This is a genomic window from Pseudomonas sp. NPDC087615, assembly GCF_044743445.1.
GTDB classification, from domain to species: Bacteria; Pseudomonadota; Gammaproteobacteria; order Pseudomonadales; family Pseudomonadaceae; genus Aquipseudomonas; species Aquipseudomonas baetica_A.
Genome location: NZ_JBIUWM010000016.1, coordinates 1 through 55,031, shown reverse-complemented (window position 1 = coordinate 55,031; position 55,031 = coordinate 1). Strand labels below are relative to the sequence as shown.

57 protein-coding genes (1 of these 57 running past the window's edge) are annotated in these 55,031 nt (G+C 60.5%); 29 read left to right on the top strand and 28 right to left on the bottom strand.

All coding sequences use genetic code 11. The annotated features are described in order from the left end of the window. Window positions 1-476 carry the 5' end (the start) of a pitrilysin family protein gene (locus ACIOU6_RS10505; RefSeq protein WP_221732399.1) on the bottom strand. The gene continues 880 nt to the left of window position 1, outside the view, so the window shows 476 of its 1,356 coding nt (coding positions 1-476); its start codon is at window positions 474-476; the stop codon falls past the left edge of the window. A gap of 344 nt (window positions 477-820) precedes the next feature. On the opposite strand from ACIOU6_RS10505, the gene ftsY reads away from it, so the two are divergent. From ftsY to rpoH, 4 genes are all read left to right on the top strand, one after another. Beyond that, the gene (gene ftsY / locus ACIOU6_RS10500; RefSeq protein WP_401135943.1) at window positions 821-2,236 is read left to right on the top strand and encodes a signal recognition particle-docking protein FtsY; all 1,416 of its coding nucleotides are present in this window, start codon (window positions 821-823) and stop codon (window positions 2,234-2,236) included. Further along, window positions 2,233-2,904, top strand: a complete 672-nt coding sequence (gene ftsE, locus ACIOU6_RS10495) for a cell division ATP-binding protein FtsE (RefSeq protein WP_003229148.1) — start codon at window positions 2,233-2,235, stop codon at window positions 2,902-2,904. The genes ftsY and ftsE overlap by 4 nt, the downstream gene beginning before the upstream one ends. After that, the gene (gene ftsX, locus ACIOU6_RS10490; RefSeq protein ID WP_221732397.1) at window positions 2,901-3,926 is read left to right on the top strand and encodes a permease-like cell division protein FtsX; all 1,026 of its coding nucleotides are present in this window, start codon (window positions 2,901-2,903) and stop codon (window positions 3,924-3,926) included. The genes ftsE and ftsX overlap by 4 nt, the downstream gene beginning before the upstream one ends. A 114-nt stretch (window positions 3,927-4,040) precedes the next feature. Next, window positions 4,041-4,895 carry an RNA polymerase sigma factor RpoH gene (gene rpoH, locus ACIOU6_RS10485; protein ID WP_003229146.1) on the top strand — a complete coding sequence of 285 codons (855 nt, stop codon included), beginning with the start codon at window positions 4,041-4,043 and terminating at the stop codon, window positions 4,893-4,895. Window positions 4,896-5,093: 198 nt separating this feature from the next. Here rpoH and mtgA read toward each other — a convergent pair whose 3' ends face one another. Then, window positions 5,094-5,816, bottom strand: a complete 723-nt coding sequence (gene mtgA / locus ACIOU6_RS10480; protein ID WP_221732396.1) for a monofunctional biosynthetic peptidoglycan transglycosylase — start codon at window positions 5,814-5,816, stop codon at window positions 5,094-5,096. 74 nt (window positions 5,817-5,890) lie between these two features. Here mtgA and ACIOU6_RS10475 point away from each other — a divergent pair, with 74 nt between their 5' ends. The 4 genes from ACIOU6_RS10475 to trmB all read left to right on the top strand — a co-directional run bounded on the left by ACIOU6_RS10475 (window position 5,891) and on the right by trmB (window position 8,133). Next, window positions 5,891-6,271, top strand: coding sequence for a DUF423 domain-containing protein (locus ACIOU6_RS10475; protein WP_221732395.1), 381 nt, complete (start codon window positions 5,891-5,893; stop codon window positions 6,269-6,271). A 71-nt stretch (window positions 6,272-6,342) separates the two neighbouring features. Continuing rightward, window positions 6,343-6,543: a sulfur carrier protein ThiS gene (thiS, locus tag ACIOU6_RS10470; protein WP_167394879.1), complete on the top strand. Its 201-nt coding sequence runs from the start codon at window positions 6,343-6,345 to the stop codon at window positions 6,541-6,543. Window positions 6,544-6,603: 60 nt separating this feature from the next. After that, window positions 6,604-7,398 (top strand): thiazole synthase, encoded by a 795-nt coding sequence (locus tag ACIOU6_RS10465; RefSeq protein ID WP_150601984.1) that lies wholly within the window; start codon window positions 6,604-6,606, stop codon window positions 7,396-7,398. A 9-nt stretch (window positions 7,399-7,407) separates the two neighbouring features. Then, window positions 7,408-8,133, top strand: coding sequence for a tRNA (guanosine(46)-N7)-methyltransferase TrmB (trmB, locus tag ACIOU6_RS10460; protein WP_401135937.1), 726 nt, complete (start codon window positions 7,408-7,410; stop codon window positions 8,131-8,133). A 130-nt stretch (window positions 8,134-8,263) separates the two neighbouring features. On the opposite strand, the gene ACIOU6_RS10455 is transcribed toward trmB, so the two are convergent. From ACIOU6_RS10455 to ACIOU6_RS10410, 10 genes are all read right to left on the bottom strand, one after another. Continuing rightward, window positions 8,264-8,587, bottom strand: a complete 324-nt coding sequence (locus ACIOU6_RS10455; protein WP_095186985.1) for a DUF3392 domain-containing protein — start codon at window positions 8,585-8,587, stop codon at window positions 8,264-8,266. Between the two features lie 35 nt (window positions 8,588-8,622). Beyond that, window positions 8,623-9,828, bottom strand: coding sequence for a radical SAM family heme chaperone HemW (gene hemW / locus ACIOU6_RS10450; protein ID WP_401135934.1), 1,206 nt, complete (start codon window positions 9,826-9,828; stop codon window positions 8,623-8,625). Beyond that, complete coding sequence (gene rdgB / locus ACIOU6_RS10445) at window positions 9,825-10,421, bottom strand: RdgB/HAM1 family non-canonical purine NTP pyrophosphatase (protein ID WP_221732392.1); 597 nt, start codon at window positions 10,419-10,421, stop codon at window positions 9,825-9,827. Before rdgB ends, hemW begins: the two co-directional genes overlap by 4 nt. After that, window positions 10,418-10,852 carry a DUF4426 domain-containing protein gene (locus ACIOU6_RS10440; protein WP_221732391.1) on the bottom strand — a complete coding sequence of 145 codons (435 nt, stop codon included), beginning with the start codon at window positions 10,850-10,852 and terminating at the stop codon, window positions 10,418-10,420. The genes rdgB and ACIOU6_RS10440 overlap by 4 nt, the downstream gene beginning before the upstream one ends. 26 nt (window positions 10,853-10,878) lie before the next feature. Further along, on the bottom strand, window positions 10,879-11,499 hold the full coding sequence (gene metW, locus ACIOU6_RS10435) for a methionine biosynthesis protein MetW (protein WP_221732390.1): 621 nt from the start codon (window positions 11,497-11,499) through the stop codon (window positions 10,879-10,881). A 7-nt stretch (window positions 11,500-11,506) separates the two neighbouring features. Continuing rightward, entirely contained in the window at window positions 11,507-12,646 is a 1,140-nt protein-coding gene (locus ACIOU6_RS10430; RefSeq protein WP_401135929.1) for a homoserine O-acetyltransferase, read from the bottom strand. A gap of 185 nt (window positions 12,647-12,831) precedes the next feature. Then, window positions 12,832-13,125 (bottom strand): DUF167 domain-containing protein, encoded by a 294-nt coding sequence (locus tag ACIOU6_RS10425; RefSeq protein WP_221732388.1) that lies wholly within the window; start codon window positions 13,123-13,125, stop codon window positions 12,832-12,834. Further along, entirely contained in the window at window positions 13,122-13,712 is a 591-nt protein-coding gene (locus ACIOU6_RS10420; protein WP_221732387.1) for a YggT family protein, read from the bottom strand. Before ACIOU6_RS10420 ends, ACIOU6_RS10425 begins: the two co-directional genes overlap by 4 nt. Window positions 13,713-13,722: 10 nt before the next feature. Continuing rightward, on the bottom strand, window positions 13,723-14,541 hold the full coding sequence (gene proC / locus ACIOU6_RS10415; protein WP_401135925.1) for a pyrroline-5-carboxylate reductase: 819 nt from the start codon (window positions 14,539-14,541) through the stop codon (window positions 13,723-13,725). Between the two features lie 23 nt (window positions 14,542-14,564). Next, on the bottom strand, window positions 14,565-15,251 hold the full coding sequence (locus tag ACIOU6_RS10410; RefSeq protein WP_221732385.1) for a YggS family pyridoxal phosphate-dependent enzyme: 687 nt from the start codon (window positions 15,249-15,251) through the stop codon (window positions 14,565-14,567). A gap of 56 nt (window positions 15,252-15,307) precedes the next feature. On the opposite strand from ACIOU6_RS10410, the gene ACIOU6_RS10405 reads away from it, so the two are divergent. Beyond that, window positions 15,308-16,342 (top strand): type IV pilus twitching motility protein PilT, encoded by a 1,035-nt coding sequence (locus tag ACIOU6_RS10405; protein WP_401135922.1) that lies wholly within the window; start codon window positions 15,308-15,310, stop codon window positions 16,340-16,342. A 144-nt stretch (window positions 16,343-16,486) separates the two neighbouring features. On the opposite strand, the gene ACIOU6_RS10400 is transcribed toward ACIOU6_RS10405, so the two are convergent. After that, window positions 16,487-17,104: a C40 family peptidase gene (locus ACIOU6_RS10400; protein ID WP_221732383.1), complete on the bottom strand. Its 618-nt coding sequence runs from the start codon at window positions 17,102-17,104 to the stop codon at window positions 16,487-16,489. A gap of 248 nt (window positions 17,105-17,352) precedes the next feature. Here ACIOU6_RS10400 and ACIOU6_RS10395 point away from each other — a divergent pair, with 248 nt between their 5' ends. After that, window positions 17,353-17,787 (top strand): TM2 domain-containing protein, encoded by a 435-nt coding sequence (locus tag ACIOU6_RS10395; RefSeq protein ID WP_221732382.1) that lies wholly within the window; start codon window positions 17,353-17,355, stop codon window positions 17,785-17,787. A 73-nt stretch (window positions 17,788-17,860) separates the two neighbouring features. Here the strand turns inward: ACIOU6_RS10395 and ACIOU6_RS10390 are convergent, their stop codons facing one another. The 7 genes from ACIOU6_RS10390 to gshB all read right to left on the bottom strand — a co-directional run bounded on the left by ACIOU6_RS10390 (window position 17,861) and on the right by gshB (window position 23,875). Further along, window positions 17,861-19,132, bottom strand: coding sequence for a dihydroorotase (locus tag ACIOU6_RS10390; RefSeq protein WP_221732381.1), 1,272 nt, complete (start codon window positions 19,130-19,132; stop codon window positions 17,861-17,863). Then, entirely contained in the window at window positions 19,129-20,133 is a 1,005-nt protein-coding gene (locus ACIOU6_RS10385; RefSeq protein WP_221732380.1) for an aspartate carbamoyltransferase catalytic subunit, read from the bottom strand. The genes ACIOU6_RS10390 and ACIOU6_RS10385 overlap by 4 nt, the downstream gene beginning before the upstream one ends. Before the next feature lie 27 nt (window positions 20,134-20,160). After that, window positions 20,161-20,667, bottom strand: a complete 507-nt coding sequence (pyrR, locus tag ACIOU6_RS10380) for a bifunctional pyr operon transcriptional regulator/uracil phosphoribosyltransferase PyrR (RefSeq protein WP_221732379.1) — start codon at window positions 20,665-20,667, stop codon at window positions 20,161-20,163. Between the two features lie 97 nt (window positions 20,668-20,764). Further along, entirely contained in the window at window positions 20,765-21,202 is a 438-nt protein-coding gene (gene ruvX / locus ACIOU6_RS10375; RefSeq protein WP_008077844.1) for a Holliday junction resolvase RuvX, read from the bottom strand. Further along, complete coding sequence (locus ACIOU6_RS10370) at window positions 21,202-21,774, bottom strand: YqgE/AlgH family protein (protein WP_221732378.1); 573 nt, start codon at window positions 21,772-21,774, stop codon at window positions 21,202-21,204. Before ACIOU6_RS10370 ends, ruvX begins: the two co-directional genes overlap by 1 nt. Window positions 21,775-21,944: 170 nt before the next feature. Continuing rightward, a complete protein-coding gene (locus ACIOU6_RS10365; RefSeq protein ID WP_401135916.1) occupies window positions 21,945-22,844 on the bottom strand; it encodes an energy transducer TonB in 900 nt (299 codons plus the stop codon). Between the two features lie 77 nt (window positions 22,845-22,921). After that, on the bottom strand, window positions 22,922-23,875 hold the full coding sequence (gshB, locus tag ACIOU6_RS10360) for a glutathione synthase (RefSeq protein WP_401135914.1): 954 nt from the start codon (window positions 23,873-23,875) through the stop codon (window positions 22,922-22,924). Window positions 23,876-24,100: 225 nt separating this feature from the next. Here gshB and pilG point away from each other — a divergent pair, with 225 nt between their 5' ends. The 6 genes from pilG to ACIOU6_RS10330 all read left to right on the top strand — a co-directional run bounded on the left by pilG (window position 24,101) and on the right by ACIOU6_RS10330 (window position 34,067). Beyond that, complete coding sequence (gene pilG, locus ACIOU6_RS10355; protein WP_007913673.1) at window positions 24,101-24,505, top strand: twitching motility response regulator PilG; 405 nt, start codon at window positions 24,101-24,103, stop codon at window positions 24,503-24,505. Between the two features lie 60 nt (window positions 24,506-24,565). Next, the gene (pilH, locus tag ACIOU6_RS10350) at window positions 24,566-24,931 is read left to right on the top strand and encodes a twitching motility response regulator PilH (protein ID WP_221732374.1); all 366 of its coding nucleotides are present in this window, start codon (window positions 24,566-24,568) and stop codon (window positions 24,929-24,931) included. 10 nt (window positions 24,932-24,941) lie between these two features. Continuing rightward, window positions 24,942-25,481 carry a chemotaxis protein CheW gene (locus ACIOU6_RS10345; protein WP_401135910.1) on the top strand — a complete coding sequence of 180 codons (540 nt, stop codon included), beginning with the start codon at window positions 24,942-24,944 and terminating at the stop codon, window positions 25,479-25,481. Between the two features lie 141 nt (window positions 25,482-25,622). Then, the gene (locus tag ACIOU6_RS10340; protein WP_221732372.1) at window positions 25,623-27,683 is read left to right on the top strand and encodes a methyl-accepting chemotaxis protein; all 2,061 of its coding nucleotides are present in this window, start codon (window positions 25,623-25,625) and stop codon (window positions 27,681-27,683) included. 11 nt (window positions 27,684-27,694) lie between these two features. Beyond that, window positions 27,695-33,604, top strand: a complete 5,910-nt coding sequence (locus tag ACIOU6_RS10335) for an Hpt domain-containing protein (protein WP_401135907.1) — start codon at window positions 27,695-27,697, stop codon at window positions 33,602-33,604. After that, window positions 33,597-34,067: a chemotaxis protein CheW gene (locus ACIOU6_RS10330; protein ID WP_401135904.1), complete on the top strand. Its 471-nt coding sequence runs from the start codon at window positions 33,597-33,599 to the stop codon at window positions 34,065-34,067. Before ACIOU6_RS10335 ends, ACIOU6_RS10330 begins: the two co-directional genes overlap by 8 nt. Window positions 34,068-34,463: 396 nt before the next feature. Here the strand turns inward: ACIOU6_RS10330 and ACIOU6_RS10325 are convergent, their stop codons facing one another. Next, on the bottom strand, window positions 34,464-34,805 hold the full coding sequence (locus ACIOU6_RS10325) for a hypothetical protein (protein ID WP_401135902.1): 342 nt from the start codon (window positions 34,803-34,805) through the stop codon (window positions 34,464-34,466). 423 nt (window positions 34,806-35,228) lie between these two features. On the opposite strand from ACIOU6_RS10325, the gene mdcA reads away from it, so the two are divergent. The 9 genes from mdcA (at window position 35,229) to madM (ending at window position 42,455) form a co-directional block, all read left to right on the top strand. Continuing rightward, entirely contained in the window at window positions 35,229-36,899 is a 1,671-nt protein-coding gene (gene mdcA, locus ACIOU6_RS10320; RefSeq protein WP_401135899.1) for a malonate decarboxylase subunit alpha, read from the top strand. Then, window positions 36,899-37,771, top strand: a complete 873-nt coding sequence (locus ACIOU6_RS10315; protein ID WP_401135897.1) for a triphosphoribosyl-dephospho-CoA synthase — start codon at window positions 36,899-36,901, stop codon at window positions 37,769-37,771. The genes mdcA and ACIOU6_RS10315 overlap by 1 nt, the downstream gene beginning before the upstream one ends. Beyond that, window positions 37,771-38,070, top strand: coding sequence for a malonate decarboxylase subunit delta (locus ACIOU6_RS10310; protein WP_007913697.1), 300 nt, complete (start codon window positions 37,771-37,773; stop codon window positions 38,068-38,070). The genes ACIOU6_RS10315 and ACIOU6_RS10310 overlap by 1 nt, the downstream gene beginning before the upstream one ends. Then, window positions 38,063-38,914, top strand: coding sequence for a biotin-independent malonate decarboxylase subunit beta (locus tag ACIOU6_RS10305; protein WP_221732367.1), 852 nt, complete (start codon window positions 38,063-38,065; stop codon window positions 38,912-38,914). The genes ACIOU6_RS10310 and ACIOU6_RS10305 overlap by 8 nt, the downstream gene beginning before the upstream one ends. Continuing rightward, a complete protein-coding gene (gene mdcE, locus ACIOU6_RS10300; RefSeq protein ID WP_221732366.1) occupies window positions 38,911-39,696 on the top strand; it encodes a biotin-independent malonate decarboxylase subunit gamma in 786 nt (261 codons plus the stop codon). Before ACIOU6_RS10305 ends, mdcE begins: the two co-directional genes overlap by 4 nt. Then, the gene (locus ACIOU6_RS10295) at window positions 39,690-40,310 is read left to right on the top strand and encodes a malonate decarboxylase holo-ACP synthase (protein WP_401135892.1); all 621 of its coding nucleotides are present in this window, start codon (window positions 39,690-39,692) and stop codon (window positions 40,308-40,310) included. Before mdcE ends, ACIOU6_RS10295 begins: the two co-directional genes overlap by 7 nt. Continuing rightward, window positions 40,307-41,227 (top strand): malonate decarboxylase subunit epsilon, encoded by a 921-nt coding sequence (mdcH, locus tag ACIOU6_RS10290; RefSeq protein WP_401135889.1) that lies wholly within the window; start codon window positions 40,307-40,309, stop codon window positions 41,225-41,227. Before ACIOU6_RS10295 ends, mdcH begins: the two co-directional genes overlap by 4 nt. Window positions 41,228-41,292: 65 nt before the next feature. Continuing rightward, window positions 41,293-41,685, top strand: coding sequence for a malonate transporter subunit MadL (madL, locus tag ACIOU6_RS10285; protein ID WP_221732363.1), 393 nt, complete (start codon window positions 41,293-41,295; stop codon window positions 41,683-41,685). A gap of 5 nt (window positions 41,686-41,690) precedes the next feature. After that, entirely contained in the window at window positions 41,691-42,455 is a 765-nt protein-coding gene (gene madM, locus ACIOU6_RS10280) for a malonate transporter subunit MadM (RefSeq protein WP_221732362.1), read from the top strand. A gap of 105 nt (window positions 42,456-42,560) precedes the next feature. On the opposite strand, the gene ACIOU6_RS10275 is transcribed toward madM, so the two are convergent. Continuing rightward, window positions 42,561-43,475, bottom strand: a complete 915-nt coding sequence (locus tag ACIOU6_RS10275; protein ID WP_221732361.1) for a LysR substrate-binding domain-containing protein — start codon at window positions 43,473-43,475, stop codon at window positions 42,561-42,563. Between the two features lie 141 nt (window positions 43,476-43,616). Between ACIOU6_RS10275 and ACIOU6_RS10270 the strand changes: the two genes are divergently transcribed. Continuing rightward, the gene (locus ACIOU6_RS10270) at window positions 43,617-44,234 is read left to right on the top strand and encodes a hemolysin III family protein (RefSeq protein ID WP_123469511.1); all 618 of its coding nucleotides are present in this window, start codon (window positions 43,617-43,619) and stop codon (window positions 44,232-44,234) included. A 175-nt stretch (window positions 44,235-44,409) separates the two neighbouring features. Here the strand turns inward: ACIOU6_RS10270 and ACIOU6_RS10265 are convergent, their stop codons facing one another. Both ACIOU6_RS10265 and ACIOU6_RS10260 read right to left on the bottom strand, forming a co-directional pair. After that, window positions 44,410-45,129, bottom strand: coding sequence for a 16S rRNA (uracil(1498)-N(3))-methyltransferase (locus ACIOU6_RS10265; RefSeq protein ID WP_401135884.1), 720 nt, complete (start codon window positions 45,127-45,129; stop codon window positions 44,410-44,412). Between the two features lie 153 nt (window positions 45,130-45,282). Next, the gene (locus ACIOU6_RS10260; RefSeq protein ID WP_401135882.1) at window positions 45,283-46,689 is read right to left on the bottom strand and encodes an adenosylmethionine--8-amino-7-oxononanoate transaminase; all 1,407 of its coding nucleotides are present in this window, start codon (window positions 46,687-46,689) and stop codon (window positions 45,283-45,285) included. 223 nt (window positions 46,690-46,912) lie between these two features. Here ACIOU6_RS10260 and ACIOU6_RS10255 point away from each other — a divergent pair, with 223 nt between their 5' ends. From ACIOU6_RS10255 to ACIOU6_RS10245, 3 genes are all read left to right on the top strand, one after another. Beyond that, entirely contained in the window at window positions 46,913-48,688 is a 1,776-nt protein-coding gene (locus ACIOU6_RS10255) for a flavin monoamine oxidase family protein (RefSeq protein WP_401135880.1), read from the top strand. Window positions 48,689-49,015: 327 nt separating this feature from the next. Further along, window positions 49,016-49,567, top strand: a complete 552-nt coding sequence (locus tag ACIOU6_RS10250) for a cytochrome b (protein WP_221732357.1) — start codon at window positions 49,016-49,018, stop codon at window positions 49,565-49,567. Window positions 49,568-49,598: 31 nt separating this feature from the next. Next, window positions 49,599-50,192: a YceI family protein gene (locus ACIOU6_RS10245; RefSeq protein WP_221732356.1), complete on the top strand. Its 594-nt coding sequence runs from the start codon at window positions 49,599-49,601 to the stop codon at window positions 50,190-50,192. 251 nt (window positions 50,193-50,443) lie between these two features. Here ACIOU6_RS10245 and ACIOU6_RS10240 read toward each other — a convergent pair whose 3' ends face one another. The 4 genes from ACIOU6_RS10240 to ACIOU6_RS10225 all read right to left on the bottom strand — a co-directional run. Continuing rightward, window positions 50,444-52,327: a DEAD/DEAH box helicase gene (locus ACIOU6_RS10240; RefSeq protein WP_221732355.1), complete on the bottom strand. Its 1,884-nt coding sequence runs from the start codon at window positions 52,325-52,327 to the stop codon at window positions 50,444-50,446. Between the two features lie 222 nt (window positions 52,328-52,549). Continuing rightward, window positions 52,550-53,362, bottom strand: coding sequence for a substrate-binding periplasmic protein (locus ACIOU6_RS10235; RefSeq protein ID WP_401135875.1), 813 nt, complete (start codon window positions 53,360-53,362; stop codon window positions 52,550-52,552). 170 nt (window positions 53,363-53,532) lie between these two features. Continuing rightward, window positions 53,533-54,378, bottom strand: coding sequence for a methylenetetrahydrofolate reductase [NAD(P)H] (metF, locus tag ACIOU6_RS10230; RefSeq protein WP_221732353.1), 846 nt, complete (start codon window positions 54,376-54,378; stop codon window positions 53,533-53,535). Window positions 54,379-54,538: 160 nt separating this feature from the next. Next, on the bottom strand, window positions 54,539-55,031 hold a 493-nt coding region (locus ACIOU6_RS10225), incomplete at its 5' end, for an adenosylhomocysteinase (protein WP_401135872.1).

Sequence of the window (55,031 nt, the reverse complement as noted above, 5' to 3'; positions counted from 1 at the left end):
GTGCGCAGGCGGCGCTCTTCCTTGATGACTTCGATTTCCTTGGCGAACTCGTCGGCCGGCAGGCGCAAGTTGGCCATGCGGTCGGCTTCCAGCTCAAAGGCGACGCCCAGACGATCGCGGGCCAACACTTGGTAATAAGCGGTGAAGTCGTCGCTGGTGAACGCGTTCTCTTCGGCGCCGAGGTCGCGCAGGATCAGCGAGGCTTCGCCGGGGCCGACTTTCTCACTGCCCTTGAACATCATGTGCTCAAGGGCGTGGGACAGACCGGTCTGGCCCGGGGTTTCGTAGCTGGAACCCACCTTGTACCAGACCTGCGACACCACTACCGGCGCGCGATGGTCTTCGCGAACGACGACCTTGAGGCCGTTGTCGAGGGTGAATTCGTGGGTCGGTTGCGGGTCGGCCGCCAGGGCCGAAAGAGGCAGGCAGACTGTGCTGAGCAGCAGGCCAGCAGCGCGGCGGGCTAGAGCATTCATTCGTTTTTTAACCTGTTGGGCTGCCCGCTTGGTCTTAGCCTAGGCGGGCGAGGAGGTGCTAGGATACTGATCCGTTTTACCGGCGACCACGCCTATCAGGTTTTCAGGCCTGATCCGGCTGTATGGGTTTGCGGCAGAAAGCTGCGGTGTATCGACTAAACTACGCTTTTTCGCCGATTTTGCCGGTTTAGTCCTTCGTTAATACGATTCTTTGAGGTGCCGCTGGTGCCTCGACAAAATGTTGCGCGTGAACGAGCTGGGTGAAACACAGTCTGTTCTGCATCGAATATTTATTTGCCGGGGCGCCCTTATGGCGCGTCGCTACTGTGAGATAGCCGTCCTCCATGTTTGGTTCCAACGACGACAAGAAGACCCCAGCTGCGGCTGGCGAGAAGAAAAGCCTGTTCGGATGGCTGCGTAAAAAACCGCAGGAACCCGTCGTCGAACAGCCGCCCGCGATTCCTGAACCGGTCCCCGCACCCGCTCCTGTAATAGAAGAAGAGCCGGCGCCGACCATTCTGCCGATTGCCGAGCCAGTGTTACAACCGGCGGCCGAGCCAGAGCCAGAGCCGGAGGTGGTTGCCGAGTTGCCGCTGACCCCGGTTGCAGAGCCGTGGCTCACCTTGCCAGTGGCCGAAGAGCCGGTGGCGCTGGTGGAAGAAGCCGCCCCCCACGTCACGCCGCCAATTCCTGCGCCTGTTGCGCCCGTGGTTGTTGAGTCAGTGGCTCCAGTCGTCCAGCCACCAGAGCCGGAACCCGCGCCAATCGTTGCGGCGGACGCTGCGCCCGCGCCAGTGTCCGCCGAAGCCCCGCGCACCGAAGAAACCAAAGCCGGCTTCTTCGCCCGTCTCAAACAAGGCTTGTCGAAGACCAGCGCCAGCATCGGCGAGGGCATGGCCAGCCTGTTTCTCGGCAGGAAGACCATCGATGACGAGCTGCTCGATGACCTCGAAACCCGTCTGCTGACGGCCGACGTTGGTGTCGAAGCCACTACGGCGATCATTCAACGCCTGACCCAGAAGGTCGCGCGCAAAGAGTTGGCCGATGCCGACGCGTTGTACAAGTCTTTGCAGGCTGAACTGGCTGCGATGCTCAAACCGGTCGAGCAGCCGCTGAAGATCGTTTCGCAAAACAAGCCGTTCGTGATTCTGGTGGTCGGCGTCAACGGCGCTGGCAAGACCACGACCATCGGCAAACTGGCGAAGAAGCTGCAACTGGAAGGCAAGAAAGTCATGCTCGCCGCCGGTGACACCTTCCGCGCCGCCGCTGTGGAACAATTGCAGGTTTGGGGCGAGCGTAACAAGATCCCGGTGATCGCTCAGCACACCGGCGCCGACTCGGCTTCGGTGATCTTCGACGCCGTGCAAGCCGCCAAGGCCCGTGGCATCGACGTGCTGATCGCTGACACCGCCGGGCGTCTGCACACCAAAGACAACTTGATGGAAGAGCTGAAAAAGGTTCGCCGGGTTATCGGCAAGCTCGACGCCGACGCCCCGCACGAAGTGCTGCTGGTGCTTGACGCCGGTACCGGCCAGAACGCCATCAACCAGGCCAAGCAATTCAACCAGACCGTCACACTGACTGGCCTGGCGCTGACCAAACTCGACGGCACCGCCAAGGGCGGGGTGATTTTTGCCTTGGCCAAGCAGTTTGGTCTGCCGATCCGCTACATCGGCGTCGGTGAAGGCATCGACGACTTGCGTACCTTTGAAGCCGAACCCTTTGTCCAGGCACTGTTTGCCGAGCGGGAGCGTTCATGATTCGTTTCGAACAGGTCGGTAAACGCTATCCGAACGGTCACGTCGGCTTGCATGAGCTGAGCTTTCGAGTCCGTCGTGGCGAGTTCTTGTTTGTCACCGGCCATTCCGGCGCAGGCAAATCCACCTTGTTGCGCTTGTTGCTGGCGATGGAGCGTCCAACCAGCGGCAAGTTGCTGCTGGCCGGGCAAGACCTGAGCACCATCAGCAACGCGCAGATTCCGTTCCTGCGCCGGCAGATCGGCGTGGTGTTCCAGAATCACCAGTTGCTGTTTGATCGCACCGTTTTCAACAATGTCGCGTTGCCGCTGCAGATTCTCGGGCTGTCCAAGGCCGAAATCGCCAAGCGGGTCGACTCGGCGCTGGAGCGCGTGGCGCTGTCGGATAAAACCGATCTGTACCCGGGCGACCTGTCCACCGGTCAGCAGCAGCGCGTCGGCATCGCCCGCGCCATCGTTCACCGCCCAGCGTTACTGCTGGCGGACGAACCGACCGGTAACCTCGACCCGCGCCTGGCGGCCGAGATCATGGGCGTGTTCGAAGATATCAATCGTCTGGGCACCAGCGTGCTGATCGCCAGTCACGACCTGGCGCTGATCGCGCGCATGCGTCACCGCATGTTGACCCTGCAACGTGGCCGATTGATCGGCGACGGGGAGGCCGGCGTATGAGTGCGACTCGCAGTCCGAAGGTTTCCGAGCGCGTGGCCCCGAAAGCCGCCGATCCGCAACCGCCAAAAAAGAAAAAGCACGACGATGATGACGGCCCGGACTTCGCCACGTTGTTTCGCGCCTGGGTCGAAAGCCACCGTGCCAGTCTGCTCGACAGTTTGCGTCGTCTGGGCAAGCAGCCGATCGGCAGTTTTTTCACCTGCATGGTGATGGCCGTGGCGCTGAGCCTGCCGATGGGCCTGTCGTTGTTGCTTAATAACGTTGAGCGTCTTGGCGGTTCGTGGCAGCGTGCGGCGCAGATCTCGCTGTACCTGCAACTCGATGCCAGCCCAGAGCAGGGCGAGTCGCTGCGCGAGCAGATCAAAGCCATGCCCGGTGTAGCTGATGCTGAATATGTCGGCCGTGATCAGGCGCTGGAAGAGTTCCAGCAGCAGTCGGGATTGGGCGAAGCCCTGCGTGAGCTGCCCGAAAACCCACTCCCGGGCGTAGTGCTGGTGACACCGGACGAGGTCGATAAAGCGACGCTGGAAGCATTAAGACAAAAACTTTCCGAACTGCCCAAGGTACAACAGGCGCAACTTGATCTAGTCTGGGTCGAGCGTCTGGCCGCCATCCTCAAGCTCGGCGATCGTTTTGTCTTCGGCCTGACGGTGCTTTTGGTGTCTGCATTACTTTTGGTGATAGGCAATACCATTCGTCTTCATATTGAAAACCGCCGCACCGAGATAGAAGTGATTAAACTCGTCGGCGGCACTGACAGCTATGTTCGCCGTCCTTTCCTTTATATGGGCGCGCTGTATGGCTTCGGTGCGGGGCTGTTGTCCTGGGGAGTATTGGCGTTCGGCCTGAACTGGCTGAACGATGCGGTGGTTGGACTGGCCGGCTTGTACGGCAGTGATTTCGCACTGGCCGGAGTGCCAGTTGCCGACGGTCTGTCGCTCTTGCTTGGCGCGGTGCTGTTGGGTTATATCGGTGCATGGATTGCAGTAGCACGCCATCTCAGGGAGCTGGCGCCGAAGTAGAATCTTTTTGCGCGTGATTGGCCTTACGGTTTTTTTGGGAACTTGTACTTGAGTTCCCGGTCAATTTTTCGCAGTGCTGAAAGGCACGAGTATGTAAGTCGGAGGTTTTTTCGTATGACCAATTCTTTGCAACCTGCGTACGCGTTGGTTCCAGGTGCGAACCTGGAAGCCTATGTGCACACCGTCAACAGCATTCCATTGCTGACGCCGGAGCAGGAGCGTGAACTGGCCGAGAGTCTCTACTATGAGCAGGATTTGGGGGCGGCTCGGCAGATGGTGCTCGCCCACCTGCGTTTTGTCGTACACATTGCCCGTAGCTATTCCGGCTACGGTCTGGCTCAGGCTGACCTGATCCAGGAAGGTAACGTCGGCCTGATGAAGGCCGTAAAACGTTTCAACCCGGAAATGGGTGTGCGCCTGGTGTCGTTCGCTGTGCACTGGATCAAGGCGGAAATTCACGAGTTCATCCTGCGCAACTGGCGCATTGTGAAAGTCGCGACCACCAAGGCCCAGCGCAAGCTGTTCTTCAACCTGCGCAGCCAGAAGAAACGTCTGGCGTGGCTGAACAACGAGGAAGTCCACCGTGTGGCGGAAAGCCTCGGCGTCGAGCCGCGGGAAGTGCGAGAGATGGAAAGTCGCCTGACCGGCCATGACATGGCTTTCGACCCGGCTGCCGAAGCCGACGATGACAGCGCTTTCCAGTCGCCTGCCAATTATCTGGAAGACCACCGGTACGACCCGGCGCGTCAACTGGAAGATGCTGACTGGAGCGACAACTCCAACCACAACCTGCACGAAGCGCTGGAAGTGCTGGACGAACGTAGCCGTGACATCCTTTACCAGCGTTGGCTGGCAGAAGAAAAAGCCACGCTGCACGACCTGGCGCAGAAGTACAACGTGTCGGCCGAGCGTATCCGTCAGCTTGAAAAAAGCGCGATGAACAAGCTCAAGTTGTCGATTGCCGCGTAACCGGCATCCAGGCCATAAAAAACGCCCCGATCAGTAATGGTCGGGGCGTTTTTTATGGTTCAGTGCAAACCCAAATGTGGGAGCGGGGCTTGCTCGCGAAAGCGTTAGATCATTGAACATTGATGTTGTCTGACTCGACGCCTTCGCGGGCAAGCCCGGCTCCCACAGGAGGCTTCAGGGCTGTAAGACGGCGTTTCGTTATTCGGACCAAGGCGCCCGACGTGAATCATTGAGCCCGAGCAGATAGCCCGTCCCGCCCAACTGCCTCATCTGCTGGCGAATCCATCCCGCTCGCCGCGAGACATACGCGGTCGGATGGCTTGCGCTCCAAACCCGTGGGTTCGGCAATACCGCTGCCAGATAACTTGCCTGCTGGCGGGACAGCGACTTGGCGCTCACACCAAAGTGATGACGGGCCGCTGCTTCGGCACCAAACACACCGTCATCCCACTCGACGCTGTTCAGATACACCTCAAGAATCCGCTGCTTGGGCCAGAACACCTCGATCAGCGCGGTAAACCACGCTTCCAGGCCTTTACGCAGATAGCTGCGGCCGGACCACAGAAACAGATTTTTCGAGACTTGCTGGCTCAAAGTGCTTGCGCCACGGATCGAGCCGCCGAGTTCGTTATGGGCCAGCGCGGCCTGAATGGCGCCAAAGTCAAAACCCCAGTGCTCGGGAAACTTCTGATCCTCACCGGCCATGACCGCCACTTTAAGATCGTCGGAAATCTCGTTCCACGGCTTCCAGGTGCGTTGCAGGTCGATGGGTTCGCCGTCGACCCAGGATTGGATCTTGCGCTCGACCATCAGCGCCGTTCCCGGCGGCGGCACGAAGCGAAAAACCAGCACCAGCAAGATGCTGCCACCCGCGAACCAGAGCAGGGCTTTCGTGAGTCGACGGAAAATTGAACGCAGCATAGAGATGGCTTGGCCGAACCGGTGGAGCGGGCCATTATACAGACCCTGTCGATCGAGTCTGAATGGAGTTCCCAATGTTGCGTGGCTTTCTGATGCTGGCCGCTTTCTTTGGTTTTACTGGTGTTGCTTTGGGGGCGTTCGCCGCTCATGGCCTGAAAAGCCGCCTGACGCCCGAGTACCTTGCGATTTTCCACACAGGCGTCACCTATCAACTGGTGCATACCTTGGCGCTGTTTGGTGTTGCGCTGCTGGCCACGCAGATTCAGGGGCGACTGGTGACCTGGGCTGGCGTTTCGTTCGCTGTCGGTATCGTGTTGTTCTCCGGCAGTCTCTACGTGCTGACTACCGCCGGCATCAGCAAGCTCGGCATCATCACCCCGTTCGGCGGCCTCGCGTTTCTGGTCGGTTGGTTATGTCTGGGGCTCGCCGCCTGGCGCTTGCAGCTAACCGCTTGACGCTTGGTGCTGACCTTTAGGTCATGATCGGGCTAGAATGCCAGCCCCTAAAAATGATGGCGGCGTTACGCATGCGCATTCAGTTGAACGGCGAATCCCTTGAACTGCCCGACGGTGAAACCGTTGCGGCCCTGCTGACCCGTCTGGATCTGACCGGACGCCGGGTAGCAGTCGAACTCAATCTGGATATCGTCCCGCGCAGCCAGCATGCCGACACCACGCTCAACGACGGCGATAACGTCGAAGTTGTGCACGCTATCGGCGGCGGCTAATCGTCCGGTTCGCAAGGCCACAGAATTCTGCAAGACCCTCACCCCTAAAGAGGATTCCCAATGAGCATCGTTCGCAGCGACAAGCCTTTTGTTCTGGCCGGTCGTACTTACCAGTCGCGCTTGCTGGTGGGTACCGGCAAGTACCGTGACATGGACGAAACCCGCCAGGCCATCGAAGCCTCGGGTGCCGAGATCGTCACCTTCGCTGTGCGCCGTACCAACCTCGGCCAGATCGAAGGCGAGCCGAACCTGCTCGACGTGCTGTCGCCGGATCGCTACACCTTTCTGCCGAACACCGCCGGTTGCTACGACGCGATAGAAGCCGTGCGTACATGCCGCTTGGCGCGCGAGCTGCTCGATGGCCACAATCTGGTGAAGCTGGAAGTGCTGGCTGACCAGAAGACGCTGTTCCCCAACGTGATCGAAACCCTCAAGGCCGCCGAAACGCTGGTCAAGGAAGGTTTCGACGTGATGGTTTACACCAGTGATGACCCGATCATCGCCCGGCAACTGGCAGAAATCGGTTGCATCGCGGTCATGCCGCTTGCCGGCCTGATCGGTTCCGGTCTGGGCATCTGCAACCCTTACAACCTGCAGATCATCCTCGAAGAAGCGAAAATCCCTGTGTTGGTCGATGCCGGTGTCGGCACTGCTTCCGACGCCACCATCGCCATGGAACTGGGCTGCGATGCCGTGCTGATGAACTCGGCCATCGCCCATGCCGGGCAACCAGTAATGATGGCGCAAGCCATGCAACACGCGATCGTCGCGGGCCGTCTGGCCTACCTCGCCGGCCGCATGCCGAAAAAACTCTATGCCAGCGCCTCCTCGCCGCTGGATGGTCTGATCAAGTAAGAGCCATTGATGACTGAATCGAACGACACGCCTATCCAGACGGAAGAAGGCGACGAGCGCCAACACCGCCGCATCAAGAGCTTCGTGATGCGCGCCGGGCGCATGACCGAAGGCCAGCAACGCGGTCTGGATCAGGGCGCGCCGCTGTACGTGCTGCCGCTGGCCGACGCGCCGGTGGATTACGATCAAGTGTTCGGCCGTTCGGCACCGCGCTCGCTGGAGATCGGTTTCGGCATGGGCCACTCGCTGCTGGAAATGGCGGCGGCTGCACCGGAGCAGGATTTCATCGGCGTTGAAGTTCACCGTCCGGGTGTCGGCGCACTGCTCAATGGCGTGCTGACCCAGGGCCTGACCAACCTGCGCGTCTACGATTGCGACGCAATTGAAGTGCTCAACCGCTGCATCGCCGACAACAGCCTTGATCGCCTGATGCTGTTTTTCCCGGACCCGTGGCACAAGAGCCGTCACCACAAGCGTCGTATCGTTCAGGCGTCGTTCGCTGAACTGGTACGCAGCAAGTTGAAGGTCGGCGGCATTCTGCACATGGCCACCGACTGGGAACCGTATGCCGAGTACATGCTGGAAGTGATGAACGTCGCCCCGGGCTACCGCAACCTTGCCGAAGACGGCCAATGCGTGCCGCGTCCGGCCGAACGCCCGATCACCAAGTTCGAGCGCCGCGGCGAACGTCTTGGCCATGGCGTTTGGGATCTGAAGTTCGAAAAAATCGCTTAACCATCACGCAAAACCCAATGTGGGAGCGGGCTTGCTCGCGAAGGCGTCGTATCAGTCGATATCAATGTCGATTGATCTAACGTCTTCGCGAGCAAGCCCGCTCCCACAGTTGTTTTGTGTGTGTTGAAAATCAGCGGCGGTCGGCGACTACGCCGATCAGCACCAGCACCACCAACAGTACCGGCGCCAGACTGTAGTTGTTGAACTGGCTCAAGCCCTTGATCACCCAAGGCGTGGCGTAGATCAGTGCGGCGCCACTGCCGATCATGCACAGCAGGGCCATCAGCGGCACGCGCAAGGCGCCGGCGATGCTGCCCAGGCGTTGTTCGACCCAGCCTTTGAAGTCGGCGCCGAACAGCACCAGCAGGCAACCCACCAGCGCCAGGGCGATTTCCGAGAGGTTGCTGCGGCTCCAGCGGGAGACGGTGGCCAGCAGGTCGAGTATCAAATCCATGCGTTTTCCCTTGGGACAGAAGTTGAGGGTTGGGCTCAGTTCAGAAATTGTTGCAGCAAGTCGTTGAGGAACAACTGTCCCCGCTCGGTGGCTGCCAGGCGTGACGGTTCGACCTGTAACAGGCCGCTTTGTTCTGCCTCTTGCCGGTGTTCGGCGAGACTCTCCAGGGGCAGCCCGGTGCGCTCTGGATACAGGCGCGACTCCACGCCTGCGGTCAGGCGCAGAGCGTTCATCAGAAATTCGAACGGCATTTCATCATTGGTCAGTGCCTTTTCGCCAGCCCGAAAATTTTTCGCCGGGTTGAGGTAGTCCTTCGGCAAGCGCGTCTTCCAGGTGCGCACGATACGTCCGTCCGGGTGGCTGAGTTTGCCGTGGGCGCCGGCGCCGATGCCGATGAAATCGCCAAAACTCCAGTAATTAAGGTTATGCCGCGCCGGGCGACCGGGCAGGGCATAGGCCGAGACTTCGTATTGCGCGTAACCGTGTTCGGCCAGCAGCGCTTGCCCGGCTTCTTGAATGTCCCACAGCGTGTCGTCTTCCGGCAGCACAGGCGGCTGGTTCCAGAACACGGTGTTCGGTTCCAGCGTCAGTTGATACCAGGAAATGTGCGTGGGTTTGAGTTCAATGGCCTGGCGCAGATCGCTCAAGGCATCGTCCAGCGACTGGTCCGGCAAGCCGTGCATCAAGTCGAGGTTGAAGTTGTCGAACCCGGCCTGCCGCGCCATGCCTGCCGCGCGCACGGCTTCATCGCCGTTGTGGATGCGGCCCAAGGCTTTGAGTTTTTCCTGCTGGAAGCTCTGAATGCCGATCGACAGGCGATTGATCCCCAGCTTGCGATACGCAACGAACTTCTCTTGCTCGAACGTCCCGGGATTGGCTTCCAGAGTGATTTCGATGTCGGCGGCGAACGGAATGCGCTGTTTGACGCCTTCCAGCAAACGCCCGAGGGCGTCGGCACTGAACAGGCTTGGTGTGCCGCCACCGAAGAAAATCGAACTCAGCTCACGACCATAGACGGCGTGCAGATCCTGATCGAGATCGGCCAGCAACGCGTCGACGTATTCCTGCTCCGGCAACACTGGGCTGGCGGTGTGTGAGTTGAAATCGCAATACGGGCATTTGCGCACACACCACGGGATGTGGATGTACAACGCCAGGGGCGGCAGCGTGGGTAGCGGTGCCCGAGGCGAAGAGGCGGCGCCGCCGATGATCAGCGACGACGCAGAGGGGGTGTCGGTCATTTCAGGCCCAGACGCTGGCGCAGCAGATCCATTGCACGGGCGCGGTGGCTGATCTGGTTCTTGTCGGCAGGTGTCAGTTCGGCGCTTGAGCAATCGCGCTCCGGCACCCAGAACAGCGGGTCGTAGCCGAAACCGTGCTCGCCGCTGGCGGAGGTCAGCATGCGCCCGTGCCACAGGCCTTCGCAAAGGATCGGCAACGGATCATCGGCGTGACGCACCAGCGCCAGGACGCAGACGAATTGCGCGCCGCGTTCGGCTTCAGGTACGTCGTTGAGGGCGTCGAGCAATTTGGCGTTGTTCGCCGCATCGCCCTTGCCGTCGGCATAGCGCGCCGAGTAGATGCCCGGCGCACCGCCGAGGAAATCCACCGCCAGACCGGAATCGTCGGCCAGCGCCGGCAGCCCGGAAATGCGTGCAGCATTGCGTGCCTTGAGAATCGCGTTCTCGACGAACGACAGGCCGGTTTCCTCCGGCTCAACCGTGCTCCACTCGCCGATCGAGCGCAGTTGCACCGATTCGCCGAGCATGGCCTGGAGTTCCTTGAGTTTGCCGGCGTTATGGCTGGCCAGTACGAGTTGCTTGAGGTTCATCATTCGCCGGGAAAAAGTTCTTGGTTGAAATTGATGGTGTCGATCTTGTCACCGGTCTGCACCTTGATTTCAAAGGTACGGGTTTCTTGCTGAGGTACCGGGTATTGGGCGATGTAGTAGATCGCGCCCTGTTCGGTGACTTGCTTGAAATTCAGCGGCACGCTCTGGCTGGTCAGGTCTTTGACCGTGCCGGTGACGCTGGCGCTCAGAGGTTTGCCGTCCTTGATCACCGAGACATTGATCACGCCTTGGTTCTTGCTGCGGATCAGTTCGGCAGCCTTGGCGATGTCTGGCGTCAGGAAGGTGGAGTTGAAGGTGTTGTAATGCACGGTGACATCACCGAACACTTCCTTGCGCTCACTCTTGATGGCATCGGCGGCCATCGCAGTGGCGCTCAGGCAGGCAGTGAATAACAACAGCGCTAAACGGCCCATGATCGTTCTCCTCGGATTGTCGTGGCTCAGACCGCGACCTTGTGGTCAGCCAGCACGGGGCTGCTGACGCGGTAGATACCAATTTCACCTAACAGATTAGGCCATAGCTTACTGGCCCACCCGTGGCGGTGCTGTTGATCTACGGCAAGCCGATCAATGACCTTCGCGTCACGTTCGCGACAAAGTTCTTCAAAGTCTTCGAAGGTGCAGAAGTGGATGTTCGGCGTGTTGTACCAGGTATATGGCAGAAACTCGGAAACCGGCATGCGGCCCTTGCTCGCCAGGTACCAGCGGCAGCGCCAGTGGCCGAAGTTGGGGAAGGTAATGATGCACTGCCGGCCAACGCGCAGCATTTCGTCGAGGATCTTGTCCGGGTAATGCACCGCCTGCAGAGCCTGGGTCATCACCACGATGTCGAAGCTGTTGCTGGCGAAGTTGCCCAGCCCCTTGTCCAGGTCCTGCTCGATGACGTTGACGCCCTTGGCCACGCACTCGGCGATGTTGCTGGCGTCGTTTTCCAGGCCATAACCGGTGACCTGTTTGTGGTCGCGCAGCCAGCTCAGCAACTCGCCGTTACCGCACCCGAGGTCGAGGACGCGGCTGCCGGCGGGGATCCATTCCTGGATGATTTCCAGATCAGCTCTCATGGCTTTCTCACAGCGTGATTCGGTTCATGTAATTGCCGAACGCCTGCAAGTAGCGGGGGATCGGAATCAGGAAGGCGTCGTGGCCCTGTGGCGCGTCGATTTCCAGATAGCTGACGTCTTTGCGCGCCGCCATCAGTGCATCCACCAGTTCCCGCGAACGGGCCGGGGAGAAGCGCCAGTCAGTGGTGAACGACATCACGCAGAACTTGGCCGTGGCGTTCTCGAAGGTTTTCGCCAGGTTATCGTCGAAGTTCGCTGCCGGATCGAAGTAGTCCAGCGCCTTGGTCATCAACAGATAGGTGTTGGCGTCGAAGCGTCCGGAGAACTCTTCGCCCTGATAGCGCAGATAGCTTTCGACCTGGAACTCGACACTGTGGAAGTCGTAGTTGAGCTTCTCGCTCTTCAGGCCGCGGCCGAATTTCTCGCCCATGGAGTCGTCGGACAGGTAGGTGATGTGCCCGACCATCCGCGCCAGCATCAGTCCGCGCTTGGGGATCACGCCCGCTTCCTGGAACGAACCGCCGTGGAATTCCGGGTCGGTGAGGATCGCCTGGCGCGCCACTTCGTTGAAGGCGATGTTCTGCGCCGACAGCTTGGGGGCCGAAGCGATGGCCAGGCAGTGGCGTACGCGATCCGGGTAAGTAATGGTCCATTGCAGCGCCTGCATGCCGCCGAGGCTGCCGCCGATGACAGCCGCCCACTGGCCGATGCCCAGCAGGTCGGTCAGGCGCGCCTGGCTGTGCACCCAGTCTTCGACGGTCAGCACCGGGAAATCGGCGCCAAATGGCTTGCCGGTTTCCGGGTTGAGGCTGCTCGGACCGGTGGAGCCGTTGCAGCCGCCGAGGTTGTTCAGGCTGACCACGAAGAACTTGTTGGTGTCGATCGGTTTGCCGGGGCCGATGCAGCTATCCCACCAGCCGGGCTTGCGGTCGTCGGGGCTGTGATAGCCGGCAGCATGATGATGGCCGGACAAGGCATGGCAGATCAGTACAGCGTTGCTCGCCTGCGTGTTCAGCGTGCCGTAGGTTTCGTAGATCAGGTCATAGGCCGCCAGCGAACGGCCACAGGCCAAAGCCAGAGGTTCGCTGAAGTGCGCCGTGTGCGGCGTCACCAGACCAACAGAATCGGGGGGAAAGGCAGTTGGCATCGACCCTGCTCTCGTTGAAATGAGGCGTAAGTCTAAAGACCGGTGGGGTTAGCGGCAAGCAACGATCGGGCCTGATGTGTTCGCTCTGGACCGAGGTGCGGCCATTCGCGAGCAAGCCCGCTCCCACAGGGGATCGCATTCCAATGTGGGAGCGGGCTTGCTCGCGAATAGGGCGACTCGGTGCTTCAGTTTGGGCGCACTAGGTCAGGCAAATCCGGCAGCTTGTTCGGCGAGCAGATCTTCACCCGCTTCTGCCGGTTCAACTCGCCACTGAGCAAGCTGACCTGGCTTTTGGAAACCCCAAACGCCTTGGCCAGAAAACCCATCAGGTAGGCATTGGCCTTGCCCTCGACCGGCGGCGCGGTGAGGCGGATCTTCAAACGATCACCGTGCAGCCCGCAGAAATCATCGCTACGGGCCGCCGGTTGCAGATGACATTCGAGGATCAGGTCGTCCCCGTCCCAGCGAAACCAGCTCACATCAGCAGGCGCAGGATTTCCGGCATCATCGTCATCGCCGCGAGGTTGTTGATCACCAGCATGTCGATCAGTTTCAGCGCCAGGAACGCGAAGATCGGCGACAGATCGAGACCGCCCAGGTTCGGCAGGAAGCGACGGAACGGCGCCAGGGCCGGTTCGCAAATCTGATTGACCAGTTCGGCACCCGGATTGTGGCTGCCCGGAGCGACCCACGACAGGATCACACTGATGATCAGGGCGAAGAAGAAGATCTTCAGGAACAGCGCGGTCACGCCAATGATCGACCAGATAAACAGTTGCAGCGGGTTACCAGTGGTGCCGTAAGTCAGCAGCAGGGTCAGCGCCATCAGCGCCAGTTGCACGAGGATCGCCAGCACCAGCGACGACATGTCGAGGCCGAACAGGCTCGGGATGATCCGGCGCAGCGGCTTGAGCAGCGGCTGAGTCGCTTTGACGATGAACTGGCAGAGAGGGTTGTAGAAGTTCGCCCGCACCAGTTGCAGGACGAAGCGCAGCAGTACGATCAGCAGGTACAGGCTGCCGAGGGTTTGCAGCACGTAAACCGCTGCGGTGTTCAATCCAATCATGTAAGGCTCCTTATTTGCCCAGTTGTTCGGCCATTTCGGCCGAGCGGTGCGCGGCGGCGCCGAGTGCTTTTTCAACCAGGGCTTCGAAACCACCGGCCTGGAACGATTTGATTGCAGCTTCAGTAGTGCCGGCCGGCGACGTCACGCGGCGGCGCAGTTCGGCGGCATCAACGTCGCTGGAAGCGGCCATGTGCGCGGCGCCGAGGGCGGTTTGCAGGGTCAGTTGTTCAGCGGTTTCTTTTGGCAGGCCGAGTTTGACGCCTGCGGCGGTCATCGCTTCGATCAGCAGGAAGAAATACGCCGGGCCGGAACCGGACACCGCAGTGACCGCATCCAGTTGCTGCTCTTCGTTCAGCCACAGCGCGATGCCGACGGCGGACAGCAGCTCTTCGGCTTGCTGGCGCTGCTCGGCGGTCACTTCGTGGGTGGCGTACAAACCGCTGACGCCCTGACGCAACAGCGCCGGAGTGTTCGGCATGCAGCGCACGATCGGCTGCTCGCCGAGCCAAGCGGTCATGCTCGCGCAAGTGATGCCGGCAGCAATCGAAACCACCAGCTGATTGGGTTTCAGGCTCGGGCGGATGGCTTCGCACACCGCTTTCATTGCCTGTGGCTTGACCGCGAGAACGATGACGTCGACGCCGTCGATGGCTTGAGCGTTATCGGCAAACGTTTCGATGCCATGCGCGGCGCTGACCTTGGCGCGGGTTTCTTCACCCGGATCGCTGGCGCGGATGTGCGCGGCTTCCAGACCCTTGGCCCGCAGGCCGCCGATGAGGCTGGCGGCCATGTTGCCGGCACCGATAAAGGCAATGCGTGTGTTGCTCATGTCAGGTCCTTATCTGGAGATGTTCAGGATTGGGAATAGTCTCGGGCGCCAAACAGGGCCGTACCGATACGAACCCAGGTGGCGCCTTGGGCGATAGCCGACTCGAGGTCGTGGCTCATGCCCATCGAAAGTGTGTCGAGCGGCAGATTCAGGCTTTCCTGCAAACGTTGCACAGCCGCAAAAGCGGCGTCCTGTTCGGCGCGATCTTCGGTCGGCTCGGGAATGGCCATCAGTCCGCGCAGTTTCAGGCGCGGCAAGGCGCTGATGGCATTGGCCAGCGCCGGCAGATCGGCCGGGGTGCAGCCTGACTTGCTGGCTTCACCGCTGACGTTGACCTGAATGCAGATGTTCAGCGGCGGCAGGTCGGCCGGGCGCTGCTCGGACAGGCGTTGGGCGATTTTCAGGCGATCCACGGAGTGCACCCAGTCGAAATGCTCGGCGATGGCGCGAGTCTTGTTCGATTGAATGGGGCCGATGAAGTGCCAGATCAAGGGCAGGTCGGCCAGTTCGAGCTGTTTGCCCAAGGCTTCCTGCAGGTAGTTCTCGCCAAAGTCACGCAGGCCGGCGGCATGCGCTTCGCGCAGGGCTTGGGCGGGTTTGGTTTTGCTTACCGCCAGCAGTTGGACGCTGTTTTCATCGCGCTTTGCAGCTTTTACCGCTGCCTGGATGCGCGAACCAACCAGTTGGATGTTGTCTGCTATCGTGGACATCAAGAGGCGCCAGCGGTCTGAAGGTTCGCGGCATTCTACTGGAATTGAGGAGCGCTATGGATATCACTGAACTGCTGGCCTTCAGCGCCAAACAGGGCGCGTCCGACCTGCACCTGTCGGCCGGTCTGCCGCCGATGATTCGCGTCGATGGCGATGTGCGACGGATCAATCTGCCCGCGCTGGATCACAAGCAAGTGCACGAGTTGATCTACGACATCATGAACGACACCCAGCGGGTCGACTTCGAGAAACACCTGGAAACGGATTTCTCCTTCGAGGTCCCCGGCGTTGCGCGTTTTCGGGTCAATGCCTTCAACCAGAATCGTGGTGCGGGCGCCGTGTTCCGGACTATTCCGTCGAAGGTTCTGACCATGGAAGACCTGGCCATGGGCGATGTCTTTCGCAAGATCACCGATGCGCCACGCGGGCTGGTGCTGGTCACCGGGCCGACCGGTTCCGGCAAGTCGACCACGCTGGCGGCGATGATCGATTACCTCAACACCCATCGCCATCACCACATCCTGACCATCGAAGATCCCATCGAATTCGTTCACGAATCGCGCAAATGTCTGATCAATCAGCGTGAAGTCCACCGCGATACCCGCAGTTTCGCCACCGCGTTGCGTTCAGCGTTGCGGGAAGACCCGGATGTGATTCTGGTGGGCGAGATGCGCGACCTGGAAACCATTCGCCTGGCGCTGACCGCGGCTGAAACCGGGCATCTGGTATTCGGCACGCTGCACACCACCTCGGCGGCCAAGACCATCGACCGGGTGGTGGACGTGTTTCCCGGTGACGAGAAATCGATGGTGCGTTCGATGCTGTCGGAGTCGTTGCTGGCGGTGGTCTCGCAGACGCTGATCAAAAAGGTCGGCGGCGGGCGGGTGGCGGCGCACGAAATCATGCTAGGCACGTCGGCGATCCGGAACCTGATCCGTGAGGACAAGGTGGCGCAGATGTATTCGGCGATTCAGACCGGAGGGTCGTTGGGGATGCAGACACTGGACATGTGCCTGAAGGATCTGGTGACCAAAGGCTTGATCAGCCGCGAGCATGCGCGGGAGAAGGCGCGGACGCCGGATAGTGTCTGAGCGGGAGCTTGTGGCGCTTCCATTGTCCCCTTCGCGAGCAAGCCCGCTGCCACCTTTGATTTGTGAACGACACAGATCCAATGTGGCAGCGGGCTTGCTCGCGAAGGGGCCAGTACTGCTTGAGCAGATTCTGGATCAGTCAGCTCAGCGCTGAACCACGCGCATCTGCTTCGACTCGTTGGGCAATACACGTTTGGCAACGACGTAGTGCTTTTGCCAGTACGGTTTGTTCAGTGTGTCGATGCTCACCGCTTTGCCACGACGTGGTGCGTGGATGAAGCGGTCGTTGCCCAGGTAGATCGCAACGTGATTGACCCGACGGCTCTTGATGTTGAAGAAAATCAGATCGCCCGGCTTCAGATCCTTGCGCTCGACTTTCACGCCGTGGCCGCTGGCCATGGCATTGGAGGTGCGTGGCAGGTCGAACGTAGCGTCGTTGAACGCGTATTTCACCAGGCCGCTGCAATCGAAGCCTTTACTTGGGCTGCTGCCGCCCCAACGGTAAGGCGTACCGAGGACGTTCACCGCACGGCTGAGGACGTTGCTGCTGGTTTTGTTAGCCATCTGCGGAAGCAGCTTGCTGTGGCCATTGCTGCTCAGTGTGGTGTGTTTGACCTGTTTGCTTTTGCTCGATGGAGCAGAAGCATGGGATTTAGGGGTAAAGCCGTTAACGTTAGGAAGACGTTGCTCACGATTGGTGGCGTGGGCGGCCAGTGGCATTAATAGGCAAATAGTTAGCCATGTCTTGAAAAATGGTCGCATTAGGCGTGGCTCTTAGGTGATAGCGCGCAACTTTATAACAGCTTTTTTGTCCCTAACGAGGCCGTTGGTCGATTCAATCGGGAGGCAACGGAACCAAATAAGCTGCAAATTGACGCGATTGTCTGACAGAAGTCCGGTGTTATAAGGGTTTGACGGACGTCACCCTAACATTTGCCATACGTCGGCCACCTGTAAAAAAGTCACAAAGAATTTAAGAATATTTATCTATCGTGTGCAACGAGGTCTTCATGAACAGCTATCGGTTACCCCGTGTTAAGGAAAAAGACACCCACAGCAAAGTGATCGGCTACCTGCTGTGGATTTTCGGTTTTACCGGCGCTCACCGCTTTTACTACGGCAAACCGGTGACCGGGACGATCTGGTTTTTCACCTTCGGTTTGTTAGGCATCGGCTGGCTGATCGACGTGTTTCTGATCCCGGCGATGGACCGCGAGGCGGATCTGCGTTTTGCCGAAGGGCCGATCGAATACAACGTGGCGTGGATTCTGCTGACGTTCCTTGGCGTGCTCGGTGTGCACCGGATGTACCAAGGCAAATGGATCAGTGGTGTGCTGTACCTGCTGACCGGTGGGTTGTTCTTTGTGGGTGTGCTGTATGACTTCTGGACGCTGAATGATCAGGTGTCGCTGCGTAACGCCGAAAATCGCGGTGCCTTCCAGTAAGCCTTCGTGAGCAAGCCCGCTCCCACACTGGATCTGTGATCGACACAAATCCCTTGTGGGAGCCAGCCCGGTATCAAGCCTGGTGGCTGATCCGCCCATCCACCAGGGTATAGCGAACCACACCCGGCAAGCTGTGACCGAGGAATGGGCAGTTCTCGCCCTTTGACAGCCAGCCTTCACCGGCCACGGTCGAGGCTTTCGGATCGAACAGCACGATATCCGCCGCACCGCCCACCGCCAGTTTGCCCGCTGGCAGGCGCAGCGCCTGCGCTGGGCCTGCGCTCAGGCGTGCCAGCAGGGTCGGCAGATCGAGCAAGCCATCCTCAACCAGCGTCATCGCCAGTGGTAGCAGCAATTCAACACTGCTGATGCCTGGCTCGGTCTCGCCGAACGGTGCCAGTTTGGCGTCACGCTCGTGGGGCTGGTGATGGCTGGAGATCGCCGACACCACACCCGACTTCACGGCCTCACGCAGGCCATCGCGGTCGGCGCGGGTGCGCAGCGGCGGCTGGACGTGATAGAGGCTGCTGAAGTCGATCAGCGCTTCGTCGGTCAGAATCAGCTGATACAACGCCACGTCTGCCGTCACTTTCAAACCACGGGCCTGCGCCTGAGCGATCAGCGCAACGCCGCGAGCGCTGGTCAACTGGCTGAAGTGCGCGCGCACCCCGGTTTGTTCGACCAGCAGCAGGTCCCGGGCCAAGGCCACGGTTTCAGCGGTTTCCGGAATGCCCGGCAGGCCAAGGAAACTGGCGGTTGGGCCTTCGTGGGCCAGCCCCCCGTCGGCCAGATCGTGATCCTGCGAGTTGAAGATCACGGTCAGGTCGAAGGTGGCTGCGTAATCCAGCGCCCGGCACAGGGTGCGGGTGTTGCGGAAACTCTCCAGACCATTGCCGAATGCGACGCAACCGGCGTCACGCAGCGCGATCAGTTCGGCCAGTTGTTCGCCGTCCAGGCCTTTGCTCAGCGCACCAATCGGGAACACCTTGGTGTTGCCGGCCTCGCGGGCGCGGTCGAGGATCAACTCGGCCACGGCGGAGGTGTCGAGCACCGGTTTGGTTTTCGGCGGGCAGCACAGGCTGGTCACGCCACCGGCCGCCGCCGCGCGTGTTTCGCTGGCGATGGTGCCCTTACGGCTGTAACCCGGCTCGCGCAGGGCGACGTTCAAGTCGACCAGGCCCGGAGCGGCCACAAGGCCTGTGGCGTCGATGGTTTCTACAGCGTTGAAACCGGCCGGCGCTGCGCCAAGGGCGACGATCTTGCAGGCTTCAACGTGAATGTCGGTGATTTGATCCAGGCCGCTGCTTGGATCGATGACGCGGGCGCCGAGAATGCTGAGCTTCACTGGGCGTTCTCCTGCTCGAATTGACGTTGCGCAGTCTGTCCGCTCATGGCCATCGACAGCACAGCCATACGCACCGCGATGCCGTAGGTCACCTGGTTGAGGATCACCGAGTGCGGGCCGTCGGCCACTGCGGACTCGATCTCCACCCCGCGGTTGATCGGCCCCGGGTGCATGACGATGCAATCGGGTTTGGCCCCGGCCAGACGTGCAGTGGTCAGGCCGAACAAGCGATAGAACTCGCCTTCGCTCGGCAGCAGGCCGCCGGTCATGCGTTCACGCTGCAGGCGCAGCATGATCACCACGTCAACGTCCTTCAGGCCTTCAGTCATGTCGGTGTAAACCTTGACGCCGTACTGCTCGATGCCGATCGGCAGCAGGGTTTTCGGCGCGATTACGCGGATGTCCGGGCAGCCGAGGGTTTTCAGCGCGAGCATGTTCGAACGCGCCACCCGCGAGTGCAGGATGTCGCCGACGATGGCCACCGAGAGGTTTTCGAAGCCGCCCTTGTGCCGACGAATGGTGAGCATGTCGAGCATGCCCTGGGTCGGGTGCGCGTGACGGCCGTCGCCGCCATTGATGATCGCCACTTGCGGGCAAACATGCTCGGCGATGAAGTGCGCGGCGCCGGAGTCACCGTGGCGTACGACGAACATGTCGGCGGCCATGGCTTCGAGGTTGCGCAGGGTGTCGAGCAGGGTTTCACCTTTACTGGCCGACGACGTCGACACGTTCAGGGTGATCACGTCCGCCGACAGCCGCTGGGCTGCCATTTCGAAGGTGGTGCGGGTGCGGGTGGAGTTTTCGAAGAACACGTTGCACACGGTCTTGCCACGCAGCAACGGGACTTTCTTCACCGCGCGGGCACCGACTTCAAGGAACGAGTCGGCGGTGTCGAGGATTTCCGTCAGCAACTCGCGGCGCAGGCCGTCGAGTGAGAGGAAGTGGCGCAGCTGGCCCTGATCATTGAGCTGCAGCGGGCGCTTGGTATCTAGAGGCGTCATCGCGAGGGGGACTCTCAATAGGGCGGATTAAGGATTCAGGTCTTGCAGTTCGAGCGTCAACGGCTCGGGGCCGGACAGCTTCACGCGCTCGTGGGCGGCCAGCGACAGCGTTGCGCCGACCACGTTCGGGCGGATCGGCAGCTCGCCAGCGTCCAGATCGAGCAGGCAGACCAGGGTCACACTGGCCGGGCGGCCATAGTCGAACAGTTCATTCAGGGCGGCGCGGATGGTGCGTCCGCTCATCAGTACGTCGTCGATCAATACCAGATGCTGGCCTTCGATTTCGAAGGGCAGGGCGGACGGACGCACTTGCGGGTGCAGGCCGTTCTGGCTGAAGTCGTCGCGGTAGAAGGAGACATCCAGCGTGCCCAGTGGTGCGTCGCTGCCCAGTTCCTTGAGCAGAGCCTGCGCGACCCAGATGCCGCCGGTGCGGATGCCGATGTAACGCGGTTCGCTGATATCACGCTGTGCAAGGTGCGCCTTGAGGCGGGTCGCCATCTGACTGATCAGATCGGCGGGGTTGGGCAGGCTCATGGTTGCTCCTTCTTCGACCCGAGCCGTGTCCTGCCGGACGTGGCTGGGGGTTTAGCCAAAAGAAAAGCGCCGTAGCGCTTTCCAGAATTAAATGCAGTCAGGATTCAAACAATGCAGTGTTTTCATCGAGCCAGCCCTGCAACAGCAGCGCGGCGGCGATGGCGTCCACCGGGTTGTCGCGGTAACTGCCCTTCTGGCCGCCGCGCACCAGTCGCTCGCCCTTGGCCTCGAACGTGGTCAGGCGTTCGTCGTGGGTATAGAAGGGCACGTTGAAGCGGCCGTTGAGGCGGCGGGCGAATTTCTCGGCGCGCAGGCACATCTCGCTCGGCGTACCGTCCATGTTCAGCGGCAAGCCGACCACCACGGCGTCGGGTTTCCATTCCTTTATAAGGGCCTCGACCTGGTTCCAGTCGGGCACGCCGTTCTGCGCTTTCAAGGTGCAGAGTTCGCGGGCCTGGCCGGTGATCACCTGGCCGACGGCAACGCCGATCTGTTTGGTGCCGTAGTCGAAGCCAAGAATCAAGCGCAGGGCCATCAGGCGTGACCTGCCTGGCTGGTCAGCAGATTGAGGTTGATTCCCAAGTGCCTAGCCGCCGCTTCAAGGCGTAATTCGCTGCTGGTGTTGAACAGGATGTCGGCGTCGTACGGGCAGGTCAGCCAGGCGTTGTCGGCCATTTCGGCCTCCAGTTGCCCGGCTTCCCAACCGGCGTAGCCGAGGGCGATCAGGCTTTTCGCCGGGCCCACGCCGTCAGCAATGGCGAACAGCACGTCTTGCGAGGTGGACAGGGCCAGGTCGCCGTCGAGCTGGGCGGTGGCCTGGAAGGTCTTACCCGCCGGGTGCAGGACAAAGCCGCGATCGGTTTGTACCGGGCCGCCGATGAAAATCGGCACATGCTGGCAGAGCGCAGGCGGGTCGATTTCCGGGCGCAATTGCTCAAGGATGTCAGCCAGATTCAGCTCTTGCGGCCTGTTGACCACAATGCCCATGGCGCCATTGGCCGTGTGCTCGACGATGTAGGTCAAGGTGTGGGCAAAGTTCGGGTCGGCCATGTGGGGCATGGCGATCAGGAATTGGTGCTTGAGGTAGCTGGGGCTGACGTTTTTCATGTGCGCTAGTGTGGCGTTCAAGGGGCGAACTGACAAGCTGGGGATGTAAGCAACACACCGATCAAATGTAGGAGTGAGTCTGCTCGCGACGAGGTCGGCAGACTCAAAATTGCACTGTCAGGCAGATTGCTATCGCGAGCAGGCTCGCTCCCACAGGGGGGGCGGTGTATTCAGTTGCTGGACAACCGGTCACCCCGGGCGAATTTCCAGGTGCGGATGATTTCCAGTCGGTCGATATCCGACAGATCGCCGGTAAACGGTGCAAACGGCGCCGCCAGTCGGACGATGCGCTGTGCCGCCTGATCCAGCAGCGGATGGCCGGACGATTCCAGCACCAGCACTTCATACAGCGAACCGTCGCGGTTGATCGAGACCAACAGCCGCAAATTGCCGTAGATCTGTTTGCGCCGCGCTTCGTCGGGGTAATTGAGGTTGCCGATGCGCTCGACCTTCTTGCGCCAATCGTCTTTGTACCAGGCGCCCTTGTCACGCATGGTCGACGCGGCGCTCAAACGGTGGATGCGTGGGCGTTTGGCGTACAGCTGTTGTTCCTTGGCCAGTTCCGCTTCGAGGCTGGCGATGTCGCTGGACAGCTGCGAGCTGTCGAACTGCGGCGCGTCGACGGTCGGTTTGACTGCGGTCTTGGGTTCTTCTTTCTTGGTTGGCGCTTTTTTCGGCTTTGGCGCGACCGTGGTCACGGCAGCCTTGGGCGCGGCTTCCTGCACTGGCGGTTTGGCGGCCGGTGGCGGGGTGACCTTTTTGACCTGATTGTCCTGGAACGGCGCGACTTCGGTGGTCTTGGGGATCGCCTTCTTGTCGAGGGTGCCGCTGCCTTCCTGATGTTCCTGCGCCAGAAAGTCAGCTTTCTGGGGCTTCTTTTCGCTCTTGAAGGTGGCGAGGGTGATTTCCAGGGTTTTGCTGATCTGCTTGGGCTCGACCATCGTGAAGCCGACGCCAAGCAGCAGCGCCAAATGAATCAGCACCGCGAGAAACAGGGTAAATCCGAGGCGATCGGCCGGGCGCACGCCGCGATGGGCGAGTTCAGTGGGCAGATCGGACGGGAGGGTCATGACAAGGAAACCAACATCGCGTTTTTCAGAGGCGGGGCATGATAACGCAATGTTGGTCGCATCTTGGTTGTTCTATCTCAACGAGCTTGAAGCTTCTGATCGATGGCATCCATCAACAGGCCACCAATGTCGGTGCCAAACGCGTTATCGATTTCACGGATGCAGGTTGGGCTGGTGACGTTGATCTCGGTCAGGTGCTCGCCAATCACGTCCAGGCCGACGAACAACAGGCCTTTCTCGCGCAAGGTCGGGCCGACCTGAGCGGCGATCCAGCGATCCTTGTCGGTCAGCGGCCGCGCTTCACCACGGCCACCGGCCGCGAGGTTGCCACGGGTTTCGCCCTGCGCCGGAATCCGCGCCAGGCAGTAATCCACCGGCTCGCCGTCGATCATCAGAATGCGCTTGTCGCCGTCCTTGATGGCTGGCAGGTAAGCCTGACCCATGATCTGCTGGCCGCCGAGGGCGGTCAGGGTTTCCAGAATTACCGAGAGGTTCGGATCGCCTGCACGGTGGCGGAAGATCGACGTGCCGCCCATGCCGTCCAGCGGCTTGAGGATCACGTCGCCGTGTTTGGCGGCGAATTCACGCAACACATCCGCGCGGCGGCTGACCACGGTCGGTGGCGTGCACTGCGGGAACAGCGTGGCGAACAGCTTTTCATTGCAGTCGCGCAGGCTCTGCGGCTTGTTGACCACCAGCACGCCCGCGGTTTCGGCTTGTTCGAGCAGATAAGTGGAGTAGACGAACTCCATGTCGAACGGTGGATCCTTGCGCATCAGGATCACGTCCAGATCGCTCAGCAGGTTGTCCTGCTCGGCGTCCAGCTCAAACCATTTTTCCGGGTTGGCGAAGACTTTCAGCGGCTTCATGCGCGCCCGGGCCTGACCTTCGGCCTGATACAGGTCGCGCTGCTCCATATAGAACAGCTCCCAGCCGCGCTTCTGCGCGGCCAGCAGCATGGCCAGCGAGCTATCCTTTTTATAGGAGATGCTGGCGATAGGGTCCATGACAATCCCGACGCGAACGCTCATTGGGTTTTCCTCGAAAATTGGCTACCGGATCGGTATGAAAAAAGTGCCGCCAGAGTGGCGCCGGGCGGGTTTGCGGTCAAGGAAAAACCCGTCGATAGATTGCATCTGGAGACTGTGCTAAAAAGGCTGCCATGCCGTGCTGGCCCTTGAACATCAAGGGTTTCCGGCCATCAGTCATCACAAAACGGACAATTTGATTCGCAAAGGCGACGGTAGAGCCCCCTTATGGAACAGCAGTCCAGCGCCTTGAAGGTCATGGTGATCGACGACTCCAAAACGATTCGTCGCACCGCCGAAACATTGTTGAAAAATGTCGGCTGCGAAGTGATCACGGCGATTGACGGTTTCGACGCGTTGGCGAAGATCGCCGACAACCATCCCGGAATCATTTTTGTCGACATCATGATGCCGCGTCTGGATGGTTATCAGACCTGCGCTTTAATCAAGAACAACAGCGCGTTCAAGGCAACGCCGGTGATCATGCTGTCGTCCAGGGACGGGTTGTTCGACAAGGCCAAGGGCCGGATTGTCGGTTCTGATCAATTTTTGACCAAGCCTTTCAGCAAGGAAGAACTGCTCAACGCGATTCAGGCCCATGTTCCGGGCTTCGCCGCTGTTTTGCCGCAGTAAGACACGCACAGTGACGCTCGGCCAGCGGGCCGGATGTCGACAAGAAAAATGGGGAAGACCATGGCACGTATCCTGATCGTCGATGATTCGCCGACTGAAATGTACAAACTGACCGGCATGCTGGAAAAGCACGGCCACGAAGTGCTGAAAGCCGAAAACGGCGCCGACGGTGTCGCGCTGGCCCGTCAGGAAAAACCTGACGCGGTACTGATGGACATCGTCATGCCCGGCCTCAACGGCTTTCAGGCGACCCGTCAGTTGACCAAGGACGCCGATACCAGCCACATCCCGGTGATCATCATCACCACCAAGGATCAGGAAACCGACAAGGTCTGGGGCACTCGTCAGGGCGCCAGGGACTACCTGACCAAACCCGTCGACGAAGAGACCCTGATCAAAACCCTGAACAACGTACTCAAAGGCTGATCGCGCAACCATGAGCGAATCGCTGACCGCGTTCGAACTGCTCTGGCAGATCGACCAGCGCTGCCGCTTGCTGGCGGCGGACCTGCCGTCGCAACCGGCGCGCCAGGATCGCTGGAGCGGCATCGGCTTTCGCCTCGGCGAGCACTGGTATGTGGCGCCGATGGGCGAAGTCAGCGAAGTGCTGCATGAACCGCGTTTCACTCAGTTGCCCGGGGTCAAGCCGTGGGTCAAAGGGGTCGCTAATCTGCGGGGGCGCTTGTTGCCGGTCATGGACCTGTGCGGTTTCTTCGGACATGAACTGTCGCAACTGCGTAAACAGCGGCGGGTATTGGTGGTCGAGCATGGCGAGGTGTTTGCCGGGCTGATGGTCGATGAGGTCTTCGGTTTGCAGCACTTCGATCAGGACAGCTTCGAGCCCATTTCGATCAGTAAACGGCAGGGCTCCAAGGCTGAGTTCGTCAAAGGGTATTTCCGACGCGAGCAGAACTGGCGGGTGTTCAGCCTGTTTTCGCTGGCAAAATCCCCGGTGTTCATGAGCGTCGCAATTTAGTCGAAACACCACAAATCCCATGTGGGAGCGGGCTTGCTCGCGAATACGGTCTGACATTCAATTCGATGCTGGCTGACCCACCGCATTCGCGAGCAAGCCCGCTGCCACATTGAATGCGGCAGGTTTCATAGGCGAGGACCGATGACAAAAGCAAACACAGGCAAGTCGGCGGAAGGATCGCGCAGTCGCTCGCAGATCGTCGTGCTGTTCATCGCACTGATCGTGTTCATCATGCTGCTGTTCGCCAACTTCGCCTACCTCAACACCCAGGCGAACCACGACAAACAGTACATCGGCCACGCCGGTGAGCTGCGCGTGCTCTCGCAGCGTATCGCCAAGAACGCCACCGAAGCCGCTGCCGGCAAAGCGGCTGCGTTCAAGTTGCTCAGTGATGCGCGCAATGATTTTGCCCAGCGTTGGGGTTATTTGAAAAAGGGTGACCCGGCCACCGGCCTGCCACCCGCGCCGTCTGCCGTGCGCCCGGAAATGCGCGCCGTGCAACTGGACTGGGAGCGATTGCTGAAAAACACCGACGCCATTCTCTCCAGCGAACAGACCGTACTGTCCCTGCATCAAGTCGCCGCGACCCTGGCCGAAACCGTGCCGCAGTTGCAGATCGAATACGAAAAAGTCGTCGAGATCCTCCTCCAGCGCGGCGCTCCGGCCGCCCAAGTGGCGATGGCTCAGCGCCAATCGCTGTTGGCCGAACGCATCCTCGGCGCGGTCAACACGGTGCTTGCCGGTGATGAAAACTCCCAACAAGCTGCTGATGCCTTTGGCCGCGACGCCACCCGTTTCGGCCAGGTACTCAACGGCATGCTTCAGGGCAACCCGACACTGAAAATCAGCCAGGTCGAAGACCGCGACGCCCGTGCACGCTTGAGTGAAATTTCCGAACTGTTCCAGTTCGTCTCCGGCTCCGTGGATGAAATCCTCGAAACCTCGCCGGAACTGTTCAAGGTTCGCGAATCGGCCAGCAACATCTTCAACCTGTCGCAAACCCTGCTCGACGAAGCTTCGCACCTGGCCAACGGTTTCGAAAACCTGGCGGGCGGGCGCAACACCGACACCATCGGTGGCTATGTGCTGGGGTTGCTGGCGCTGGCCTCGATCATCCTTATCGGCCTGGTGATGGTGCGTGAAACCAATCGCCAACTGCGCGAGACCGCCGAGAAAAACGAGCGCAACCAGAACGCGATCATGCGACTGCTCGACGAAATCGAAGACCTCGCCGACGGCGACCTGACCGTGACCGCCTCGGTAACCGAAGACTTCACCGGCACCATCGCCGACTCGATCAACTATTCCGTCGACCAACTGCGCGATCTGGTCGCAACCATCAACCTCACCGCCGGCCAGGTCGCCGCAGCGGTGCAGGAAACCCAGGCCACCGCCATGCACCTGGCCCAGGCTTCGGAACACCAGGCCCAGCAGATTTCCGAAGCCTCGACCGCGATCAGCGACATGGCCCAGTCCATCGATCAGGTCTCGGCCAACGCCGCCGAATCGTCGGCGGTGGCCGAGCGCTCGGTAGAGATCGCCAACAAGGGCAACGAGGTGGTGCACAACACCATCCACGGCATGGACAACATTCGCGAGCAGATTCAAGACACCGCTAAACGCATCAAGCGCTTGGGCGAGTCTTCGCAGGAGATCGGCGATATCGTCAGCCTGATCGACGACATTGCCGACCAGACCAACATTCTGGCCCTCAACGCCGCGATTCAGGCGTCGATGGCCGGTGATGCCGGACGCGGTTTTGCCGTGGTGGCCGACGAAGTGCAGCGGCTGGCCGAGCGCTCGTCCGCCGCCACCCGGCAGATCGAAACCCTGGTGCGGGCGATCCAGACGGACACCAACGAAGCGGTGATCTCGATGGAGCAGACCACCACCGAAGTGGTGCGCGGCGCACGGCTGGCGCAGGATGCCGGTGTGGCCCTGGAAGAAATCGAAGGCGTGTCCAAGACGCTCGCGGCGCTGATTCAGAGCATCTCCAATGCGGCGCAGCAGCAGACGTCGTCGGCTGGGCAAATTTCGCTGACGATGAACGTGATCCAGCAGATCACTTCGCAGACCTCGTCCGGCTCCACGGCCACCGCCGAGAGCATCGGCAACCTGGCAAAAATGGCCAGTCAGTTGCGCCGCTCGGTGTCCGGCTTCACCTTGCCGGCGGCCTCCGCGTCGGCGACGGATAAAGTGTGATTGGAGCTGCTATGGGTGATCGCCACGACTATGTGGCCCTCGAGTGGGTCAAAGGCGAAATAGCCGAAACGCTGAAACAGGCGCATCAGGCCATTGAAACCGTGCTCGATGATCCGCAGGCGACGCCTGGGCTGGACGAGTGCCTGGATTACATCCATCAGGTCCACGGCAGCCTGCAGATGGTCGAGTTCTATGGCGCGGCACTGCTGGCCGAAGAAATGGAGCAACTGGTCGAAGCCCTGCAACACGAGCGCGTCAGCCATCGCGACGAAGCCCTGCACCTGTTGCTGCAAGCCCTTGGGCAATTGCCGATCTACCTTGATCGCGTGCAGAACGCTCGACGCGATCTGCCGTTGGTGGTGCTGCCGCTGCTCAACGATTTGCGCAGTGCCCGGGGCGAAAGCCTGCTTTCGGAAACCAGCCTGTTCAGCCCACAACTGCCCGAACTGCCGCCCCTGAGCGCAGAAGCGCTGGCATTGCTGGCGCCGGCAGAACTGCCAAACATGCTGCGTAAATGGCGCCAGATGCTGCAAATGGCCTTGGTCGGTTTGCTGCGCGAGCAGGACGATCAGACGCACCTCGATTATCTGGCGAAGGTCTTCACCCGCCTCGAAGCCTTGAGCGGCAATGCGCCGTTGAGCCCCTTGTGGCAGGTGGCATCAGCCTTGGTCGAAGGCATGCGCCAAGGCGAGATCGCCAACAGCCCGGCGCTGCGCAGCCTGTTCAAGGATGCTGACAAGGAACTCAAACGTCTGCTCGAACAGGGCATGGCCGGCCTCAACCAGCCGCCACCGCCGGAGCTGCTCAAAAGCCTGTTGTTCTATATTGCCAAAGCCGAACATCCCACCGGGCAGATGCTGACCATGAAAGATCACTACTCCCTGGACGACGCGTTGCCCGACAGCGCGATGGTCGACGAAGAGCGCACGCGCCTGGCCGGCCCCGACCGCGACGCGATGCGCTCGGTGCTGGCAGCGTTGTGTGAAGAACTGGTGCGGGTCAAGGAGCGCCTGGACCTGTTCGTGCGCAGCGACCGTCAGCACATCTCGGATCTGGAGACGCTTCTGGCGCCGCTGCGGCAGATCGCCGACACCCTCGCGGTGCTCGGTTTCGGCCAGCCGCGCAAAGTCATCATCGATCAACTGGCGGTGGTGCTCAGCCTCGCTCAAGGCCAGCGCGAGCCGAACGACGCCATCCTGATGGACGTCGCCGGGGCGCTGCTGTATGTCGAAGCAACGCTGGCCGGCATGGTCGGGACCGTCGAGCCGCAAAGCCCGGAAGATTCGCGCCTGCCGACCACCGACCTGACGCAGATCCACCAGATCGTGATCAAGGAAGCGCGCATTTGCCTGCAACAGGCCAAGGACATGATCGTCGACTACATCGACGCCGACTGGGATCGCCAGCATCTGCTGCCGCTGCCGGCGCTGCTGACCCAGGTGCGCGGTGCGCTGGCGGTGATTGCGCTCAGTCGCGCGGCCAATCTGGTTGAGGCCTGCAATGGTTTTATCCGCGAACACCTGCTGCTCGATCCGCACGAACCGGGCTGGCAGCAACTGGACAACCTCGCCGACGTCATTACCAGTCTTGAGTATTACCTTGAGCGTTTGAGCGATGACCCACTGGCGCCGAGCGAGCAACTGTTGGACGTCGCGCAAAAGTCCCTCGCCAGCCTCGGTTTCTTTCCCGACGAGCAGCCCAACGAACAGCATGTGCCGGTGCTCGACGATGTGCTCAGCCCCAGCGAAGCGCTGGTGATGCAAGACATGCAGGCGCTCGACGACCCGCACATCGTCCAGTCGCTGGCGGATGTGCTGGCCAGCCCGGTGTCGGCGGTCAACCCACCGGCACTGATCACCCCCGGCAGCCTGATGCCGCCGCCGGCGGATGAAGAACCGGTCGACGATGAACTGCGCGAAGTGTTCCTCGAAGAGACCGACGAAGTCCTCGAAGTCCTCCACGAATACCTGCCGCGCTGGACGGCCAATCCGCAGGATCGTGCCGCGCTGAGCGAACTGCGCCGCGCCTTCCATACCCTCAAGGGCAGCGGACGCATGGTGCGTGCGTTGATCCTCGGGGAGCTGGCGTGGGCGATGGAAAACCTGCTCAATCGCGTGCTGGAACAGAGCGTCGAGCCCGGCTCGATCGTGCAGCAACTGCTTGGCGACACCGTGCTATTGCTGCCGGAGCTGATCAGCGAGTTCGCCACCCAACGTCAACGCCAGCGCAGCGATGTCGATCAACTCGCCGCCCGCGCCCACGCCCTGGCCAAGGGTGACGAGCCGCTGGCCGCCGAAGACGTCGATGACGTCGCGGCGCTCGACCCCTTGTTGCTGGAGATCTTTCGCAACGAGGCCGAAAACCATCTCGTTAGCCTCAATCGTTTCCTCGATCAAGCCGCCGAACATGTGCCGCTGCAAGCCAGCGACGAGTTGCAGCGCGCGTTGCACACCCTCAAGGGCAGTGCATCGATGGCCGGTGTCTCGCCGATTGCCGAACTGGCCGCCCCGCTCGATAAACTCGCTCGCGAATTCAAGGCCCATCAACTGGCGCTGGACCTTGATGAGGTGGAATTGCTGCTTGAAGCCGAAGGCCTGTTTCGGGTCGGCCTGCGTCAGCTAAAGCACGATCCGCTGGCACCGATTGTCGGTGCTCAGTCGCTGATCAAACGCACGGAAACATTGCTTGCCGAACGTCTGGAATCGATCCTCAATGCGCTGAACACCGGCCTGCGCGTCAAGCGCGACCCGCAACTGATCAACAATTTCCTCGCTCAGGGCATGGACATTCTGCTCGACGCCGAAAGCCTCTTGCAGCGCTGGCAGCAGCACCCCGGCGAACGTCAGGAACTCAGCGCGTTGCTGGACGAACTGACCACCCTCGGCGAAGGTGCGCACCTGGCGGATCTGCTGCCGGTCGACGTGTTGTGCGAAGCCTTGCTCGACCTTTATGGGGCCGTCGAAGAAAGCAGCCTGGCGGTCAGTGACAGGTTTTTTCAGGAAGCGCAGAACGCCCACGAAGCGCTGATCAACATGCTCGACGAACTGGCTGCCGGTCAGGAAGTCACGCCGCAGCCTGAGCGGATTCGTGCCTTGCATGACCTGCTCGATGAGAGTCTCGACCCGTCGTCCATGGGCTTGATCCGCAGCGATGGCAGCCGCAGCCTGAGCATCCGCGAACTGGGTGCGGCGACGGCCGAACTGTCACAAACCGCTGCGTCTGCTGCGCCGGATGACGAGATTGTCGAGATCTTCCTCGAAGAGGCGGTGGACATTCTCGACAGTTCCGGCCAGGCCTTGCAGCGCTGGTTGAAAGACCCTGACAACACCGCGCCGCTGTCGTCCTTGCAACGCGACCTGCACACCCTCAAGGGCGGCGCGCGGATGGCTGAGGTCGAGGCCATCGGCGATCTGGCTCAGGAACTGGAAAGCCTTTATGAAGGGCTGCTCGATCGGCGCTACAGCCATAACGAAGCCTTGGACCGCTTGCTGCACAAGAGCCATGACCGGTTGGCTCAGTTGCTTGATCAGTTGCAAAACCATCAGTCGCTGACCCCGGCGCAGGAGCTGATTGAAACCATTCGACAGCTGCGCCAGGGGCAGTCGCTGAGCGAGACACCCCAGCCGACGACGGATCACGACAGCGTCGGGCACGATCCGGAACTGCTGGAAATCTTCCTCGAAGAAGGTTTCGACATCATCGAAAACTCCGGCGCCGCGCTGCTGCGCTGGCAAGCCGAGCCGGGCAATCGTCAGGAAGTCGAGACCCTGCTGCGCGATCTGCACACCCTCAAGGGCGGCGCGCGGATGGTCGAGATCGGTCCCATCGGCGACCTCGCTCATGAGCTGGAATACCTTTACGAAAGCGTCTCGGCGGCCACGCTGCAAACCTCGGGCGAGCTGTTCGCCCTGGTGCAGCGAGGCCATGACCGATTGGCGCAAATGCTCGATGCTGTGCGCGCCGGGCAACCGTGCCCGCCGGCGGATCGCCTGATCAATGCGATTCAGAATTTCAGTCACCCGGCGAGCCTCGACACGCCGCCGCTGTTGCCTCTGCCGGTTAAAACCGAAACCACGGCGCCCGCCCCGGACGCCGGTGCGGACATGGTCAAGGTCTCCGCCGAACTGCTCGACGATCTGGTTAACCTGGCCGGGGAAACCTCGATTTTCCGGGGTCGCATCGAACAGCAAGTCAACGACGCGCAAGTGGCGCTCAACGAGATGGAAACCACCATCGAGCGCATGCGCGATCAGTTGCGCCGCCTCGACACCGAAACCCAGGGACGCATCCTCAGCCGTCAGCAAGTGGACGCCGAGCGCCTCGGTTACGAAGAATTCGATCCGCTGGAAATGGACCGTCACTCGCAGTTGCAGCAACTGTCGCGGGCCCTGTTCGAATCCGCCTCCGACCTGCTCGATCTCAAGGAAACGCTGGATCGACGCAATCAGGACGCGGAAAACCTGCTGCAGCAGCAAGGGCGGATCAACACCGAATTACAAGAAGGCCTGATGCGCTCGCGCATGGTGCCGTTCGAGCGGATGTTGCCGCGCCTCAAACGCATCGTCCGCCAGGTCGCCGAAGAGCTGAACAAAGATGTCGCGTTCGTCGTTGGCAACGCCGAAGGCGAGATGGATCGCAACGTGCTCGAGCGCATGGCCGCACCGCTGGAACACATGCTGCGCAACGCCGTTGACCACGGGCTGGAAACCGCCGAAGTGCGGTTGGCGGCGGGCAAACCTGCGCAAGGGCAGATCCGCCTCGACCTGTCCCGCGAGGGCGGCGACATCATTTTCGACATCCGCGACGACGGCGCCGGGGTGCCGCTGGACGCCGTGCGCCGCAAAGCGATCAAGCGCGGCATGCTCGCCGCGCAGGCCGAGATCAGCGACCGCGACGTGTTGCAATTCATCCTCCAGCCGGGGTTTTCCACCGCCGAAAAAATCACCCAGATTTCCGGGCGCGGCGTCGGCATGGACGTGGTTCACGAAGAAGTCCGGCAACTGGGCGGCAGCATGAGCATCGACTCGGTGCCGGGGCAGGGCGTGCATTTCCGCATTCGCCTGCCGTTCACCGTGTCGGTCAACCGTGCGCTGATGGTGCAGTGCTTTGAAGACCAGTACGCGATACCGCTGAACACCATCGAGGGCATTGTTCGCGTATTGCCGAATGATCTGGAGGGGCATTTGCGCCACGATCCGCCGAGCTATCAATACGCCGGGCAACGCTATGAATTGTGCTATTTGGGCGAGCTGCTCAAAACCGCGCCGCGCCCCAAACTGATCGGTCAGAGCTTGCCGTTGCCGGTGCTGCTGGTGCAATGCAACGACCGCCGCGTCGCCGTGCTGGTCGACGCCATGGCCGGTACCCGCGAGATTGTGGTCAAGAGCCTCGGCCCGCAGTTTGCGGCGGTGCAGGGCGTGTCCGGCGCGACGATTCTCGGCGATGGCCGGGTGGTGCTGATTCTTGATTTGCTGGCGCCGATCCGGGCGATGCAGGCGCGCGTTGCGCGACATCCGGCGCTGCCGGACATCGACAGCGAACCGCACAAACCGCTGCTGGTGATGGTGGTCGACGACTCGGTCACCGTGCGCAAGGTCACCAGCCGTTTGCTCGAACGTCACGGCATGAATGTGCTGACCGCCAAGGACGGGGTCGATGCCATGTTGCTGCTGGAAGAACACATGCCCGACCTGATGCTGCTCGACATCGAAATGCCGCGCATGGACGGCTTCGAAGTCGCCACCCAAGTGCGCCACGACGAACGCCTGCAACACCTGCCGATCATCATGATCACCTCACGCACGGGGCAGAAACACCGCGACCGCGCCATGGCCATCGGCGTCAACGACTACCTCGGCAAGCCGTATCAGGAATCGGTGCTGCTCGAGAGCATTGCCCACTGGAGCAAGAAACATGCATGAGCGCCGGTACAATGCGCGTAACAGCCAACTCACCGGCCTGCTGCTGCCGCTGGCCGATCGCAACCTGATTCTGCCCAACGTCGCGGTGGCCGAGTTGATCGACTACCAGGCCAGCGCGTTCGATCTCGATACGCCACCGTGGTATCTGGGGCGGGTGAGTTGGCGTGAACGGCAGATTCCGTTGCTCAGTTTCGAGTCGGCGTGCGGGCAGAAAATCGTCATCGGCGAACGGGCACGGATCGTCATTCTCAATGCCCTCGGCGGGTTGCCGGAGCTGAAGTTCATTGCGCTGCTGGTGCAGGGGATTCCGCGGTCGTACAAGCTCGACAGTCAGTTGAGTTATGTCGATGTGCCGTTGTGTGGGCTGGAGCAGGCGGCGGTGCAGGTGGGGGAACAGGTGGCGAAGGTGCCGGATTTGTTGGGGTTGGAGAAGTTGTTGGTGGATGCGGGTCTCGTTGACTGATCCAAGATTTGCGGTGACCAGACTGGACTCTTCGCGAGCAAGCTCGCTCCCACAGTAGGTTTATGTCGTACACAAAATCTGCGTTCTCTGAAGATCTCCTGTGAGCGAGCTTGCTCGCGAAAGCGCCAGTCGCCACACCTCAATCCGACAGACAAATCCTCAATCTCTGTGCGCAATAAACGCCTTCCAGTCGCATTGTTTAAAGACACTAGGTGTTACGGCTCCCTAGCCTACAAATCCTTGCGCCGCTGCCTACGCATGCACCAGAATCCGCCGGCTTGTGCGCCTTTGGCATGCTGCGTAACTTGATTCCGTCACTGATTTCCAGTGATCTGCCTTAACTTAACGTGTGCAGCAGGCTAAGTCGGGTTTTAGTTGAGCTGCACGTTTGTGGCATTAGCAAGGGTTATACGTAAGTTTGCCATTGCAATTATTTAGCCCGGTTTTAAGAATCGTATATACCGAAACGCTTTCCTTGTTATATACCGTGTTATTGATTTCTCTCGAGTTGATACGATTCTGAATCTCGCGATGTGTGCTCGAGGCCAGGCAAGTAGCTTCTATCGTACAAATAGCAGCACCTCCAGCCTCATATTTTGTAAGGTTTGATAGTTTGCATGTCTGGGCAGCGCTTGTGGCATCCCATAGTTGCTTACATCCTGCATCGATTTCTGCAAATGCAACATGACTAACAAATGCCGATATTGTCGCCACAATTAAAACCTCAATTTTTTTCATTTCAAACGCTCCATTTTAGAGTTGCGTATGTTCCGATGCTGTAAACCTTTTGCACGGACATCATTCCACATTTAAAACTTGCGTCCACCTGTCATATATGACAGGTGTTAATAATGTTAAGAAATAAAAAAGGTGTAGCGCTATAAGGATTTGATCGTCTTGTTCTTGGGATGGTCTGAGGTAATCATTTTTTTGGGACTTTATTTAAAAGGCGTGAATCGCGTCTCAGACATGATTGTTATAAAATTGAGCTCAATCTCCATAAGGCCGGACACTCAATATTGAATTTCTTGTCCTGTTTAATGCAACGTTGGGTCCAACCAGACCGTTACTTTTAGCGTAATGATTCATCGCCCAGCTTGATTGATGCCCACACTCCACACACCTACCTTAGCTCCACGACAGCGAACCCGTGGAGTGAGCATGACAACAACAATAAACCCCGACTCGCGCTGGACGCGGCGGCGCGATGAAAAGCGGCGTCGTCTCGACAAGGTGCGCGGGATGGCCGATGGTGCGGTGTTGCCCACCGACAAAATCGTCGCCGCGCTCGAAGCGCTGATTCATCCCGGCGACCGTGTGGTGCTGGAGGGCAACAACCAGAAGCAGGCGGATTTCCTCTCCCGTTCGCTGGCCAAAGCCGACCCGGAAAAGCTCCACGACCTGCACATGATCATGCCCAGCGTCGGCCGCTCCGAGCACCTCGACCTGTTCGAACGCGGCATCGCCCGCAAGCTCGATTTCTCCTTCGCCGGCACCCAGAGCCTGCGCATCAGCCAGTTGCTTGAAGATGGCCTGCTGGAAATCGGCGCGATCCACACCTACATCGAACTCTACGCACGGCTGGTGGTGGACCTGATCCCCAACGTCGTGCTTTCTGCCGGGTTCATGGCTGACCGTGCCGGCAACATCTACACAGGCCCGAGCACCGAAGACACTCCAGCGTTGATCGAACCCGCCGCGTTCAGCGACGGCATCGTCATCGTCCAGGTCAACCAATTGGTCGACGACGTCAGCGAACTCCCGCGTGTGGACATCCCCGCCTCATGGGTCGACTTCGTCGTAGTGGCCGACAAACCGTTCTACATCGAACCGCTATTCACCCGCGACCCACGCCACATCAAGCCTGTGCATGTGTTGATGGCGATGATGGCTATCCGTGGGATCTACGAAAAACACAACGTGCAGTCGCTCAACCACGGCATCGGTTTCAACACCGCCGCCATCGAATTGATCCTGCCGACCTACGGCGAATCCCTCGGCCTCAAAGGCAAGATCTGCCGTAACTGGACGCTTAACCCGCACCCGACGCTGATCCCGGCGATTGAAAGCGGCTGGGTCGAAAGCGTGCATTGCTTCGGCACCGAACTGGGCATGGAAAACTACATCGCCGCGCGACCAGACGTGTTTTTCACCGGCCGCGACGGCTCGCTGCGTTCCAACCGGATGTTCTGCCAACTGGCCGGGCAGTACGCGGTGGATCTGTTTATCGGCGCGACCTTGCAGGTCGATGGCGATGGTCATTCTTCGACAGTGACCCGTGGTCGCCTCGCCGGTTTCGGCGGTGCGCCGAACATGGGCCACGACCCGCGTGGTCGCCGTCACGGCACCCCAGCGTGGCTGGACATGCGTCACGACGATTCGCAGCAACCGATGCTCGAACGCGGCAAAAAACTTGTGGTGCAAATGGTCGAGACCTTCCAGGAGGGCGGCAAACCGACCTTCGTCGAAACCCTCGACGCGGTGGAAGTGGCGAAGAAAAGCGGCATGCCGCTGGCGCCGATCATGATCTACGGCGACGACGTCACCCACTTGCTGACGGAGGAAGGCATCGCCTACCTGTACAAGGCGCGTTCGCTGGAAGAGCGCCAAGCGATGATCGCTGCGGTCGCAGGCGTCACCGCCATCGGCCTGCGCCACAACCCCAAAGACACCGAACGCATGCGCCGCGAAGGCCTGATCGCCTTGCCCGAAGACCTCGGCATCCGCCGCACTGACGCCACCCGCGAATTGCTCGCGGCGAAAAGCGTGGCCGATCTGGTCGAGTGGTCCGGCGGCCTCTACAACCCGCCCGCCAAGTTCAGGAGCTGGTAATGCACGCACTCAACCTGCAAGCGAAACCGCTTTCTCTGGCCGAGCACCTGGCGGATCTGGCGGTGGATGCGCTGATCGACGAAGCCGATCTGTCGCCGAAACCGGCGCTGGTCGATCGTCGTGGCAATGGCGCACACACCGATCTGCACTTGGGCCTGATGCACGCGTCGGCACTGTCGTTGTGGCCGGCGTTCAAGGAGATGGCTGAGGTCGCCATTGAAATCGGCGAGATCAATCCGACGTTGCGTGAAAGCATTGGCCGCATCGGCCGTGAAGGCGAGCAAGCCATGCTCGCCACCACCCACGGCGTGAACACCCATCGCGGCGCGATCTGGGCCTTGGGCCTGTTGGTCACGGCCGCCGCGCTGGAAGCGAAATCCACGGGCGCCGGCGCCGTTACTTTGCGTGCGGCGCGCCTGGCATTGCTCGAAGATCGTTACGCACCGCGCCCTCTGAGCCACGGTGCCCAAGTCGCCCTGCGCTATGGCGCCCGCGGTGCCCGCGAAGAAGCGCAACTCGGCTTCCCGTCCGTGCTGCAACGTGGCCTGCCGCAACTGAAAAAAAGCCGCGCCAATGGCCACGGCGAACAGAACGCCCGACTCGACGCCTTGCTCGCGATCATGACGGACCTGGCCGACACCTGCGTGCTCTATCGCGCCGGCGAACAAGGCCTGCAAACCATGCAGCAGGGTGCGCAAGCGGTGCTCGACGCCGGAGGCAGCGCTAGCCTCAACGGTCGCCGTTGCCTGCACGAACTGGATCAACAACTCATCGCATTGAATGCCTCGCCCGGTGGCGCCGCCGACTTGCTCGCCGCCACGCTGTTGCTCGACCGTATCGAGCACGACGGCATCTTTCAGGGAGCGTTTTGATGGAAACCCTATCGTTTGAATTCCCCGCCGGGCAGCCGCCACGCGGGCGTGCGCTGGTCGGTTGTGTCGGCTCGGGTGATCTGGAAGTGCTGATCGAACCGGGGTTGGCCGGCAAGCTGACGATCAATGTGCAGACGTCGGTCAACGGCGCACAGCTGCGCTGGCAGCACCTGTTTGCGCGCATGTTCGACGGCACCACGCCGCCAGCCATGGCCATCGATATCCACGATTTCGGCGCAACACCGGGTGTGGTGCGCTTGCGTCTGGAACAAGGTTTCGAGGAGATCGGCCATGACTGACAGCGCAGCGCTTCTCAACAAACACAGCTTCGTCGAACTCGGCGCGCGGCAACGGGCGAAAGCCTTGCTCGACGCCGGCACCTTTCGCGAATTGCTCGACCCGTTTCAACGCGTCATGTCGCCGTGGCTCGAACGCCAAGGTGTCGTGCCGCAGGCCGACGACGGCGTGGTGATCGCCAAGGGCAACCTCGACGGTTTGCCGGTGGTGATTGCCGCCATCGAAGGCGCTTTCCAGGGCGGCAGCCTTGGCGAAGTCGGCGGGGCAAAGATCGCTGGCGCGCTGGAAATGGCCGCCGAAGACAACCGCAAAGGCCTCCCGACTCGCGCCATCCTGCTGCTGGAAACCGGCGGCGTGCGCTTGCAGGAAGCCAATCTCGGCTTGGCGGCGATTGCCGACATCCATGCGGCGATTGTCGATTTGCAGCAATACCAACCGGTGGTGGGTGTGGTGGCGGGCAGCGTTGGTTGCTTTGGCGGCATGTCGATTGCCGCTGCGTTGTGCAGCTATTTGCTGGTGACTCAGGAAGCGCGCCTTGGTTTGAACGGCCCGCAAGTGATCGAACAGGAAGCCGGGATCGAAGAATACGATTCCCGCGACCGGCCGTTTATCTGGAGCCTGACCGGGGGCGAGCAACGCTTTGCCAGTGGTCTGGTGGATCGCTACGTCGGCGATGATGTGGCGCAGATTCGTCAGCAGGTCGGCGAGTTGTTGCAGCAAGGCTTGCCGACGCAACCGCGCAGCCAAAGGGCCGAGTGGTTCCTGCAACGTCTGGCCAGCCTGGACACTGACACGCAAATCGAGCCTTCGGTGGTTCGCGATCTGTATCAAGGAGAGCGCTCATGAGTGGTTATTCATTGCGCGGTTTGAACTGGTTCAACGCCTTGTGCGCCGGGGCGAAAACCGTTGAAGGTTTGCCAGCGTCACTGCGGGTGGCGGACACGGCGCTCGGTCGCTTGCTGGCCGTGGTCGCTGACCCGGACAACCGCTTCCCTCGCGCTCGCGATGGCGAAGTCGGCTTGCTGGAAGGCTGGGGTCTGGCCAAGGCTGTTGATGACGCGATCACCGCCGACCGTGAGCAAACGCACAAGCGTGCGTTGATCGCCATCGTCGATGTACCGAGCCAGGCCTATGGCCGTCGCGAGGAAGCCCTCGGCATTCATCAAGCGTTGGCCGGTGCAGCAGACAGCTATGCCCGCGCACGTTTGGCCGGGCACCCGGTGATTGCACTGCTGGTGGGCAAAGCCATGTCCGGTGCGTTTCTCGCCCATGGTTATCAGGCCAACCGTTTGATCGCCCTGCGTGATCCCGGGGTGATGGTGCATGCAATGGGCAAAGCCTCGGCGGCGCGAGTGACCTTGCGCAGCGTCGAAGAACTCGAAGCATTGGCCGCCAGTGTGCCGCCGATGGCCTATGACATCGACAGCTACGCCAGCCTCGGGTTGCTCTGGGAAACCCTGTCGGTGCAACAGATCGAACAGCCGACAGCGCAGGATCTGGCGCGGGTCACTGAGTGCCTGACCCAAGCCATCAGCGATATCTCCAACACGGGTCTGAGCTCTCGCCTCGGCGCGAAGAACCGCGCAGCGTCCAGCCGCGTGCGGGAACTGTTGAGGGCGCAGTGGTGAACACGCCTCTGGCCCACGATCTGCTCTGGGGCATGACCCCGGCGCAATTGCCGGCGGATGCGCCGGGTTGGGCTATCGAGTCGCTCAGCGCCGGGCAACCGGTGGTGGTGCGCCGGGCCTTGAGCGTAGAGGGTTTTGTCGCCGTGGGTGTGCGCGGTGTATCGCGTGAACAGCGCTTGGCGGCGTTCATGGCGGTCGATTCAATGGCCTGTCGGGTCAGCCCCGAGGCGCTGAGTCATGTCGACAGTGAGCGTGATCTGCCCGTCATGCGCGCCCTCAAGCAATTGCGCCCGATGCTCGACGATTGCGGTTGGGTCTGGGGTGTCAGCGGCAGTGCCGGGTTTGAACTGGCCAGCGGCTTTGCCGCGATGCACGAGGGCAGCGATCTCGATTTGATCCTGCGTACGCCGCAACTGATTACCCGTAATCAGGCACGCAAACTGGTGGCGCTTTTCGATCAATCCTCATGCCGGGTCGATATGCAATTGCAGACGCCGTTCGGCGCTGTGGCCCTGCGTGAGTGGGCGGGCGCTTCGGCTCATGTGCTGCTGAAAAACGCGCATCAGGCCTGCCTGGTTTCTGATCCATGGAATCCGCAGGAGCAGGCGGCGTGAGCAGTCTGCTGGTGTTCCCCGGCCAGGGCGCGCAACAACCGGGCATGCTCCAGCGTTTGCCTGGGGAGACGCTGACCGAGGCCAGCGATGTACTCGGTGAGGATGTGTTGTTGCTCGATTCTGCCGACGCGTTGCGCAGCACAAGGGCGGTTCAACTGTGCCTGCTGGTCGCCGGGGTCGCGGCGTCGCGGCAGTTGTTGCGCGAAGGCCTCACGGCCGATTACGTCGCCGGTCTGTCCATCGGTGCTTACCCGGCAGCCGTGGTGGCCGGGGCTTTGAGCTTCAGCGATGCCCTGCATCTGGTCAGCCTGCGCGGTGAGTTGATGCAGCAAGCTTATCCACAGGGCTTTGGCATGACCGCGATCATCGGTCTGCAATTATCCACAGTCGAAACCTTGCTGGCGCAGGTTCACGGCGAGGAGTCGCCGGTTTATCTGGCCAACATCAATGCCGATAACCAGGTGGTCATTGCCGGCAGTGATGAGGCGATGCACGCGGTCGCTGAATTGGCGCGCAGCCGTGGCGCAGGGCTGGCGAAACGGTTGGCGGTGAGCGTGCCGTCGCACTGTCCGTTGCTGGATACGCCTGCGCAAACCCTCGCCGAAGCTTTCGCCAAGGTAGAGCTGCACACCCCGAAGATCGCCTACCTGAGCGGCAGTCGTGCTCGGCCGGTGATCAAGATCCAAGCCTTGCGTGACGACCTCGCGTTCAACATGTGCCGCGTGGTGGATTGGCGTGGCACCGTGCAAAGCGCTTATGAGCGCGGCGTGCGTTTACAGATCGAACTGCCGCCCGCTGCGGTGCTGACCGGGCTGGCGCGCCGGGTGTTTGAGCAGGGCACCGTCACGGCGTTTGACAGTGCTCGCCTGGACACCTTGCAGGCGCTGTTGCGTGAGGAGGGAAGCCGCCAACTCTAAGACCGCCGACTCAAGCTTCGAACAACAAAAACAACATTCGACGATGCAATTTGAGGACTACAACAATGATTATTTACGGTGTGGCGTTTCTGGCCTTTTGTACCCTGGCGGGTATCTGGATCGGTGAAATGCTTGGCAAGTTGATCGGCGTGCCGGCCAACGTCGGCGGCGTCGGTATTGCGATGCTGCTGTTGATCGGTCTGGGCAGTTATCTCAACAAATCCGGTTGGTTCAAGGGCAAGACCGAGCAGGGCGTGGAGTTCTGGAGCGCGATCTACATTCCGATCGTGGTTGCGATGGCGGCGCAGCAAAATGTTTATGGCGCGCTGAAGGGCGGGCCGATGGCGATTCTGGCGGGGACGCTGGCCGTGGTGATTGCCTTTGCCATGGTGCCCGTGCTGGTACGCCTTGGTAACAAGGAACCGGCCGCCGTCATTCCACCTAAGACTGTGGGGTAAGCGCCATGTACGAATCATTGATGAAAGTCATCACCGGTTACGGTCTGATCAGCGGGTTCTTGATTGTTGGCCTGACCATGTGGGTGTCCTACTGGATGTCCAACACCTTCACCAAGGGCCGCTTGCACGGTTCGGCCATCGCCATTTTGCTCGGGCTCTTGCTGTCGTATATCGGCGGTGCGGTGACCGGGGGCCAGAAAGGCGTGGTGGATATTCCGATGCTCTCGGGCATCGGCTTGCTCGGCGGGGCGATGCTGCGTGATTTCGCAATCGTCGCCACAGCGTTCGGCGTGAGTGTCGATGAACTCAAACGTGCCGGATTTGTTGGGGTGCTGGCGCTGTTTGTCGGCGTTGGCACGTCCTTCATCGCAGGCGTCGGTGTGGCGATGGCGTTCGGTTACACCGATGCCGTGAGCCTGACCACCATTGGCGCAGGGGCGGTGACTTACATCGTCGGCCCGGTGACTGGTGCCGCCATTGGCGCTACTTCCGAAGTCATGGCGCTGTCGATTGCGGCGGGGCTGATCAAGGCGATTCTGGTGATGGTGATGACGCCGTTCGTGGCGCCGATGATCGGCCTGAACAATCCGCGCAGTGCGGTGATCTTCGGCGGGTTGATGGGCACGTCCAGCGGTGTGGCCGGCGGCTTGGCGGCGACGGATCCGAAGCTGGTGCCTTATGGCTGCCTCACCGCCGCGTTCTATACCGCGCTGGGGTGTTTGCTTGGGCCTTCGGTGTTGTTCCTGGCGATGCGTGGGTTGATGGGTTAAGTCACCTGCTGTCGGGCCTGACGCCTTCGCGAGCAAGCCCGCTCCCACATGTGGAATGCGTTTTCCTGTGGGAGCGGGCTTGCTCGCGAAGGACGCGACTCGGTTTCAGACCTGCCGATTGGCATACATTCGACACTCCGCCAACAACGCCAGCAGATTCGGATCGCGCTCCTTGGCCTTCAAAAACACCACGCCAATGTGCTGTTGCAACCGGTACTTCTCCTGCAACGGAATCAGCTTCACCCGATTCTCATACACCGCCGCAATCCTTCCTGGCAGCAACGCATAACCCACCCCGGAACTGACCATGCTCAGCAGGGTGAAGATGTCGTTCACCTGCATCGCCACCTTCGGCTCGAACCCTGCCTGTTTGAACACCCGATTGCCGTCCTGATGCGTGGCAAAACCCTGGGTCAAGGTGATGAAGGTTTCATCACGCACCTCGGCCAGATCCACTTCGCTGCGCTGGGCGAACCTTGAATCGGCTGGCGTGGCGAGGAAAATGTCATCGCAGAACAGCGCAATCTGCTCGCAGTCCGGGTCGTTGATGCTGTCGTCCAGTGACACCAGGATCGCGTCGACTTCCATGTTCTTCAGCTTGTAGAGCAGGTCAATGTTCGAACCCAGAATCAAATCGATGTTGAGTTCGCTACGGCGGATCTTCAGGCCCATGATCAGTTGCGGCACGGTCTTGACCGTCAGCGAATACAGCGAGCCGAGCTTGAAGCGTTCAGCGGAGAACCCGGCCGCCTCGCGGGTCAGGCGCACGCTTTCGACCACGTCCTGGATCAGCTTCTGCGCGCGCTCTTCCAGCACATAGGCGCTTTCCAGCGGCGTCAGGTTGCGTCCTTCGTGTTTGAACAGCGGGCAGCGCAGGGCGCTTTCCAGTGAATGAATGGCGCGATGCACGCTGACGTTACTGGTCTGCAACTCGGCAGCGGCGCGGGCCAGATTGCCGGTGCGCATGAAAGCGAGGAACACCTCGAGTTTTTTCAGGGTCAACTCTTCGTCGATCAGCATGGCGCGGACTCTTTTTGGTATCGGCCGATTGTGCCCAATTACCACGACCTGCGCAGGCTCGTGTTTAACAGAAACATTGCGCTTTTACGCTCAAGGCCCGAGCCTTGCGCGCTGCGGCAATGAATTTGAGGTGAGCGATACATGTATCACGGGGAACGATTGAACGCCTGGACCCATCTGGTCGGGGCGGTGGCAGCTTTTATCGGCGGGGTCTGGATGCTGGTGATCGCCAGCCTCGACGGCAGTCCTTGGAAGATTGTCAGTGTGGCGATTTACGCCTTTACCTTGCTGGTGCTTTACAGCGCTTCGACCGTGTACCACAGCGTGCGCGGGCGCAAGAAAGCGATCATGAAGAAGGTCGATCACTTTTCGATCTACCTGCTGATCGCGGGCAGCTACACGCCGTTCTGTCTGGTGACGCTGCGTGGGCCGTGGGGCTGGACGCTGTTCGGGATTGTCTGGGGGCTGGCCCTGATCGGCATTCTGCAGGAGATCAAGCCGCGCTCCGAAGCGCGGATTCTGTCGATCGTGATTTACGCGGTCATGGGCTGGATTGTGCTGGTGGCGGTCAAGCCGTTGCTGGCGGCGCTGGGCACCACCGGTTTTGCCTGGCTGGCCACGGGCGGGGTCTTGTACACCGTGGGGATTATCTTTTTTGCCCTCGACCATCGGTTGCGGCATGCCCACGGGATCTGGCATTTGTTCGTCATCGCCGGGAGCCTGCTGCACTTCGTGGCGATTCTGTTTTACGTCCTGTGAAGGCGGTTCCTGTGGGAGGGGGCTTGCTCCCGAAGGCGCCAGGTCAGCCAACATCATTGTTGAATGACATACCGCATTCGGGAGCAAGCCCCCTCCCACAGTGGATTTCCAGTGAACACAAATTCTTTGTACACCCACGATCTACTGTGGGAGCGGGCTTGCTCGCGAAGAGGCCCTAGAAATCACCCCACAACTGTTGGGCCACCGCCAACGCCACAACCGGTGCCGTCTCGGTGCGCAGCACTCGCGGGCCGAGGCGCGCAGCGTGAAAACCATTGCCCTTGGCCAACTCGACCTCGGCATCGGACAAGCCACCCTCAGGGCCAATCAGGAACGCCAGCGTCGAAGGTTTTGCATGGCTCACCAGCGGCTCGGCCACCGGATGCAAAACCAGTTTCAGGTCTGCCTGCGTCTGCTTCAGCCAATCGGCCAGCAACACTGGCGGATGAATCACCGGCACCCGCGAACGACCACACTGTTCACACGCACTGATTGCGACCTGACGCCAGTGCAGCAGGCGTTTGTCAGCGCGTTCGTCCTTGAGCCGCACTTCACAGCGCTCGCTGAAGATCGGGGTGATTTCACTGACACCCAGTTCGGTGGCCTTCTGAATCGCCCAGTCCATCCGCTCGCCCCGGGACAGGCCCTGGCCGAGGTGAATCTGTAACGGCGATTCAATCTGGCCGGGCAACTGCTCGTCTACCTGCACGACGACGCGTTTCTTGCCGACTTCCAGCAGCGATCCGCGAAACTCATGGCCGGAGCCGTCGAACATCTGCACCGCATCGCCCTCGGCCATGCGCAGCACGCGGCTGATGTAATGCGCTTGGGCTTCCGGCAGTTCGTGTTCGCCAGTGCTCAGCGGGGCGTCGATAAAGAAGCGGGACAGTCTCATGTTGGATCTCTGGAAAAATGTGAATCAGGTGGATCGGTGTCGACTTCATTCGCGAGCAAGCCCGCTCCCACAGGGAAATGCATTCCAAAATGTGGGAGCTGGCTTGCTGGCGAAAGCGGCAGTCCAAACACCGCAAATCTAAAGTAAACCGAATCAGCCCGGATCACGGAAGCCCGGATGGAAATCCTTCGGCACCGCCACGCTGACGCTCTCACGCGTCGCGATGTCGATGCCTTCGCTGGCGACCTCGGCGAGGAAGTCGATCTGCTCCGGAGTAATCACATACGGCGGCAGGAAATACACCACGCTGCCCAGCGGACGCAGCAATGCGCCACGCTCCAGCGCATGCTGGAACACCTTCAAGCCGCGCCGTTCCTGCCAAGGGTAGGCCTCTTTGGTGGCTTTATCCTTGACCATCTCGATGGCCAGCACCATGCCGGTCTGGCGCACTTCGGACACGTTCGGGTGATCGACCAGATGCGCTGTGGCCGAAGCCATGCGCTGAGCGAGGGCCTTGTTGTTCTCGATCACGTTGTCCTGCTCGAAGATATCCAGCGTCGCCAGCGCCGCCGCACAGGCCAGCGGGTTGCCGGTGTAGCTGTGCGAATGCAGGAAGGCGCGCAGGGTTGGATAGTCGTCGTAGAAGGCGCTGTAGACGTCGTCGGTGGTCACGCACGCCGCCAGCGGCAGGTAGCCGCCGGTCAGGGCCTTGGACAGGCAGAGGAAATCCGGACGGATGCCGGCCTGCTCACAGGCGAACATCGTCCCGGTGCGGCCGAAGCCGACGGCGATTTCGTCAAGGATCAGGTGTACGCCGTAGCGGTCGCAGGCTTCGCGCAGCAGCTTGAGGTATATCGGGTGATACATGCGCATGCCGCCCGCGCCCTGAATCAACGGTTCAACGATCACTGCCGCGACACTGTCATGGTTCTCGGCCAGCGTCTGTTCCATCGCCGCGAACATGTTGCGCGAGTGTTCTTCCCAGCTCATGCCTTGCGGGCGCAGGTAGCAGTCCGGGCTTGGCACCTTGATGGTGTCCAACAACAGGGCTTTGTAGGTTTCAGTGAACAGCGGCACGTCGCCGACCGACATCGCGGCCATGGTTTCGCCGTGGTAGCTGTTGGTCAGGGTGACGAAGCGCTTCTTGGCAGGCGTGCCGCGATTGAGCCAGTAATGAAAGCTCATTTTCAACGCGACTTCGATGCAGGACGAACCGTTATCGGCGTAGAACACCCGGCTCAGGCCTTCGGGCGTCATCTTCACCAGACGCTCGGACAACTCGATCACCGGTTGATGGCTGAAACCGGCCAGAATCACATGTTCAAGCTGATCGACCTGATCCTTGATGCGTTGGTTGATGCGCGGGTTGGCGTGGCCGAACACGTTGACCCACCAGGAGCTGACGGCATCGAGGTAGCGCTTGCCTTCGAAGTCTTCGAGCCAGACGCCTTCACCGCGTTTGATCGGGATCAGCGGCAGCTGTTCGTGGTCTTTCATCTGGGTGCAGGGATGCCACAACACCGCGAGATCGCGTTGCATCCACTGGTTATTCAGGCCCATTTACAGTCTCCTCGAGGCGGCTCGCGTCAGGCGCGGGCAAACAATCGCGCAAGCCTATGCAATGCATCGCGCGGGAACAACCCATTGTGTCGATTGAGCTACTTTGTATGAGCCGATAGACGTCGCTGGCGGCGCTTTGATGGCTAACGTATTCTTCGCGGTTCTTTGGGTCGTCTGACCCGCAAAACTGCTTTTTCCTACGTGTATTTCCGGAGTTCGCTGAATGTCTGTCGGTTGGCTGCGCGCCTGTGCGCTGGTGATGTTGGGGCTGTTCAGCGTTACAGCGCTGGCCAAGGATAAAACTGCAATCGTGATCGGCGGCGGCCTGTCGGGTCTGACGGCCGCCTACGAGCTGCAAAACAAGGGCTGGCAGGTGACGTTGCTGGAAGCCAAGCCAAGCCTGGGCGGTCGTTCGGGCATGGCCACCAGCGAGTGGATCGGCAACGACAAGACTCAGCCGGTGCTGAACAAGTACGTCTCGACGTTCAAGTTGAGCACCACGCCGGCGCCGGAATTCGTGCGCACGCCGGGTTATCTGATCGACGGTGAGTATTTCTCCGCCGCTGATCTGGCGACCAAGCAACCGGCCACTGCCGATGCGATGAAACGCTATCAGAAAACCCTCGACGATCTGGCGCGCTCGATCGACGATCCGCACAACCCGGCGGCGACCAACACGCTGCACGCACTGGATCAAATCAACGTGTCGAGCTGGCTCGACAAGCAGAACCTGCCAGCCACCGCGCGCCAGTTGATCAATCAGGACATCCGCACCCACTACGACGAACCCTCGCGTCTGTCGCTGCTGTACTTCGCCCAGCAGAACCGCGTGTATCGCGGTGTCTCCGACCGTGACTTGCGCGCTGCGCGTCTGGTCGGCGGCAGCCAGGTGCTGGCCCAGGCCTTCGTCAAACAGATCAAGGTCATCAAGACCAACTCGCCGGTGTCGGCCATCAGCCAGGACAAGGACGGTGTGACCGTCAAAGTCGGCGCTGTGGGTTATCAGGCTGATTACGTGGTGCTGGCCGTGCCGCTGCGCGCCTTGAACAAGATTCAGATGACGCCGGCACTCGACGCTCAGCATCTGGCGGCGATCAAGGGCACCAACTACGGCTGGCGCGACCAGATCATGCTCAAGTTCAAGACGCCCGTGTGGGAAAGCAAGGCGCGCATGTCCGGCGAGATCTATAGCAACACAGGTCTGGGCATGTTGTGGATCGAGCCAGCGTTGAAGGGCGGTGCCAACGTGGTGATCAACCTGTCCGGCGACAATGCTCGTGTGATGCAAGCGTTCGGCGACAAGCAGGTGGTCGATCAGGTGCTGATTCGTCTGCACGCGTTTTATCCACAGGCCCGCGGCTCGTTCACCGGTTATGAGATCCGCCGCTACAGCATCGACCCGTCGATGGGCGGCGCCTACCTGGCCTTCGGTCCAGGCCAGATCAGCAAGTTCTGGCGCCTGTGGGAACGTCCGCTGCAACGCGTAGCGTTTGCTGGCGAACACACCGACACCTTGTACCCAGGCACGTTGGAAGGCGCACTGCGCACCGGTCAGCGAGCGGCCAGCCAGGTTGAAGATCTGGCGGCTGGCAAATCATTTGAACCAGCCAAAGTGGTTCCGGCTGCAGCAGCGGCAGGCGCAGCGGGTGCTGTGGCGGCGAAGAAGGGCAACTTCTTCAGCAACCTGTTTGGCGGCTCCGATGACGAGAAGAAGCCAGCGCCAGCCAAGGCCCCGGAACCGGCTCCAGCCCCCGTGGCTCCAGCGCCAACCCCAGCACCTGCGCCAGCTCCGGTGGAAGCGCCGAAGCCTGCTGCTGCGGTAAAAGCTGAGCCAGCGAAGAAAGCGGCGACCAAGCCGGCTGCGAAGAAGCCTGCGGCCAAAACCCAAGCCAAAAAACCTGCGGCCAAGCCAGCAGCGAAAAAGACTGAGCCGGCGAAGAAGCCAGCGGCAAAACCTGCCGCCAAGCCTGCTGCAACGAGCGAAACCAAGGCGCAGTAAGGCCTTTCGGTAAAAAAAGCGCGGCTCTGATGCCGCGTTTTTTTTTGCCTGTAAGGGCCTCATCGCGGGCAAGCCGGCTCCCACATGGGGCGGTGCTGTTCACAAATATTGCGGTCACTGCAAAAACTGTGGGTACAGGCCTGTTCAGGCCGTACACGTTCGAGATCGATGGCCAACAATCGGCAACACTTTCGCCTTTAATCTTTTCTTAACACGCTACTTTCAGACTCTTGATCGTATTTCTCGATATTTCAAAGCGAAATTTTCCGCTTTAATTCGATAGATAACTCGCTAGTCTTGGTTCGCAGTTCTCACAGGATTTGGGCAATGCAGCTACGTAACTCTTCTTCGCGCTATGGTTGGGTCAGCATCTTCATGCACTGGGGCGTGGCGCTGGTGGTCTTTGGACTGTTCGCGCTGGGCTTGTGGATGGTTGGGCTGGATTACTACAGCACTTGGCGCAAAGACGCGCCGGACCTGCACAAGAGCATCGGTCTGGTGCTGCTGGGTGTGATGGTGTTGCGGGTGTTGTGGCGCTTTATCAGCCCACCGCCGCCGACGCTGCAAAGCTACAGCCGCATGACCCGTATCGGCGCCAGGTTCGGCCACGGGTTTCTGTACCTCGGTCTGTTCGCTGTGATGATTGCCGGTTACCTGATTTCCACCGCAGACGGTGTCGGGATCCCGGTGTTTGGCCTGTTTGAAGTTCCTGCACTGCTCTCCGGGCTACCGGATCAGGCAGATACCGCTGGGGTGATTCATCTCTGGCTGGCGTGGGTGGTGGTAATTTTTTCCGGCCTCCATGCGTTGGCAGCACTGAAGCACCACTTTATCGATCGTGATGCGACCCTCGCTCGAATGCTCGGTCGCAAAGCCTGAAGCTCAACCTCGACTCAAAGGAAAAGAAAGCATGTTGAAAAAGACTCTGGCCGCTCTGGCAATCGGTTCTGCCGTGCTGTCCGCCAACGTAATGGCCGCTGACTACACCGTCGACAAGGAAGGCCAACACGCCTTCGTTGACTTCAAGATCAGCCACCTGGGTTACAGCTACATCACCGGTACGTTCAAGGACATCGACGGCAAGTTCAGCTTTGATGCTGCCAAGCCTGAAGACAGCAAAATCGTATTCAACGTGCGCACCGCCAGCGTGTTCACCAACCATGCCGAACGCGACAAGCACATCTCCAGCAAAGACTTCCTGGACGTGGGCAAATTCGCTGACGCCAAGTTCGTCTCCACCAGCGTCAAGTCCACCGGCAAAAACGCTGCGGGCAAAGACACGGCTGACGTGACCGGCGACCTGACTCTGCACGGCGTGACCAAGCCAATCGTGGTCAAGGCTGTGTTCCTGGGTGAAGGCAAGGATCCGTGGGGCGGCTACCGTGCCGGCTTCGAAGGCACCACCAGCATCAAGCGTTCTGATTTCGGCAAGATGATGGATCTGGGCCCACAGTCCGACAACGTCGACCTGTACATCTCGTTTGAAGGTGTGAAAGCGAAGTAACTTTCGCCCGCCACACAAAAACGCCCCCGGTCGTAAGACCGGGGGCGTTTTTGATTGCCCGCCCCCTTCCTTGTGGGAGCGAGCCTGCTCGCGAAGGCGTCAGGTCAGTCAGTATTGATGTTGGCTGAATGACCGCTTTCGCGAGCAGGCTCGCTCCCACAGTGAATGTGCAGTGATTTAGTGATATCTGCAGGCTCATAAAAAATGCCCCGGCTCTTTCGAACCGGGGCATTTTTCATGGCAGCGTCAACTCAGCGATTGCGGGTCAGCAACGCTGGTTTTTCGCCACGCGGGCGGCTTGGCAGTTGATCGAGTTGCTCAGGCGTCGGGAAGCGGTCGGCTTTCGATTCCTTGTGCATGATCTTCGGGCCATTGCTGCGCGGGTTCTGCACAGCCGGTTCGGTGCGTGGCTGATCGTCACGGGCCGGACGGCGGTTGCGCGACGAGGACGACGAGGATTCGTCACGACGACCCTGACCATCACGCGGAGCACCGTTGCGAGGGCCGCTGCGTTTGCCCGGCGGAGTGCCGGTGCTCGAACCATTGTTGTTGCGCGGACCGTTCTGACGACCTTGTGGCTGACCGCCGCGTGGAGCGCCTGAACCTGCGCCTGCGCCCTGAGCCGGTGCGCCTGGACGGCGACCACGGCCGCCGGCAGGGGCTGGCTTGGGTACGTAATCAACGCGGTTACCGAAGTTATCGACATCGTCGTCAAGAAACTCGTCCGGTGCACGGTCAGCGGCCGCACGTGCCGGTTGGCTCGGACGTTGTTCGCGGGACGGAGTGCCTTCGCGTGGTTTCTGTTGACGGGCAGGACGCTCGCCACGTTCGCCGGCGGGCTTGTCTTTGCCCTTGTCTTTGCCTTTGTCTTTACGACCGCCGCCACCGCCGCCGCCATTCGGGCCGTCACCGCGTGGGCCGCGAGGGTTGCGCGGATTGCGCACGTCCGGACGTTCACGGACTTCAGGCTTCTCGGCTTCAATGGTGCTCGAATCGAAGCCCATCAAGTTGCCATCGGCGATTTTCTGCTTGGTCATGCGTTCGATGCTTTTCAGCAGCTTTTCTTCGTCCGGAGCAACCAGCGAGATCGCCTCGCCCGAACGGCCGGCACGGCCAGTACGGCCAATACGGTGAACATAATCTTCATCAACGTTCGGCAGTTCGAAGTTGACGACGTGTGGCAACTGGTCGATGTCCAGACCGCGAGCGGCGATGTCGGTGGCCACCAGGATGCGCACTTCGCCAGCCTTGAAGTCGGCCAGGGCTTTGGTGCGGGCGTTCTGGCTCTTGTTACCGTGGATTGCCACGGCCGGCAGGCCATGCTTGTCCAGGTATTCGGCCAAACGGTTGGCGCCGTGCTTGGTGCGGGTGAACACCAGCACCTGTTCCCAGGCGCCTGCGGTGATCAGGTGCGCCAACAACGCACGCTTGTGACTGGCCGGCAGGCGGAACACGCGTTGTTCGATGCGCTCGACCGTGGTGTTCGGCGGTGTCACTTCGATGCGTTCCGGGTTGTGCAGCAGTTTGCCGGCAAGGTCGGTGATGTCTTTGGAGAACGTCGCCGAGAACAGCAGGTTCTGACGCTTGGCCGGCAGACGCGCGAGCACTTTCTTCACGTCGTGGACAAAGCCCATGTCGAGCATGCGGTCGGCTTCGTCGAGGACGAGGATTTCAACGTGGGACAGGTCGACGCTGCCTTGGCCGGCGAGGTCGAGCAAGCGACCCGGGCAAGCGACGAGCACGTCAACGCCACGGGACATGGCCTGAACCTGCGGGTTCATGCCGACGCCGCCAAAGATGCAGGCGCTGACGAATTTCAGGTCACGGGCGTAGATCTTGAAGCTCTCGTGAACCTGGGCCGCGAGTTCGCGGGTCGGGGTCAGAACCAATACACGCGGTTGGCGCGGGCCGTGACGCTGGGATTTGTCCGGGTGACCGTTGGGGAACAGGCGCTCCAGGATCGGCAGGGCGAAGCCGCCGGTTTTACCAGTACCTGTCTGTGCCGCAACCATCAGGTCGCGACCTTGCAACACGGCGGGAATGGCCCGCTGTTGCACCGGAGTAGGCTCGGTATAGCCCGCATCGTTGATGGCGCGGACTAAAGCCTCGGAGAGACCGAGGGAAGCAAAGGACATGAGTAATCCTGTTTTAGTTAGGGCTTGGCCCAATGGGAGTCTTGCCTGGCGCGAATCACGTTTAAGAGGACGCAATCCCGTCCGGTCCTGCTGCGGTTCCGAAGGCACGTCTGGAGCGCTCGCGCGGGCTGGAAAGCTGCGCTGTAGCGGGTCGAGAGGCCTGTTACGGTTCCGGGCGTCCGGGCGTGAGCCTGGCGGGAACGCCGGAGTATAACAGAGCAATCACTGCGCGCTGCTTTCCTGCTGCTCAACGGTTTTGCGGCTGGCCGAGGCAGAGCCCAACGGCGGGTCCTCGACAGGCGCCGCGCCATAGCGTGCGCTGAGTGCGGCATAGGCCGGTTCTCGCTTGAAACGTTTGAGTTCTGCGCCGAAGCGTTGCACCAGCAAATCCATCCCGGCATTGCGCCGAACCGCGAGAAATTGGCTCTGGCGGCTAATAACGGTAGGGTTTTCGCTGATCTGATCGCGCAGACTCAGCTCATCGAGCAAATGCTGGCCGACGCGGCGATCAGTGATCAACAAGTCGATACGACCGCGTAACAGCTTGCCGAAGTTCGCTTCGTGGGTGGGGGCCGGTTCACGGGTAAACAATGTTGATTCGCTGAAGTCGGGACTGTAGAGATAGCCCGGCGAGGTGCCGATGGTCAGGCCCTTGAGTTGTTCGAGTTGGCTGAAAGGGTGCGGCCGGTCGTTGGCATAGAACATCACGAACTCGACGTCCGACAGCGGTTCGCTGGGATAGAGCAGGGTGGCGTCGCGCTCGTCGCTGTGAAAGATGTCCAGTGCGCCGTCGGCCTGGCCGGTTTCCAGCATCGACAGGCAACGCTTCCAGGGCAGGAATTGCCATTCGACTTCAATGCCCAGGCGCTTGAACACGATGGCCGTGGTTTCGAAGTCCAGCCCGAGTTTCTTGCCGTTCTCCTCGTACACGTACGGCGCCCATGGCTCGGTGACAATACGCAACTTCTCGCCTCGAGCGGCGAAGCTCAGGCAAGCAAAAACCAGCACTGCGAATAACTGCGTGATCAAAGGCATGGCCTGAGATTACGACGAGAAACACGAAAGAGCCAGAAAGTGCCTGCACAAGCTCTGTTTCGGGCCTTTAAAAGCAAAAGATCGCAGCCTTCGACAGCTCTTGAGAGCTGTCGAAGGCTGCGATCTTTTGATCTTGCTTTGCTGCTTTTAGCGTGAAGCTTGCAACTGCTTCAACGCGGCAACTTCAGGTTATTCCAGATCGCCAGGCTAGGTTCGGCCTGGTTCATGGAATAGAAGTGCAGCCCCGGTGCGCCGCCCTGTAACAGGCGTTCGCACATCTCGCTGACGACGTGTTCGCCGAAGCGCTGAATGCTCTGGCTGTCATCGCCGTAGGCTTCCAGTTGCTTGCGGATCCAGCGCGGAATTTCCGCACCGCAGGCATCGGAGAAGCGCGCCAGTTTGCTGTAGTTGGTGATCGGCATGATCCCTGGAACCACCGGAATATCCACGCCCAGCGCCTGCAAACGGTCGACGAAGTAGAAGTAGCTGTCGGCGTTGAAGAAGTACTGGGTGATCGCGCTGTCGGCACCGGCGCGGGCCTTGCGCACGAAATTGGCGAGATCGTCTTCGTAGTTGCGCGCTTGCGGATGCATCTCCGGGTAAGCAGCCACTTCGATGTGGAAATGATCACCGGTTTCTTCACGAATGAATTCAACCAGCTCATTGGCGTGACGCAGCTCACCGCTGGTCATGCCCATGCCGGACGGCAGGTCACCACGCAGGGCAACGATGCGCTTGATGCCGGCAGCCTTGTACTCGTTCAGCAGGCCGCGCAGGTCGTCCTTGCTGTCGCCGACGCACGACAGGTGCGGTGCGGCCGGTACTTTGACTTCGCTTTCCAGTTGCAGAACGGTGTTGAGGGTGCGATCACGGGTCGAACCACCAGCGCCATAGGTGCAGGAGAAGAAATCGGGATTGTACGTTGCCAACTGACGGGCAACGTTGAGCAGCTTTTCATGCCCAGCATCGGTCTTGGTCGGGAAGAACTCGAAGCTGTAGCGACGGTCTTGGGACATGGGAAATACCCTTAGAAACACGAAGCCTGTGAGGCTTGCGCCGCCCATGTGGGAGCGGTCTTGCTCGCGAAAGCAGTGGGTCAGGCAACATCTATGTTGAATGATGTACCGCTTTCGCGAGCAAGCCCGCTCCCACAGGGAGAGCAGGCCGCCGCGTCAATCAGTAGCGGTAAGCGTGCGGCTTGAACGGGCCTTCGACGGTCACGCCGATGTAGTCAGCCTGTTGCTTGGTCAGCTGAGTGACCACACCACCGAAGCCGCGCACCATTTCCAGGGCCACTTCTTCGTCGAGTTTCTTCGGCAGGACTTCAACGGTCAGGCGCTCGGCTTTCTGGGCTGGCGACAGGTCGGCGTACTTCTGGCCGAACAGGAAGATCTGTGCGAGAACCTGGTTGGCGAACGAACCGTCCATGATACGGCTTGGGTGACCGGTGGCGTTGCCCAGGTTCACCAGACGGCCTTCGGCCAGCAGGATCAGGTAGTCGTCGTTCTGTGCGTCGAAAGCGCCCGAACCGGTACGGTGGATCTTGTGTACCTGTGGCTTCACTTCTTCCCATGCCCAGTTCTTGCGCATGAAAGCAGTGTCGATTTCGTTGTCGAAGTGACCGATGTTGCAGACAACAGCGCGCTTCTTCAGAGCTTTGAGCATGTTG

Bases quoted from the DNA above. Each gene is read 5' to 3' on its own strand.
- ACIOU6_RS10395 (WP_221732382.1), top strand. From the start codon at position 17,353: ATGAACAGCTATCGGTTACCCCGTGTTAAGGAAAAAGACACCCACAGC.
- ACIOU6_RS10270 (WP_123469511.1), top strand. From the start codon at position 43,617: ATGTATCACGGGGAACGATTGAACGCCTGGACCCATCTGGTCGGGGCG.
- pyrR (WP_221732379.1), bottom strand. From the start codon at position 20,667: ATGAGCCTGCCCAACCCCGCCGATCTGATCAGTCAGATGGCGACCCGC.
- pilG (WP_007913673.1), top strand. From the start codon at position 24,101: ATGGAACAGCAGTCCAGCGCCTTGAAGGTCATGGTGATCGACGACTCC.
- ACIOU6_RS10260 (WP_401135882.1), bottom strand. From the start codon at position 46,689: ATGGGCCTGAATAACCAGTGGATGCAACGCGATCTCGCGGTGTTGTGG.
- proC (WP_401135925.1), bottom strand. From the start codon at position 14,541: ATGAGCAACACACGCATTGCCTTTATCGGTGCCGGCAACATGGCCGCC.
- ftsX (WP_221732397.1), top strand. From the start codon at position 2,901: ATGAGTGCGACTCGCAGTCCGAAGGTTTCCGAGCGCGTGGCCCCGAAA.
- ACIOU6_RS10440 (WP_221732391.1), bottom strand. From the start codon at position 10,852: ATGGGCCGTTTAGCGCTGTTGTTATTCACTGCCTGCCTGAGCGCCACT.
- madM (WP_221732362.1), top strand. From the start codon at position 41,691: ATGTACGAATCATTGATGAAAGTCATCACCGGTTACGGTCTGATCAGC.
- ftsY (WP_401135943.1), top strand. From the start codon at position 821: ATGTTTGGTTCCAACGACGACAAGAAGACCCCAGCTGCGGCTGGCGAG.
- rpoH (WP_003229146.1), top strand. From the start codon at position 4,041: ATGACCAATTCTTTGCAACCTGCGTACGCGTTGGTTCCAGGTGCGAAC.
- ACIOU6_RS10305 (WP_221732367.1), top strand. From the start codon at position 38,063: ATGACTGACAGCGCAGCGCTTCTCAACAAACACAGCTTCGTCGAACTC.
- ACIOU6_RS10310 (WP_007913697.1), top strand. From the start codon at position 37,771: ATGGAAACCCTATCGTTTGAATTCCCCGCCGGGCAGCCGCCACGCGGG.
- pilH (WP_221732374.1), top strand. From the start codon at position 24,566: ATGGCACGTATCCTGATCGTCGATGATTCGCCGACTGAAATGTACAAA.
- ACIOU6_RS10335 (WP_401135907.1), top strand. From the start codon at position 27,695: ATGGGTGATCGCCACGACTATGTGGCCCTCGAGTGGGTCAAAGGCGAA.
- ruvX (WP_008077844.1), bottom strand. From the start codon at position 21,202: ATGGCCCTGCGCTTGATTCTTGGCTTCGACTACGGCACCAAACAGATC.
- ACIOU6_RS10430 (WP_401135929.1), bottom strand. From the start codon at position 12,646: ATGCCAACTGCCTTTCCCCCCGATTCTGTTGGTCTGGTGACGCCGCAC.
- ACIOU6_RS10235 (WP_401135875.1), bottom strand. From the start codon at position 53,362: ATGCCTTTGATCACGCAGTTATTCGCAGTGCTGGTTTTTGCTTGCCTG.
- ACIOU6_RS10315 (WP_401135897.1), top strand. From the start codon at position 36,899: ATGCACGCACTCAACCTGCAAGCGAAACCGCTTTCTCTGGCCGAGCAC.
- ACIOU6_RS10245 (WP_221732356.1), top strand. From the start codon at position 49,599: ATGTTGAAAAAGACTCTGGCCGCTCTGGCAATCGGTTCTGCCGTGCTG.
- trmB (WP_401135937.1), top strand. From the start codon at position 7,408: ATGACTGAATCGAACGACACGCCTATCCAGACGGAAGAAGGCGACGAG.
- ftsE (WP_003229148.1), top strand. From the start codon at position 2,233: ATGATTCGTTTCGAACAGGTCGGTAAACGCTATCCGAACGGTCACGTC.
- hemW (WP_401135934.1), bottom strand. From the start codon at position 9,828: ATGACCGACACCCCCTCTGCGTCGTCGCTGATCATCGGCGGCGCCGCC.
- madL (WP_221732363.1), top strand. From the start codon at position 41,293: ATGATTATTTACGGTGTGGCGTTTCTGGCCTTTTGTACCCTGGCGGGT.
- ACIOU6_RS10455 (WP_095186985.1), bottom strand. From the start codon at position 8,587: ATGGATTTGATACTCGACCTGCTGGCCACCGTCTCCCGCTGGAGCCGC.
- ACIOU6_RS10400 (WP_221732383.1), bottom strand. From the start codon at position 17,104: ATGCGACCATTTTTCAAGACATGGCTAACTATTTGCCTATTAATGCCA.
- ACIOU6_RS10370 (WP_221732378.1), bottom strand. From the start codon at position 21,774: ATGAAAAACGTCAGCCCCAGCTACCTCAAGCACCAATTCCTGATCGCC.
- ACIOU6_RS10325 (WP_401135902.1), bottom strand. From the start codon at position 34,805: ATGAAAAAAATTGAGGTTTTAATTGTGGCGACAATATCGGCATTTGTT.
- gshB (WP_401135914.1), bottom strand. From the start codon at position 23,875: ATGAGCGTTCGCGTCGGGATTGTCATGGACCCTATCGCCAGCATCTCC.
- mdcA (WP_401135899.1), top strand. From the start codon at position 35,229: ATGACAACAACAATAAACCCCGACTCGCGCTGGACGCGGCGGCGCGAT.
- metF (WP_221732353.1), bottom strand. From the start codon at position 54,378: ATGTCCCAAGACCGTCGCTACAGCTTCGAGTTCTTCCCGACCAAGACC.
- ACIOU6_RS10420 (WP_221732387.1), bottom strand. From the start codon at position 13,712: ATGATTGGATTGAACACCGCAGCGGTTTACGTGCTGCAAACCCTCGGC.
- ACIOU6_RS10385 (WP_221732380.1), bottom strand. From the start codon at position 20,133: ATGACGCCTCTAGATACCAAGCGCCCGCTGCAGCTCAATGATCAGGGC.
- metW (WP_221732390.1), bottom strand. From the start codon at position 11,499: ATGAGAGCTGATCTGGAAATCATCCAGGAATGGATCCCCGCCGGCAGC.
- ACIOU6_RS10240 (WP_221732355.1), bottom strand. From the start codon at position 52,327: ATGTCCTTTGCTTCCCTCGGTCTCTCCGAGGCTTTAGTCCGCGCCATC.
- ACIOU6_RS10410 (WP_221732385.1), bottom strand. From the start codon at position 15,251: ATGTCCACGATAGCAGACAACATCCAACTGGTTGGTTCGCGCATCCAG.
- mdcE (WP_221732366.1), top strand. From the start codon at position 38,911: ATGAGTGGTTATTCATTGCGCGGTTTGAACTGGTTCAACGCCTTGTGC.
- thiS (WP_167394879.1), top strand. From the start codon at position 6,343: ATGCGCATTCAGTTGAACGGCGAATCCCTTGAACTGCCCGACGGTGAA.
- ACIOU6_RS10330 (WP_401135904.1), top strand. From the start codon at position 33,597: ATGCATGAGCGCCGGTACAATGCGCGTAACAGCCAACTCACCGGCCTG.
- ACIOU6_RS10405 (WP_401135922.1), top strand. From the start codon at position 15,308: ATGGATATCACTGAACTGCTGGCCTTCAGCGCCAAACAGGGCGCGTCC.
- ACIOU6_RS10255 (WP_401135880.1), top strand. From the start codon at position 46,913: ATGTCTGTCGGTTGGCTGCGCGCCTGTGCGCTGGTGATGTTGGGGCTG.
- ACIOU6_RS10275 (WP_221732361.1), bottom strand. From the start codon at position 43,475: ATGCTGATCGACGAAGAGTTGACCCTGAAAAAACTCGAGGTGTTCCTC.
- ACIOU6_RS10475 (WP_221732395.1), top strand. From the start codon at position 5,891: ATGTTGCGTGGCTTTCTGATGCTGGCCGCTTTCTTTGGTTTTACTGGT.
- ACIOU6_RS10345 (WP_401135910.1), top strand. From the start codon at position 24,942: ATGAGCGAATCGCTGACCGCGTTCGAACTGCTCTGGCAGATCGACCAG.
- ACIOU6_RS10465 (WP_150601984.1), top strand. From the start codon at position 6,604: ATGAGCATCGTTCGCAGCGACAAGCCTTTTGTTCTGGCCGGTCGTACT.
- ACIOU6_RS10340 (WP_221732372.1), top strand. From the start codon at position 25,623: ATGACAAAAGCAAACACAGGCAAGTCGGCGGAAGGATCGCGCAGTCGC.
- mtgA (WP_221732396.1), bottom strand. From the start codon at position 5,816: ATGCTGCGTTCAATTTTCCGTCGACTCACGAAAGCCCTGCTCTGGTTC.
- ACIOU6_RS10365 (WP_401135916.1), bottom strand. From the start codon at position 22,844: ATGACCCTCCCGTCCGATCTGCCCACTGAACTCGCCCATCGCGGCGTG.
- rdgB (WP_221732392.1), bottom strand. From the start codon at position 10,421: ATGATGAACCTCAAGCAACTCGTACTGGCCAGCCATAACGCCGGCAAA.
- ACIOU6_RS10265 (WP_401135884.1), bottom strand. From the start codon at position 45,129: ATGAGACTGTCCCGCTTCTTTATCGACGCCCCGCTGAGCACTGGCGAA.
- ACIOU6_RS10250 (WP_221732357.1), top strand. From the start codon at position 49,016: ATGCAGCTACGTAACTCTTCTTCGCGCTATGGTTGGGTCAGCATCTTC.